The following is a 54,321-nucleotide window of genomic DNA, read 5'->3' as shown; positions in this document are numbered from 1 at the left end:
AACGCCCTCAGCCGCACCGGAGAGATTGTCAACATCGATGGCACCGGCAACCGGGTGACCATGGCGACTTATGGACCGGAGAAGGTCTATTACATCTGCGGTGTCAACAAACTGTGCCCCGATCTGCCTTCGGCCATCAACCGGGCCCGGAATGTGGCGGCGCCCCGGAATGCCAGACGCCTGGGGCTGGAGACTCCCTGCGTGAAGGACGGGGTGTGCCACAACTGCCAAAGCCCCCAGCGCATCTGCAATGTGATGGACATCACGCTGCACCGTCCGGGAGCTGTGGAGGTGGAATTGTGGATCATTCAGGAGGAACTGGGTTATTGAGCGGCAAAAGAGCCCTGGCTCTGGCAGGAGCCGGCATACTGGCGGTTTTGTGTGCCGGATGCAGCGCCGCCAGCGGGGAGTATTATAAGGAAACCGCCCATACCTCTTTGGCGGAAAGCGAATCCCGTTTCAGTTTCAGCAGCGGGGTGAGCAATTACTACGCCCTGCAAAGCGCGGTTCTGAGCATGATCGGCGCGGGCCAGGAGCTGAGTACTCTGCCTGTGGGCAATTACGAAGGCTCGTTGGAGGAAGACCTGAGCCGTATCACCCAGGAGATCACCACAGAAAATCCTCTGGGTTGTTTTGCCGTGTCCTCTATTGTTTTTGACCAGACCAAAATGCTCACTTATGAGGAACTGAGCATTACCATCCAGTATAAGCGCACGCCGGAGGAGATCGCCGCTGTGCGGGAAGCGCCCAGCCAACAGGATTTTGAACGGCGGCTCACCGAGCTGCTTTCCGGTTTCGGCACCGAGGCATATTTTTCGGTGAGCGCCCTGGAGGATGAGGATGAGGATCTGTATGACCGGGTTCTGCGGTGTTTTTATGGTGCGGCCGACACCGCTTACGGCCTGAAAAGCGTCAGCCTTGCTACATATCCTTCCACAGGTTCCAAGCGGATCGTGGAGGTGCAGCTGGAGTGGACCGACAGCCGGGAGACTTTGATGGAGCAGGGGCAGCAGGCCCAGGAGCGGGCCCGGGAGATCTGTGCAGAATTTGACGGAAAAAGTGATTACGAACGCCTGGATTTCGTCAAGCAGTACCTGAGCGACCATGTGCGGTATGACGACAAGGCCATGCGGGTGGTGACCGAGACCGGAGGACGGCAAAGCCGCACTTCCACCTATACGGCTTATGGGGCTTTGGTGGAAAGAACGGCGGCCCAATCGGGGCTGGCCCATGGAGCCAAGCTGCTGCTGGACGAGCTGGGAGTGCCTTCCACTCTGATCGCCGGGCAGAACGGCGGCATCAGTTATGTGTGGCTGCTGGTGCAGAGCGAAGGGGTATGGTATCATTATGATCCCACCGGCGACCATGGCCTGATGAGCACCGAAGAATGTAAACAGAATGGCTACACCTGGAATGAACAGGTCTATGCCGATCTTTCGTGAAAAAACATTCCCCGGCAGAAAATATTTTTTCTGCCGGGGAAAAACCCTTGACAAACCCCTTGGGGTTTGCTATTATAATAAGGCACTTGCGGATGTAGCTCATCTGGTAGAGCGCCACCTTGCCAAGGTGGAGGTAGCGAGTTCGAGCCTCGTCATCCGCTCCATAAAAGACACGGTTTTTGACCGTGTCTTTTTTATTTTTTTCAGGTGCAGGATTGGGTTTGATTTCCCAAGGTACCCTGGCTTTGGTGGGTGTGAATTGACTTTTGGAGTGGGGTATGGCATACTGATTTCATAACAGAAGCCACAGGATACACCTTTTTTCACAAGGAAAGGAGAACACGAAGCATGGGAATTTTGTCTCGCTTTGCCGATATCATTTCGGCCAATATCAATGCGCTTTTGGACAAAGCGGAAGATCCGGAAAAGATGATCGATGAATATCTGCGCCGGGCCATGGAAGATCTGGCCGAAGTGAAGCAGGAGACCGCTGCCGTCATGGCAGAGGAAAACCGCTGCCAGCGTCTGTGGGAAGAAAACCGGAAAGATGTGGAGAAATACACCGATCTGGCCAAAAAAGCCCTGACTGCCGGAAACGAAGGGGATGCCCGTGTCTTTCTGCAAAAGAAGCAGGAGCTGGAGCAGGCAGGAGTTGCTTTGGAAAAGACCTATCAGGCGGCCCGGCAGAACGCAGAGAAAATGCGTCAGATGCATGACAAACTGACAGAGGATATCAACACCCTGAAGGCCCGCCGCCAGAATGTGAAGGCTACCATGGCAGTGGCCCGCACCCAGGAGAAGGTCAACCGGGCCCAGGAGGCCTTTGACGGCGCAGGCGGCGCCATCCAGGGCTTTGCCCGCATGGAGGAAAAGGCCCAGGCCATGCTGGATCAGGCCAACGCTATGGCGGAGCTGAACCAGCGTCCCGTCGATCCGGCGGCTGCTTTGGAGGAGAAGTATTCTTCCGGCGGCAGCGCTGCGGTGGAAGACGAGCTGGCCAAACTCAAGGCCGAGCTGGGGCTGTAAGATGGGCCGCGGCGGAAGAGGGGGCGGCGGTGGCCGCCAAAGCGGCGGAGGAGGCCGTTCCTCTGGCGGACGGATGGGGGGCGGCTCCTTTGGCGGCCGCGGCGGCCGGTCCGGCGGTTTGTTCGGCGGCGGTTTTTCCCGGGGGCCTTCCCGGCCGTCTATGGGCACTTGGCGCCCCACTTATCGGAGCAGTTGGGGCCCGCGCCGCTCGGCACCTGGCCCCAGGCCCTCCCCCGGAGGCTGCGGCTGTCTGGGAGGCGCCTTGCTGTGGCCCGTTCTGTTGGTGCTGGTGCTTTTCGTCCTTTTCTCCGGCGTGGGGAATGTGCTTCACGGCGGTTCCTTCCTCCCCTCGGGAAGTGAGGATATTACCCGTTCCACCGTCAAGCGGGAGCCTCTGGACAAGGCCTATGTGAACGAAACCGGTTATTATACCGATGAACTGGGATGGATCCGCAGCGGTAGTACCCTGGAAAAAGGCATGAAAGATTTTTACCAGGAAACCGGCGTGCAGCCCTATCTGTACATCACCGACACGGTCAATGGCACCACTTCTCCCACCTCGTCGGATATGGAAACGGCCTGTCAGGCCCTTTATGATCAGCTGTTCACCGATGAAGGACATATGCTGCTTTTGTTCCAGGAGTACAATTCCTCCGGGAATTACAATATGTGGTATGTGTGCGGCAAGCAGGCCAAAACCGTGCTGGACAGCGAGGCCATGGACATCCTGATGGATTATGTGGATTATTACTACTATTCCGATCTGGATGAGGATGAGATGTTTGCCCAGGCTTTCCAGAAGGCGGGGGACCGGATCATGTCGGTGACCCGTCCGGCCTGGATGATGCCTGCCATCATTCTGGGCGTGGTTCTGCTGGTGGCCCTGCTGTATAGCTGGTGGAAAAAGGCCAAGCAGCAAAAGAACCGGGAGGCCGAACAGACCAAAAAGATCCTGGAGACCGATCTCAGCACCTTTGAGGACAAGGAGCTGAAGGATCTGGAAAACAAATACAAATAAGCAAGCATAGGGCCCGGCAGATGCCGGGCCTTAGGCTTTACGGGAGGGAAGGACATGGAGATCCGATTGGAGAAGTGGAGCATAGAGGACGAAGGGGCGCTTGCCTTTCTGATGGACAGAGCCGACCGGCAGTATCTCAGCGACCGGCTGCCCAAGCCCTATACCCTGGAAAACGCCCGGTGGTGGCTGGAGATGGTATCCCGGCAGGAAGGAAAGACCGGACTGTTCCGCAAGATTCTGGTGGATGGGCGTGTGGTAGGGAATATCTCCGCCGAGGGCCAGGAGGATATCTACCGGAAAGATGCCGTGCTGGGCTATGTGCTGGACAAAGAGCAGTGGGGACGGGGAATCATGAGCCAGGCGGTGGCGCTGTTCTGCCCGCTGGTGTTTGAGGGGCTGGATGTGCTGCGGCTTAGCGCCCGGGTGATGGAAGAAAATATCCCCTCCTGCCGTGTGCTGGAAAAGAACGGTTTCAGGCGGGAAGGCGTGGTAAAAATGGGAGCCTGGAAAGAGGGAAGACCCCATGACCTTTGGCTCTATGGAAAACTGAAAGGGCAGAACTGACCTTAGTTTTTTGCGCCAGCGGCTTGCGGTAGAATCAGGCGGGTCAGCTGGGATACCATCCTGGGGGTACACAGGCAAAAGCCGTGGCCCAGCGGCGCCGGGAGAAGGGAAAGGTGCAGGCCGGGAAAGCGGGGGAAAGCTCCCCTTTCATCCACCAGAGAAAAGGTGGGCAGGCCCTGGGACAATCCCCGGCCGGTGTACTTGATATAGCTTTCTTTGGCGCTCCATAGGGGGAAGAAGGCATCGGGATGGGCTTTCAGGTATTCCTGCTCCAAGGGGTGAAAAAAACGCCGGGAAAGGGCCTCTTTGCGGCAGGGACGGGCAATCTGATAATCCAGGCCCAAGGGCTTGTCTCCAAAGGCGCACATCCAGGTGTCGCCGCTGTGGGTGATGGAAAAATGGAGCTGAGGAAAAGCAGGAAAATAGGGCTTTCCCCATTCTCCGAAAGCCAGCGGCTCTGTAACCGGCTCTTTTCCCAGATAGACACCGGCGCCTTTACGGAGCAGAGTATGGGAAGTGGCGGCGGAAAGAGAAGCAGTGACCAAAAGTACTTTCATGGCATATCACCTTTCAAAACGGTCCGTCTGTGGAAAATGTGCAGAGTGAGACATTTTTTCCGGAATCTGTGTAGTCTTTCCAGGCAAAAAAGATACGCACAGCCCCCAAGGCATTGCCTTGGGGGCTGTTGTTTTTGAAATTCGCCCCTATCCCAGATAGCAGGAACGGCCCTGGGGCAGAGCGCTGCCTTCCGGCAGAGCCAGGGCAATGCGGCAGTTGGAGCCGTTCTCCACCTGGGCGATCAGGTTTTGTACAAAGGCATCGGTTTCGCTCCCGGCGTTGACCAGCAGGGCGTCACAGTATGCCCGCAGCTCCATGGGATTCTGGCCGGTCATGGCGTCGGTCAGGCTTTGGGCGGCAGTGTCGCTCAGCTCCACCGTCACGGTCATTTCCCCTGCGGCCTGCTGAAGCTGCTGGAGCAGCTGGGTGGTAAGGGCCTGTTTGTCGGCATCCCGGTCGGTGACAATGAGATCGGTTTTGCCCCGGGGCGGATACCCCAGGTCGCTGAGGATCACCCCATCAAAGCCCAGGCTCTGGCAGGAGGTGAGCAGCTGACCGATGTATTCCCCGGTCTGGGGGCCGGAGGGCGCCAGCCAAGTGATGTTGTCATAGTCCATCCATACAGCGCCGCTCTGGGTGCGCAAAGCATTGTCCCGCAGGGCGCGGGGGACGATGTTGTCCCGGCACACAGACAGCCGGGCGGTCAGGGAGAAACCGGCCTCTTTCAAAGCGGCCAGTCCCTCGGCGACTCCGTCATAGGGCTGCGCCGAACCGGCCTGCTGGGCGATAGTCGAATCGGTGGGGATTCCCACCCGGCCGCCTTCTTCCTTCACCGTAAATACCAAAGCGCCGCAGCCGGCGTTTTGGGCCTGGGCAATCAGTTGGCTGCGGTAGTTTGCGTCACCAATGCGGGACAGATCCCCTTCCATGGCCGTAACGGCAGGAACGGATTCCGGGGGTGTTTCCTCTTCGTCTGTGTCTGCGGGCTCCTTCGTTTCTTCTTCCTCTTTTTCCGAGCCGTCGTCCACTACCAGGGGTACATCCTCCGGTGTGGTGGGCTCTTTCCCCGACAGGAAGGGAAAGTCAAAATAGAAACCATCGGCCGTATAGACGATGTGCTCCTGGAGATAGAGATATCCGCCAGCCAGAACGGCCGCCGTGATCAGCAGCACCAGCAGCAGGATGAGAAGCCGGCGGCCTTTTTTCCGGCCCCGGCCATGATAAACCGAATGAGTGGAGTTGATGCCCTTGCGTGCCACAGCTCCCGCCTCCTTTGTTTTCCGAAAAAGTCATTTCTTATATACTATATGAAATGGACGCCGGTTTCAACCGGAAAATGGTGAATTTTAGTGGAACAGTGAAAAATCGCCAGGACAAAAAGCAAAATTCAAAAAAAGAAGGCCCGAATCCCGCATCAGACGATCCAAAAACTGATTTAGTTCGAAGGAAGTATTTTATCAATCTGCAAAAAGCCGCGACCTGTGCGTGGATTTTTGCACTTTTCAAGGGGCAAGTGTGGCCAATTGGCTGCGCGCAGCCCCTTGCAAAAACTGGAAAAAGTGGCCTGAGCCACTTTTTCGGTACACAAAAAGAAGGCCCGAAGGCCTTCTTTTTGTGTTTCACATTACAGAGCCGACTGACGGGTTTCGCTGGTGATGGAGCTGGCCCGGACGATGAGCTTCCGGGGGCACACCGCCACGCACTCGCCGCAGTTGACGCATTTGTCATAATCGATGACCGCCAGATTGTCTACCACATGGATGGCGTCATGCTTGCAGGTCTTCTGGCACAGAGTACAGCCGATGCAGCCGATGTTGCAGTTTTCCCGCAGCACCGGACCGCGGTCGTGGGAGGAGCAGGAGACGAACACATCCTGCTTTTCCGAAACCAGAGAGATCAGATGACGGGGGCAGGCAGAGACGCAGATGCCGCAGGCCCGGCATTTGTCCGCCTGTACCACCGCAACGCCACCCACCACATGGATGGCGTCATAGGGGCAGGCCTTTTCGCAGGTGCCATAACCCAGGCAGCCGTAGGAGCAGGCCAGGTCGCCGGAGCCCACCTTGGAGGCGGCCAGGCAGTCCTGGATGCCTTCGTATTCAAACTTCCGCTTGGCATTATGGCCGCCGCGGCAATTCACATGGGCAACCTTCCGGTCCTGCGCAGAGACTTCCACGCCCATGATGGCGGCGATTTTGGCAGCCGTTTCCGGTCCGCCCACAGCGCAGCCGTTGCAGGGAGCTTCCCCCGCCACCACAGCGCTGGCAAAGCCGGAGCAGCCGGGGTAGCCGCAGCCGCCGCAGTTGGCCCCGGGCAGTACTTCGGTGATCTGGGGCAGGCGCTCATCCTGCTCCACATGGAAAATCTTAGAACTCACCGCCAGCAGCAGGCCGAAAAACAGGCCCATGGCCCCCAGGGCCACCACCGGGGCGACGATCGACAGTGTATACAAAGTGATTCACCTCATCTTCTTCATCGGGGATTGTGTTTTGTTAAAAGATCTTCAGCCCCTGGAATCCCATGAAGGCCATAGCCAGCAGGGAAGCGCTGACCAGAGCGATGGGGAAGCCCTCAAAGGAGGGGGGGCATTCGGAAAACTCCAGCCGCTCCCGCACCGAGGCGAAGAGCACGATGGCCAGGGTAAAGCCGGCGGCGGCCGAGAAGCCGTAAACCACCGAGCCGATGAAGTTCAGGTTGTTCTGCACATTGAGCAGCGCCACGCCCAGAACGGCGCAGTTGGTGGTGATCAGGGGCAGATAGATGCCCAGGGCCTGGTAGAGAGAGGGCATGCTCTTCATCAGGAACATTTCCACAAACTGCACCAGGCTGGCGATGATCAGGATAAAGGCCACCGTCTGCATATAGCCCAGATCAAAGGTCAGAAGGATATATTTGTTCACCAGATAGGTGACGGCAGAAGCCACCGTCATAACGAACATGACGGCCAGGCCCATGCCCAGGGCGGTCTCGGTTTTCTTGCTCACGCCCAGGAAGGGGCAGCAGCCGAGGAATTTCACCAAAACGAAGTTCTCCAGCAAAATGGCGCCCAGGGCCAGGGAAAAGAGTTCGGTAAAGCTCATAAATTAGGCCCCTTTCTTTTTCAGGATCTTTTGGAACAGGGCGATGACAAAGCCCAGGGTCAAAAATCCGCCGGCGGGCAGGATCATCATGATGGCCGGCTGGAAGTTGTCCCCGAAGAGGGGATGGCCCAGCAGGGTGCCGGCGCCCAGGATCTCACGGATGGTGGACAAAATGCACAGAGCAAAGGTGAAGCCCAAACCCATGGCAAGACCGTCCACCAAAGAGGGGATGACCTTGTTTTTGGAGGCAAAAGCCTCGGCACGGGCCAGAATGATGCAGTTGACCACGATCAGCGGGATGAACAGGCCCAGGGATTTGGACAGATCGGGCAGATAGGCCTGCATCAGCAGATCCACCGCCGTGACAAAGCCGGCGATGATGGTGATATAGGCGGCAATACGCACCTTGGAAGGAATGAGTTTCCGCAGAAGGGAAATAACCACATTGGAGCAGATGAGAACTGCGGTGGCGGCCATGCCCATGCCGAAGCCGTTTTCCAGGGAAGTGGTGGTGGCCAGAGTGGGGCACATGCCGATCAGCTGCACCAGCACCGGGTTGTTGGTAAAAAGCCCTTCATAGAGCTGACGGAGAAAATTTTTCACGATGCACCCTCCTTACTGCGCCAGGGAAGCGGCCAGGTCCAAAGCGGACTGGACGCCCGAGGTGACGCCGTTTGAGGTGATGGTGGCGCCCGACAGGGCCACGATTTCCCCTTCGGCGCCGGTGGCCGATTTCACAACGGTGAGATCGCCCTGCTGGCCTTCATATTGCTGGAGAAATTCCGGTTTTTCGGCGTTGGCGCCCAGACCGGCAGTTTCGCTCATTTCCACGATCTGCACGCCCAGCACAGCGCCTTCGCCGCTGACGCCCACGATCATGGTGATTTCGCCGCCGTAGCCCGAGGGAGCTACCTGAACGCAAATGCCGTCGGGAGAACCATTCCGGATGATCTGATAGGCATCCTGGATGGTCTCGTCATCGATGTCGGCTTCCAGAGGCTCAAAGGTGGCGTCTGTGCCGCACACAGCGCCCATGGCGTCCTTTACCTGCTGCTCTTTCAGAGCGGCGATTTTATCCCGGGTCAAAGCGTCCACGCAGCCCAGGCACAGAGCAACCACCACAGTGATGGCCAAAAGGGCGCCGCCCAGATGGATCAGGTCTTTTTTCAGGCTGTCGTTCATTTGCTTTTCCCTCCTTCCGGGGTCTTAACGGCCTTGGGAGGAGCCACAAAGCCGTATTTGCGGGGTCTTGTCACCTTTTCGATGAGGAACACCGTGGCGTTCATCACCAGAATGGAATAGCTGACGCCTTCCGGCATATTGCCGAAGAAGCGGATGAACACCGTCAGCAGGCCGCAGCCGATGCCGAAGACCACCTGACCCTTTTTGGTCACAGGGCTGGTGGAATAGTCGGTGGCCATGAAGATGGCGCCCAGCATCAGGCCGCCGCTGCACAGCTCGGCCAGCATGAACTCCACTCTTCCGTTGCCGTGGGGGAAGAGGAAGCACAGAAGGGCCACGGTGCCCAGATAAGCCACAGGGGTGTGGAAGGTGATGACCTTCCGGGAGATGAGATACAGCCCGCCGGCCAGAAGGGCCAGAGCGGAGATCTCGCCCATGGAGCCGCCCACCATGCCCAGAGCCAGGTCGGTGAGAGAGGCGTTGGGCATCAGTCCCTGTTTCAGGCTGGCCAGAGGAGTGGCCGAGGACACCACATCAGGGGTGGCGAACAGGGGGAGCTTGGTGCGGATGGCGGGCCAGGTGGTCATGATCACCGGGAAGCTCATGAGAAAAGCACGGGCGCTGAGGGCGGGGTTCATGAAGTTTTTGCCGATGCCGCCGTACAGCTGCTTGACCACGATGATGGCGAAAGCATCGCCGATGAGCACCATCCACATGGGGGAGGACACCGGCAGACAGTAGGCCAGCAGGATGCCGGTGACCAGGGCGGAACAATCGCCCACCGTCACAGGCTTTTTCATCAGTCTTTGATAAAGCCACTCAAAAAACAGGCAGCCTGCGGCGGAAACCGCCGTCAGGGTCAGAGCCCGGGGGCCAAAGACATAGATGGCAATGGCCAGGGCGGGCATCAGGGCGATGATCACATCCACCATGATCTGCCGGGTGTTGTCCTCGTGCCGGATATGGGGGGAGGAAGAAACCGTCAATTTGCTCAAATCAGCCATAGGAACCTCACTTTCTGCGCGCGTTCAAGATCCGCTGTTTGGCCGAGCGGATGCCCTGGACCAGCGGCAGCTTGCCGGGGCAGACATAGGTGCACGCGCCGCACTCGATGCAGTCGAGGGCGTCATATTTTTCACAGGCCTCCAGATTGCCCTTTTCTCCATAAAGATAGATGTAAGTGGGCATCAGGCGCATGGGGCAGGCCTCCACGCATCTTCCGCAGCGGATGCAGGAAGGGGTTTTGGAACCCTTGGCTTCGTCGCCGCAGAAGGCCAGGATGGCATTGGTGCCTTTGAAGATGGGGGCGGTGAGATCAAACTGAGCCACGCCCATCATGGGGCCGCCCATGAGGATCTTGTTGGGTTCCTCTTTGAAGCCGCCGGCCGCTTCGATCACTTCCCCGATGGGGGTGCCCACCCGCACTTCCAGGTTTCTGGGCGCGGTGATGGCCGAGCCGGAGACCGTGACAATGCGGCGGATGTCGTTCATGCCGGTGCGGAATTTCCGGGCGATGGTGGCGCAGGTGTCCACATTGAACACCACGCACCCGGCGTCGGCAGGCAGCTTGCCCGAAGGCACTTCCCGGCCGGTGAGGGCGAAGATCAGCTGTTTTTCTGCGCCCTGGGGATATTTGGTCTTGAGACGGCACAGCTCGATGGAGCCGTCGGCGGGCAGCAGCTTTTCCACATGGGAAAAGACATCGGCCTTGTTTTCCTCCACAGCCAGCTTGGCCTTCTGCAGGCCCAGAGCCTTGAGCAGAACTTTGATGCCCAGGATCACATCGTCGGTCTGTTCCAGCATGACCCGATGGTCGGATGTGATGTAGGGTTCGCATTCGGCGCCGTTGAGGATCAGGGTATCGGCCTTGCCCAGGCCGGAGCGGATCTTCACATCGGCCGGGAAGGTGGCGCCGCCGTGGCCCACGATGCCGGCCTCACGAATGGCGTTGATGATTTCCTCCTGGGTCATGGCGTCCATATCCAGGGGATGGAGCGAGGGGTCCGGGGTGTCCTGGAAGTCATTTTCAATGACCACCGACAGCACTTTGGATCCATTGGGATGGGGACGGGGCGCCACATCCACCACAGTACCGGAAACGGTGGCGTGGATGTTGGCGCTCACATTGCCGCCTGCTTCAGCCACCAGCTGGCCCAAAAAGACTTGATCGCCTTTTTTGACCACCGGTTTGGCCGGGGCGCCGATGTGCATCGAGACGGGAAGCACCACCTGTTTGGGCGGGGCCATGGGCTCGATGGCCTTTTTGTTGGTTGCAGCCTTCTGATCGTCGGGGTGAATGCCCCCGCGGAATGTGTAGGCCATAGTCTCACCTCACAAAGATAATATGCAGAGAAGGGAAGTCCTCAGTTTCCCCTTTTACACAATGCAGTTTATTATAATACAAAAAAACGAAATCTGCAACAAAAATGCGAAAATCCCCCGAAAAAAAGATGAAAAATCATGGAATTGATAATTAAATAACAAAATTCAATATTTTTCCTTTCCTTCGGCGGCAAAATAAGAAAAATTCTGGAAGACAAAAAGCGGGTCGGGAAATTGTACAGAACGCTCCTTGTTTTTCCCCAAATGTTCGTGTAAAATAATGAAAAGGAGGGAATATTTATGAAAAAGCGGATTCTTTTGGGACTTCTTGTTGCGCTTTCCTGGGGAGCTTGCACCTATCTGGGATATCTAAAGGAAAGCAGTTATCAGGTCTATGCAGTGCCTTTGACTTTGCTGCAGATTTTCATGGGCGTGTGCCTGGGACTTTTGCTGTGGGGCCGGATGGAGGATCTGTCTCCCCAGAATCTCCGGTTTGATGCCTTTTCGGCCCTGCGGCTGGTGGTGACCGTTGCCCTGCTGGTGGCAGTGCATCTGGTGTATGAGTATCTGGGCCGCTATGGCGCGCCGGTGGAATACTGGGTCATGATGGGGCTGGTAGCGGGCGCCAGTCTGCCGGGCATTCTTTTGCGGGGTGCCTATGGAAAGGGCCATTACCGGAAGCGATAAATCTGCATTTCCCCTGGTTTTCCAGGGGAAATTTTTTTGCCTGTTTTACTTTTTCCCTCTCTGCGGTATACTGGAGACAGCCACTATATTTACGCAAAGGAGAGAACTGCCATGACATTTCAGGAAATGCCTTATGAGCGGGTGGACCTGGCCGCTTTGTGCAAGGTCTACGAAACCTTGAAAGCCCGGATGGAAGGGGCCAAAACGGCAGAGGAAGCCGCTGCTTTGCTGGACGAGCACACCCGTACCTATGAGCCGGTCAGCACCATGATGAGCCTCAGCTCCATCCGCCACACCATCGACACCGAAGATCCCTTCTACACCGCAGAAGAGGAATTTTATGCCCAGGAAGGCCCGGCCTTCGGGGAAAAGGTCACCGATTTCTACCGGGCCGTGCTGGCTTCTCCCTTCCTGAAAGAACTGGAGAAGGAATTTCCTCCGGTGTTTTTCAAGAACATCCGGATGGATGCCCAGACCATTTCCCCGGCTGTGCTGGGAGAGCTGGAAGAGGAAAACAAGCTGGTGATGGATTACCAGAAGCTCCAGGGCAGCGCCCAGATTGAGTTTCAGGGAAAGGTGTGCAACCTGTCCCAGCTGGGTGTTTATAAGGAAGACCCCCAGCGGCAGGTGCGGAAAGGGGCCTACACCGCCGAAGGGAGTTTTTATCAGGAACACAAGGGGGAATTTGACCGGATCTATGACGAACTGGTGAAAAAGCGCACCGCCATTGCCCGGAAGCTGGGCTTTGAGAATTTTGTAGAGCTGGGCTATCTGCGCATGGGCCGCAACTGCTATGACAAAAAGGATGTGGCCGTGTTCCGGGAAGAAGTGGTGCGGGAGATCGTGCCCATCGTCTGTGAGATGAAAAAAGAGCAGCAGAAGCGGCTTCATTTGCCAGACTTCAAATTCTATGATGATCCGGTGGTGTGCCAGGGGGGGAACCCTCATCCCCAGGGCACTTTTGAGGACACCTACCGCACCGGTATCGAGATGTACCGGAAGATGTCCCCGCTCACAAAGGACTTCATCCACAAGATGGACAGCATGCACCTGTTTGACCTGATCGCCAAAAAAGGCAAGATGACCGGCGGCTATTGCAGCTATCTGGCCTCTTATAAGGCGCCCTTCATCTTTGCCAACTTCAATGGCACTTCCCACGATGTGGAAGTCTTTACCCACGAGGGAGGGCATGCCCTGGCCGCCTTTATGGCAGCGGACAAAACCCGGTTGATGGAGTGCGCCATGCCCACATTGGAAGGCTGCGAGGTTCATTCCATGTCCATGGAGTTTTTGTGCTGGCCCTATTTGGAAGGGTTCTATGGAACCGAGGCCCACAAGGCCCGGGCCATTCATCTGGGCGGCGCCCTGTCCTTCCTGCCCTATGGCTGTCAGGTGGATGAGTTCCAGCACATCGTCTATGAAAACCCGGATATGACCCCGGAGGAGCGCAACGCCCAGTGGGCTGCGCTGGACAAAAAATACCGTCCCTGGCTGGATTTTGATTCGGTCCCCTTCTATGCCGACGGCGCAGCCTGGCAGCGGCAGATCCACATCTACACCGATCCTTTCTATTATATCGACTACTGTCTGGCTCAGTCGGTGGCCCTGCAGATCTTCCGTCTTATGGAGGAAAAGGGCTGGCAGGCCGCCTTTGAGCAGTATCTGGCCTATACCCGCCAGGGCGGCAATGACACCTTTCTGGGCCTTTTGCACAAGGCCGGGCTGGAAAATCCCATGGAAAAGGGGTCGCTTAAAAATGTGGCCCGGGAAGCCAGAGAATATCTCACCGCCCATCAAAAAGATCTGGACTAAAAGCGCATAGTTTCCTTCCTTCCGCCCATACTGGAGAAAAAGGGAGGAAGGACTATGAGGAAAAGCGCATGGCTGGCCGGCATTCTGGCAGGCAGCATATTGCTGTCCGCCTGCGGCCGCAATGAAAAGGACAAGGCCCAGGAAAAGAAGGACGATCCGGCCCAAAATTCCCAGGAACAGACCCAGCAGCAAACCCCGGAGGAAACACCCGCCCCCGATCCGGCACAGCCGCCGGAGACGGCGGAAAACAAAGCCGTGCCCCAGGAGCTGGCCGCTGTGAGCACCGCTTTGCACGATTGGGACGAAGGGCGCATGGAAAACCTGCGCCTGGCCTGTCAGGCCGTTCACGGGGCGGTGATCCCGGCGGGCGGCTCCTTTTCTTTTAATGAAGCCCTGGGAGAGCGCACCGAGGAAAAGGGTTACCGCCCGGCCATTGCCTTTGAGAACGGGGAGAAGGTGATGGAGGTGGGAGGCGGCGTGTGCCAGGTGAGCACCACCCTGTTCCTGGCCGCCCAGCGGGGAGGCATGGAGATCCTGGAGCGGCATCCCCATCAGCTGCCGGTGCCCTATGCAGGAGAGGGACAGGATGCGGCAGTGGAATATGGGAGCCTGGATTTTCGCTTTCAGAATCCCACCGCCGTTCCTGTGGAGATCGGCTGCTGGCTGACGGGGGACAGCGTCACCGTTTCCCTGACAGTCCAGTGACCGGGCTTTTGCCTTGCGGGTATTGCAGCATCACATTGATTGCGCCTAGGTTCGTTCTATTGCTGAGCGCGGCAGCGCAGTACGGGTGCAGCGTCACGCTGCTCCGGTGGCCGGACAGCCATACTCTCTTTGCCCGGACGAACACAACGGGCCCTGGCTCTGTTGCTGAGCGCGGCAGCGCAGTATGGCCGTGGCGGCTCGCCACCGCCACCTGCCGGAAAAAGTGGATGAGCCACTTTTTCCGGCTCTTTTTTTGTGTTACAATAAAGGGCAGAGCAAAAGGAGGAATGTCCATGCTGTGGCGGTGTCCGGTGTGCGGCGGGAAATTGCAGGAAGAGGAAAAAGGCGGGGTTTGCCCCAAGGGCCATCGGTTTGACAAGGCCCGCAGCGGTTATCTGAACCTGCTGCCCCCTTCGGGGAAAAAGACCCGGGAGCCGGGGGATAACAAAGAGATGATCCGGGCCCGGTGGGCTTTTCTGCAAAAAGGCTATTACATCCCTCTGGCCGATCTGGCGGGGGAGATCACCCTGGGGGAGGGAAAAACGCCCCTTCGGATGCTGGACGCCGGCTGTGGTGAGGGCTACTATTCCCAGCGTTTGTGGGAAAAAGCCCGGGAGAGCGGCCGGGAACTGGAAATCTACGGCATGGACATCTCCAAATTCGCTGTGGACCGGGCGGCCAAGGGGCTGAAACAGGGCCGCTATGCGGTGGGAAGCCTGTACCATCTGCCTATGGGGGAGGAATCGGTGGATGTGATTTGGAACTTTTTCGCTCCCCATTGCCCGGAAGAGTTTGCCCGGGTGCTGGAAAAGAACGGGCGGCTGCTGGTGGCGGTGCCGGGAAAACGGCATCTGTGGGAGCTGAAAGAGCGGCTGTACGATGAGCCCTATGAAAACCCGGGAAGCGCGCCCCATCTGCCGGGATTTCTTCTGGAAGAGACCAGGCCTGTTACATACCCCATGGCCCTCAGCGGGGAGGATGTGTGGAGCCTGTTCCAGATGACGCCCTATTTTTATAAAACCGATCCCCAGCGGCGGGAGGTCCTTTCCCAGGTCCAGGGAATGGAGATCACCGCCGACTTTCTGCTGCTTTGCTACCGGAAGGAGGAAGGATAAATGGAATACGAAGGCCAGATCTGCCGCAGTCCCATGGAGCGTTCCTCCTTCATGCTGCCGGTGATGGTGGGGTGCAGCTATAACCGGTGCCAGTTCTGTATGCTGTTCAAGCACCTGACCTACCGCCGCCTGCCTATGGATCAGATTTTTGCCGATATCCGCCGGGTGGCCGACCTGGGAGGCGATCCCAAGTGGGTCTTTCTGGGAGACGGCAACGCCTTTTCCCTGCCTGCGGAGGATCTGCTCGCCATTTTGCAGGAGATCCGCCGGGCCTTTCCCAGCTGCCAGGGGGTGAATATGGACGCCACGGTGACCAGTATTGCCCAAAAGACCGACGAGCAGCTGGAATTGCTGGCAAAAGCCGGAGTGTCTCATCTGTATCTGGGCATCGAAAGCGGCCTGGACGATGTGCTCCGGCTGATGGACAAGGATCACACCAAGGCTCAGGCCATGGAGCAGATCCGCCGTATCCAGCAGGCGGGGATGGTCTTTGACGCCCATATCATGACCGGCGTTGCCGGAAAAGGCCGGGGCCGGGAAAACGCCCTGGCTTTGGGAGAATTTTTCCGCCGTACCCGTCCCAGCCGGGTGGTGAATTTCTCCATGTTCATCCATCGGAGAGCGCCCTTGTATCAGTTGATCCAGCAGGGAAAGTTTGTTCCGGCGGATGAAGGGGAAAATCTGGAGGAAGAGCGGGTTCTGCTTCACCAGCTGTGGAATATGGAAGTGGAGTACGATGGATTCCATGACATTCTGCCTCTGCGGGTGCGGGGCAAATTGCCGGAGGATCGGGAAAAGATGCTGAAAAAACTGGAAAAGGCCCTGGGAGAACATGGGGATGCTCCCTGGCCCGTGGCGCTGGTGGATTGATGGCAACGACAAAATACAATGTAGTGGATTTGTTTTCCGGCGTGGGCGGCCTGAGTTACGGTTTTGAACAGCTGGAGGAATTCTCCATCCTGGCGGCCAATGAGGTGGAGCCGGATATCGCCTGGGCCTACTCCCTCAACTATCCCCAGGTGAAGATGCTCTGCCGGGATATCGGCCAGGTGACTGGGGAAATGCTGGAGCAGGCGTTGGGAGGCAAGCAGGTGGATCTGGTGTTGGGCGGCCCGCCCTGCCAGTCCTATTCTACCCTGGGCAAACGGCAGATGGACGGCCGGGCCCGGCTGTTTCTGGAATATAAGAGGGTGCTGTCCTTGCTCCGCCCCCGGGCCTTTTTGTTTGAAAATGTATCCGGACTGCTGAGCATGGATGGGGGACGGCTGTTTCCCCGGATCCAGAGGGAGTTCGGAGAGCTGGGATACACCCTGAAATACCAGGTGATGGACGCGGCGGAATACGGCGTGCCCCAGCGGCGGGAACGGGTGATTCTGGTGGGAATGCAGGTGAAAAACACCTTCACTTATCCCCAGCCCACCCATGGGGAAGGGAAACGGCCCTTTGTGACCCTGGAGCAGGCCATCGGCGACTTGCCTCCCATCAAAAGCGGAGAGAAGAAGGACAGATACCAGGGACCCATTGACAATGACTTTCTCCGCTTTGTCCGGCGGGAAGGGGAGGAGACCGTCACCGAACACGCTTCTCCCAGGAACGGGGCCCACCTGATCCGCATCATGGAGGCCCTGAAAGACGGACAGGGGAAAAATGACCTGCCGGAAGAGCTGCGGCCCAAAAGCGGCTATGGCAATACCTATGCCAAGCTGTGGTGGAAACGGCCCTCCACCACCATCACCCGGAATTTTGCCTGTCCTTCTTCCTCCCGGTGCATTCATCCCCGGGATTCCCGGGCCTTATCCATCCGGGAAGGAGCACGGCTTCAGAGCTTTCCCGACGATTACCGCTTCTATGGCGGCGACGGCATGAAGCGGCTGGAGATCGGCAATGCCGTACCGCCCCTTCTCTCGCTGGCCCTGGCCCGGCAGATGCTAAAGGCCCTGGAAAAGGGAAATCTTCCGTAATTCATCTTTCGTTATCCGGGGGACAAGCAGTCCCTCACCGGGGTGGCTGAGGAAGTGTGGCACTACCGGTATGTGGGAAAGAAAGCGGCGGAATTTGTCCACAGCCGGGGGCTTTGCCTGGAAGAATATGCAAAAGAGCAGACATGAAAAAAGGCGCTGGAAATGTATTTCCAGCGCCTTTTGGTATTTGGTATATAGAAATTACCCCTGAATGAGATCAATTCGTTTTTCTTCCAGCATCTGTTTCAGAAGCTCATAGGGGTGCTCTCCTTGCACAATGGGGAAAGAACCCTGGGAGAAAAGGGAGACCTTTTTTGTGACCCCATGTTCTGTCAGGGTGATGCAGTCCAGTATATGGCCGGAGTCATCAAAAAGGGTAATGGTGATTTCCTTTGATTCTTTCCCAGGGGCCTTTGTCTGCTTCATGCGAATGGCGCCCCAGTTTTTCAGAGCGCAGTCCAGATATTCCGGGAAATGATCATCAATGGTGAGGGTGCAGTCCTCTGGCCGTGTGCCGTCACCGGTGGAAATGCGAATGGAAGCGGCATCTTTGGTATGCTCCAGAAAGGGCTGGGGACGGTGCAGCAGGATGGAGCGGACAAGAACGGTCCCGGCCAGGCAAAGCAGCAGGATACCAGTGAGAGCCAAAAGCAGTTTTCGCCTTTTTTCATTGGGATCATCCCCTTGTTTTTCCCTTACCATATCACATGATCAAGCAAAAAACAATTCCCCGGAGAGTGGCTCCGGGGGATTGTTTCTATGGGAATTTTTATTTTTTGTTGACGAATTTTTCGATCCGCTCCATGGCCACTTTCAGGCTTTCCAGAGAGTAGGCATAGGAAATGCGCACATGGCCTTCGCCGCAGTCGCCAAAGGCGTTGCCGGGCACCACGGCCACCCGCTGGGCATTGAGCAGATCGGCACAGAATTGCTCGCTGCTCTGGGCAAAGCGGCGGATGCTGGGGAACATATAGAAAGCGCCTTCCGGCAGGAAGCACTCAAAGCCCAGATCGATCAGAGCTTTGTGGAGATACAGGCGGCGTTCGTCAAATTTTTCCCGCATATATTCGATATCGGGAATGCCGTTGTTGATGGCTTCCAATGCAGCCTGCTGAGACATGGTGGAAGCGCACATCAGTTTGTACTGATGCAGACGGCCCAGGGAGGTCATCAGTTCCACTGGGGCGCAGCAATAACCCAGACGCCAGCCGGTCATGGAGAAGGCCTTGGAGAAGCCGCTGACCACCACGGTGCGCTCCCGCATGCCGGGGAGGGTGGCGATGGACACATGACGGCGGCCATAGGTCAGCTCGGCATAGATTTCATCGGAGATGACCACGATGTTGGTGTCCCGCAGAACGGCGGCGATTTCTTCCATCTCCTCCTTGGTCATGATGGCGCCGGTGGGGTTGTTGGGATAGGAGAACACCAGCAGCTTGGTTTTGGGAGTGATGGCGGCCTTCAGAGCCTGAGCCGTCAGCTTGAAGGAATCTTCTTCCTTGGTGTCGATGATCACTGGCACGCCCCGCTGGGCAATGGCCAGAGGCGCATAGCTGACAAAAGCCGGCTCCGGCAGCAGCACTTCGTCGCCATCGTCGATCAGGGCGCTCATGCACAGGTCAATGGCTTCGCTGCCGCCAACGGTGACCAGCACTTCCTTTTCCGGATGATAGGAGAGGTCAAAGCGCTTTTCCAGATAGGCGGAAATGCCTCGGCGCAGCTCCATCAGGCCGTAGTTTGCGGTGTAGGCGGTTTTGCCGTCCAGAATGCATTTGATACCGGCATTGCGAATGTGCTCCGGGGTGACAAAATCGGGCTCGCCCACGCCCAGGGAGACCACATCTTCCATGGTGGCCGCCACATCAAAGAATTTGCGGATGCCAGAGGGCTTCAAAGTGGCTACCCGCTGGGGGACGATCTTGGAATAATCGATCATGATGCTGTTTTCCTCCTTCTTTCGGCCGGGCGGACGCCGCAGCCAGGTACGGTTTCTCGAAAGGGGACAAAGCCCCGCTCCATCTTCTTTTGCCATTATACCACCGGCCAAAGGGAAAAGGCAACAGGCCGGAATGAATAAATGTTAAGAAAATATCAATCTTTCGTTTTGTTTCTTTTGTTTTTTCTCACCGGTGGAGCAGAGGGGACAGCCGCTTATACAGCAGCAGGGTGATCAGGGAGGACAAAGCTCCCTTCAGCAGGTTGAAGGGCAGAGTGGCGAAAATGACCAAAGTCCCCAGGGAAGTGATGGAACTGTTCGCCGCGCTGCCCATATCCACCAAAGCGGAAAGGGGGATGCCCATGAAGAACGAGTAGGCAGGCAGCAGCACAAAGTAGTTGACGGCGACGCCTGCCGCGGTCATGGCCAGGGTGCCCCACAAAAGGCCCCACAGAGCGCCTTTCCGGCTTTTTTTCTTCCGGTAGAGCAAAGAGGCCGGCAGCACCAGGGACAGGCCGATGAGAAAATTGGCCAGCTCTCCCACACCGGCAGTGATGGTGCCTTTGAACAAAAGGTACAGCAGATTTTTCAGCAGTTCGATGCACAAAGCAGCCGCGGGCCCCAGGGCAAATCCACCCAGCAGCACCGGTACTTCGCTGAGATCGATCTGATAAAAGCTGGGGGCAAAGGGCAGAGGGATCTCCAGAGTCATCAAAAAGGCGGCCAGGGCGGCCAGAAGAGCGGTTTTTGCCATAAAACCAGGGGTAAAGCGCAAAAATAGATCTCCTTTCGGGGATGGTTTCCGTGGCTACAAAAGCGTCAGCAGCCGGTCGGCCACCTGGGAAGTGGTGGCAGTGCCGCCCATATCCGGGGTGAGGTATTTGCCCTCTTCCAGCAGCTTCTCTATGGCAGCCAGCACTTTTTCTCCCCACTGGGGCTTTCCGAAAAAGTCCAGCATCTGGCTGACGCTCCAGATGGCGGCCAAGGGGTTGGCAATGCCTTTTCCGGCAATGTCCGGGGCGCTGCCGTGGATGGGCTCGAACATGGAGGGGTATTTTTTCTCCGGGTTCAGATTGGCCCCGGCGGCCAGGCCCATGCCGCCGGAGATGGCCGCTCCCAGATCGGTGAGGATGTCGCCGAAAAGGTTGGAAGTCACCACCACCTGGAACCGGCCGGGGTCTTTCACAAAGAACATGCTGGCGGCGTCCACCAAAAAGCTCTGGGTCTTTACATCCGGGTATTCCTTGGCCACTTCACGGAACATTTCATCCCAGAAGACCATGGAATAGTTGAGGGCGTTGCTCTTTGTGATGTTGGTCAGCGTCTTGCCCTTCTGCCGGGCCAGCTCAAAGGCATAGCGGATCACACGCTGGCAGCCGTGACGGGAAAAGACTCCGGTTTGCAGCACCACTTCCCGGTCTGTGCCGGGGAAGAGGTGGTCGCCGGCCCCGGCATATTCCCCTTCGCTGTTTTCCCGCACCACGATCATGTCGATGTCCTCCCGCTTTACATCTTTCAGCGGGCAGGGAGCGCCTTTGAGAAGCTTTACCGGGCGCAGGTTCACATATTGATCAAAGCCCTTGCGGATGCGGAGCAGCAGATCCCACAGGGACACATGGTCGGGCACCCCGGGAGCGCCCACCGCTCCCAGATAGATGGCATCAAAGCCTTTGAGCTGCTCCATGCCGTCCGGGGGCATCATCTGTCCGGTTTTCAGATAGTATTCGCAGCCCCAGGGAAAAGATGTGACCTGGAAAGAAAAGGTGCCGTCTGCTTTTTCAATGTGCCGCAGCACCCGCAGGCCTTCTTCCACCACCTCCGGGCCGATGCCGTCGCCGCCGATGGCGGCAATGCGATAGGTTTCCATCGTACAAGTCTCCTTTATTGTGAAATAGCAGGAAAAAGGGCGCGGAAAACCGCGCCCTCTGGGCTTAGAATACCAGCTTGCTCTGGATATAGGCCTCCAGCTCCTGGATGGGCAGGCGCACCTGGTCCATGGTGTCCCGATCCCGTACAGTGACACAGCCGTCCTGTTCGGTCTCAAAGTCCACGGTGACACAGAAGGGAGTACCGATTTCATCCTGGCGGCGGTAGCGCTTGCCGATGGAGCCGGACTCGTCGTAATCGCACATAAAGCTGCCGGCCAGCTGCTGATAGAGGGCTGTGGCCTGCTCCGACAGCTTCTTGGACAGGGGCAGGATGGCGCACTTATAGGGGGCCAGGGCCGGGTGGAGGTGGAGCACCACGCGGGTATCATTCTTGCTTTCGTCCACCACTTCCTGATCGTAGGCGTCGGTAAGGGCGGCCAGAACGATCCGGTCAACACCCACAGAAGGCTCCACGCAATAGGGGATGAATTTCTCATTTGCTTCCTGGTCAAAGTATTCCATGCTCTCTCCGGAAGCGGCTTCATGGGCCTTCAGGTCAAAATCGGTGCGGGAAGCCACGCCCCACAGCTCGCCCCAGCCGAAGGGGAAGAGGTATTCGATGTCGGTGGTGGCGTTGGAATAGTGGGAGAGTTTTTCCTTTTCGTGGTCACGATAGCGCAGGTTTTCCTCTTTCAGACCCAGGCTCTCCAGGAACTTCTTGCATTCGCTCTTCCAGTAGTCAAACCACTGAAGCTCAGTGCCGGGCTTGCAGAAGAACTCCAGCTCCATCTGCTCAAATTCCCGGGTGCGGAAGACGAAGTTGCCGGGGGTGATCTCATTGCGGAAGGCCTTTCCCACCTGGCCGATGCCGAAGGGCAACTTTTTCCGGGTGGTGCGCTGCACATTTTTGAAGTTGACAAAAATGCCCTGAGCGGTTTCGGGGCGGAGATAAATCTCGGACTTACTATCCTCGGTGATGCCCAGGAAGGTCTTGAACATCAGGTTAAAGGAGCGGATGGGAGTGAAATTGGTGCTGCCGCAGTTGGGGCACTGGATGCCGTTGTCCTTGATGTACTGCTCCATGGCGGCGAAATCCATGCTGTCAGGCTCCTGGCCGGAGAAGGCTTCGATCAGGGTGTCGGCCCGATGACGGGTATGGCAGTCCTTGCAGTCCATCAGGGGATCGGAGAAACCGCCCACATGGCCGGAGGCCACCCACACCTGGGGATTCATCAGAATGGCGCAGTCCAGCCCTACATTGTAGGGAGACTGCTGGATGAAATGTTTCCACCAGGCTTTTTTCACATTGTTTTTCAGTTCCACGCCCAGAGGACCGTAGTCCCAGGAATTGGAAAGTCCGCCGTAGATCTCGCTGCCGGGATAGACAAAGCCCCGGCCTTTGCACAGCGTGACAATTTGATCCATGGTCTTTTCGGTATTTTTCATTGGCAGGTTCTCCTTTTTGAAAAAGACGCATACACTGGATGCGTCTGGATTTTCTCACAACAGGTATTATACCGGAAAAAAAAGAAAAAGAAAAGGGGAAAGCCGGGAATTGACACAGGATAAAGGGTACGGTATAATAAAAAACGCCGCCGGGGTGTTGCGCAGTTGGTAGCGCGCCTGCTTTGGGAGCAGGAGGCCGCGAGTTCGAGTCTCGCCACTCCGACCATCAATCCTGCAAAATCTTTGGATTTTGCAGGATTTTTTTATGCCTTTTCTTCTGAGTTTTGGTGTGATTCTTTCCCAAACATGACAGACTGTTGTCCGACCTCTGTGCTATAATACAGAAAAACGAAAAGGCGGTGCATTTCATGAAAATGGATCGGCTTATTGGCATTTTGTCCATCCTGCTCCAGCGGGAAAAGGTTACGGCGCCGGAACTGGCCCAGCAGTTTGAAGTGTCTCGCCGGACCATCCAGCGGGACATCGAATCTTTGGGCCGGGCGGGTATCCCCATCTCCACCTCTCAGGGGCCGCGGGGAGGTATTTCCATCCTGGAGGGATACCGGGTGGACCGCACGGTGCTTACCGCTCCGGAGATGCAGGCCATTCTGGCAGGGCTGCGGAGTCTGGACAGTGTCAGCGGGACCCGGCGCTATGCCCAGCTGATGGAGAAGCTGTCCCCTGGAACGGGAGGATTGGTGCCGGGCGGTGTTCACATGCTCATCGACCTTTCTTCCTGGTACAAAACCAGCCTGCCGCCCAAAATTGAGCGCATCCAGGAGGCCATGGAACAGCATCATACCATCCGGTTTGCTTATTTTTCCCCCAAGGGAGAGTCGGTACGCATCATTGAGCCCTACTATCTGGTTTTCCACTGGTCCACCTGGTATGTATGGGGCTGGTGCCGGATGCGGAAGGATTTCCGCCTTTTTAAACTGAACCGCATGACAGACCTTACCCAAGACCAGCCCTTTTCTCCCCGCAGTGCACCGCTGCCGGACTTTACACCGGAGAGGGTCTTTCCGGCAAAATACCGGGTTGCAGTTCTTTTTGATCCGGCCTGCCGCTGGAGACTGATGGAGGAATACGGGGCGGATCATTTTACGGAAGAGGCAGACGGCCGGCTCCGCTTCACCGGTGTCTTTCCCGATGGAGATAGTGTGCTCAGCTGGGTTCTGACCTTTGGGGACAAGGCAGAACTGGTGGAGCCGGAAGAACTGCGGGTGCAGTTGGGAAACTTGGCAGAAACTCTGGCCCAACGCTATCAAAGGGGGAGATAACATGGCATCTCATGGGGATTTTGTGAATTTTGTAGCGGAACAGCTGGGGGAAGCTGGATCCATCCGCAGCCGGAAGATGTTTGGAGAATACGGTCTTTACTGCGATGATGTGTTTTTCGCCGTTATTTGCGGTGATCAGCTTTTTGTAAAGGTCACCCCGGAGGGGGAAGCGGCCTTCCCGGACCTGCCCAAGGCTCCGCCTTATGAAGGGGCCAGGGAGTCTTTTTTGGTGGAGGATGTGGAGAACCGGGATCTTCTGACCCACCTGACCCATATCACCTGCCAGGCACTGGGGAAGAAAATGCAAAAGAAAGGAAAAAGATGACGATGGCTTTGGATTATAAGAAAGAATATAAGGAATTTTATCTGCCTCCCCAAACCCCGGGTATCGTCATGGTACCTGCCATGAATTTTCTGGCGGTGAGAGGGCAAGGGGACCCCAATGAGGAGGGCGGCGCTTACAAACAGGCCCTGGAAATGCTCTATGGGGTGGCCTTCACCATTAAAATGAGCAAGAAGGGAAAGTACCAGCCGGAGGGTTATTTTGATTATGTGGTACCGCCTCTGGAGGGGCTCTGGTGGCAGGAGAGCATTCACGGCGTGGACTACGCCCGCAAGAAGGACTTTCAGTGGATCTCCCTGATCCGCTTGCCGGAGTTTGCAACAGAAGAAGTCTTTCATTGGGCCATCCGGGAGGCTGCCGAAAAGAAGCAGCGGGACTTTTCCAAAGTAGAGTTTTTCCCTTGGGAGGAGGGCTTGTGCGTTCAGTGTATGCACATCGGCCCCTATGACGACGAGCCGGCCACCGTGGCCGCCATGGAAGAATATACGAAAAACCAGGGCTGTGCAGAGGATTTCGGAGAAAACCGATTTCACCATGAAATCTATTTAAGCGATGTGCGGCGGTGCAAACCGGAAAACCTGAAAACGGTGATCCGGCATCCCATCAAGCAGAGAGAAAAGGAGTGAGACTATGGCAATATCCAAAGTGACGGTTCACTTTCCCTGCCCGGTGGAGAAGGTATGGCAGACCGTAACCGACCTTTCCCATACCGCCTGGCGCAGCGATCTGGCCCGGGCGGAAATTCTGGACGAATCTCGATTTGTGGAACACACCAAAAACGGCTACGCCACAGAGTTTACAGTCACGGCCTGCGAACCAATCCGCCGCTGGGCCTTCACCATGGAGAACGGCAATATGTCCGGCTCCTGGGAGGGCATCTTTCAGGAGACAGAGGGCGGCACACAGTTGACCTGCACCGAAACGGTCATGGCCAAGCACTGGTGGATGCGTCCCTTTGTGCCTGGCTATTTAAAGCGGCAGCAGAAGCGGTACCTGGAGGATTTGCGGAAAGAACTGCTGAAATAAGCCATGTTAATAGGCGTTGCTTGCGGCCATCGTCGGCGTCTGTCTGACGCGGAAAAAAACATGATAACGGTTTAAGGCCCCCGGCAAAAGCCGGGGGCCTGTCCCTTATTTTGCCCAATAAACCACGGCATCCCGCAGGAAGCGGGCGCAGCCGGGAAGGTGTTTGTCATAGTAGGCAGTAAAGCGGGCGTCCATTACATAAAGCTCTGCGATTCCCCGGTGTTTGGCGGGATCATACCGGTTGTCTGTGATGGTGAGCCACCGGCGGTGGAGACCATAGATTTCCTTCCCCTCCGGGCTTTCCGGCTCAAGACCGGCCTGGACGGCGGCCTCCAGCCGACCCTGGATCTCCTGGCCCAGGGTAGTCCACTCCCTGTATTGCTCCTGGGTCAGATTCATCACGGCGGCGTTGGCTTCATCCACTTCTTTGTCGCCGTACTTGCTGCGGATCTCCTGTCCGTAAACTTCTTCGTTATGGGCGATGGTCTGTTTTTTCAAAGCTTCAAACTTTTTCTCGTCCTGCATAAATTCCTTCCTTTCCTCTGCCTGGATGGTATCTTTCACCGATTGGATCAACAGTTCCAGATGTTCCTGTTTGGATACCAGTGCAGCCAGATGGCGTTTCAAAGCGGCCAGACGGTCAAAGGAGGGATCGTCCAGACATTCCTTGATCCGGGCCAGCTCCACCCCGAGAGCCCGGTAATAGAGAATATCCTGCAGCCGGTCCACTTCGGCCCGGCCGTAATAGCGGTAGCCGCTTTCGGCTACCCGGCTGGGCTTCAGCAGCCCGATCTGGTCGTACCAGCGCAGAGTGCGGGTGGTCACTCCGGACAGGCGCGACAGTTCTTGAATGGAATACTCCATAAACATCCCTCCCTGTGAATAGGATAGCAGTTGACGGAGCGTCAGAGTCAAGAAAAAATTCACATCTGGCGGATCATCTGCTGCAAACGGTGCCTGATCAAATGATTGGGCACCATTTATTTTACCATTTTCCTCCCACACCGCGCAAAAATTGCAAGCCCTGTTGTGGAATGCAATTTTTCTGCAAAGTCCTTGACTGCACGCGGCGTGCAGTTTTACGGTGAGGAGGAAATGAAGATGGAAAGAACATTGCGCCAGGTATGCGCTGAACTGAAAGTCTCCCGGCGGGCGGTCCAGGGATATGAAAAAGCAGGGCTGGTAGCGGCTTCTGGAAAAAATAAATATGGACATTTGCTTTATGGAGAGCCAGAACGGGAGCGGATTCAACTGGTCCGGTTTTATCAGCAACTGGGATTTCAGCTGAAGGAGATCAAGGAACTTCTGGATGCTGACGGACTTGTCAAAAAAGCAGCTCTCCAGGCCAAGGTAGCGGAGCTGGAAAAGGCGGATATTCATCTGAGGGAACTGATCCGTCAGGCGAAAGAACACATCGCTGCGCTCTAAGAGTTTTTGGACTTTCAGGAAATTGCGTTCCATCCATCTCATACAAAGGAGGACATGTTATGAAAACGAAATTGTTGTCTGTCTTGCTGATCTTGGTCGTGCTGGCCAGTCTGGCTGCCTGCGGAGGACCGGATAAAACGGGGCAGGGAGGAGCGGAAGGCTTGCCCAAAGAGGAGAAATTGCAAAAGAGCAATGAAACCCTGGAGCCTTTTCGCAAGGAGGCCACATTGACGGAGACTGTGATGATGGATGAAGGGGGCGTGAAGATCACAGCCACCGGTTTGACTTATACAGAGAGTTCTGCCGATCTGGCAATCACCATTGAAAACAACAGCGGCAAAGATCTGTCATTCACCAGCGGTTCTTTGGGATACAGCTGCAACTCTGTCAATGGATATATGGTTAGTGACGGCTATTTGAACTGCGATGTTTTAAATGGAACCGTTGCCAATGATGTCATCAGTTTCAGCTATGATGCCCTGATGCTCTATGGCATCAACGAAATTGCAGATATAGAAATCGGTTTTGATATATCAGATGCCGATTACAATAGCATTTATTTCAACTCTCCGCCAGTATGCACCTCTGCGTCTGAGGGACATGACTATGAAACAGATCATTATCAGCAGACCATCACAAGCCAGGCAGCCATGAACACTTATGATTATGAGTTGCTTCATTTTTCTCAGGATCTTCTCTATGAGCAGGAGAGGGTGGAGCTGCTTTCCAGCAGCGTGATAGTAAATCAGGATGGGGAGACGGCCTTGCTGCTGGAACTGGAGAATACAGGAGATAAAATGGTCTATGTTTCCACATCCGACATTGGGATCAATGGTCTGACAGCGACCACTTTCCTCTGGTCCAGGAGTGCTGTTGCCCCAGGCAAACGCTGCATTGTGGATGTACAGCTGGATAAGGTGCTGGAGCCTTCCTGGCAGAGTGTATACGGCATCGATGAAATAGGGGAGATCTCTCTTTCCATCGGGTTGATGGATGAACAATGGATGAATGTTGCAGAGAAAATGCCTGTGGAGATCGCTATCCCTGGCGTGAAGGCTTCTTTTGATGATAAAGGCACAGAAGTCTACAACAAAAATGGTTTGCGTATGGTCGCCAAAACGGTACTGCAGGATGATTCTGATTACAGTTCTGACTGCCATGTGCTGCTTTTGCTGGAAAACAACAGCGGAAATACACTGGACATCCGGGATGTGCCAGATTCCCTGTCGGTCAACGGCATGATGAGCGATTATTCCTTCTCCTTTAACGAATTGAAAGATGGGGGAAGCGCGGTGCTTTCGATCACTCTGCCGGAAGATGCTCTGGAAATGAACCAAATCACATCACCCCAAGAAATCAAGGAAATTAAAGTCAGTTTTGAGATCCATAATGATCGGGAAATGATCGATGAACCCACCGTCACAATGGCTTTTGAGGAAGAAGAATAAATATAAATTTTAATATGGAAGTACCGGATGATTTTGGAATTTTAAGACAAAAAGCCGCCTTTTCAGGCGGTTTTTTGTTTGATCTACGGGGGAGAGATAGAATATGCTGAAGAATCAATGGAGGATCTGTTGAGGAAATGCAACCGTTCTGTTATGATAGATGCAAAACACCGGGCGGTGATGGGAAAAGCCTGCACCGGGACGGGAGGTGCAGAATGCGGATTCTTTTGCTGGGCAACAGCTTGACAACGGCCAATGGAATGCCCCGGATGCTGGCCAGCCTCACCGGAGCAGAAGCGGTCTGTCATACCCGGGGCGGGGCCCGACTGGCAGAGCATCTGAAGGAAAACACCAGACTGGGCGCCAAAACCCAGAAGGCTTTGCGGGAGGAAAGCTGGGATTATGTGGTGCTTCAGGAGATGAGTCACGGCCCCTTTACGGAAGTCCAGCGTTTCTTTTCCAGCGTGGAGCATCTTTGCAGTCAGATACAGCAGCATGGAGCTGTGCCGGTGCTCTATGCCACCTGGGCTTATGAAAAAGGGAGCAGCAAGCTGACGGACAAAGGCTGGGATTATGAAGATATGGCCCGGGCCATGTCCGCAGCGTACAGCAAAGCGGCCCGGGACAATGGGGCTCTTCTGGCCCCGGTAGGACAGCGGTTTTATCAGCTGAGCCAGAAGGAACAGCTCTATGCCGCCGACGGCGTGCACCCCAATGAGCAAGGCTCCCGCCTTGCGGCGGAGACCATCGGCAGAGTGATACTGGAACACAAGGAGAGTGTGAAATGATTCGGGAAATCTGCAAAGATAAAGCATTTTTGGCAAATAAGGCAGAGCCGGCCACCATAGAAGATCTTCCCGTTGCCGCCGATCTGCTGGATACGCTGAAACACCATCGGGAAGGCTGCGTGGGAATGGCGGCCAATATGATCGGTGTCAACAAAAGAATCATCGCCTTTGATGACGATGGCACATACATGGTGATGCTCAACCCGGAGATTGTGAAGAAGTCCGGGCCCTATGATGCCCAGGAAGGGTGTCTGTCTCTGGTGGGGCTTCGCCCGGCCCGTCGGTTCCAGTCCATCAAGGTGCGCTGGCAGAACGAAAAGTTCCAGGAGCGTCTCCGCACCTTTACCGGCCGGACGGCCCAGATCATCCAGCATGAGATCGATCATTGCGAAGGGATCATTATATGAGATATGAGCCAAAGCACCGTGACTGTTCGTTTTGAGGGGAGGTAAGCGGATGGAGCTGGGACTGACCTTCCCCTTGCAGCGGTTTTTGAAGATGAAACCGCCTCTTTACGGCACCGAACTGGACAGGCGGTTTTGCTGGGATGTGCACAACATTCGCCTTCGGGGCCGGGAATGTATGCTGGCCGTTCATTGCCACAGCCGGTATGCTTTTGTGCTCTGGGATGTGAGCCCTCTTCAGTGGGGAGATATTACCGGGTTGTTTCGGGAGGGATTGGCGGACAGCCTGCACGGGGCTGGATTTTCGCCGGAAACGGTGACCGGGTATCTTCAGCAGGCTGGGGCCATTGGTTTGACCCGCACTCATGGCCGGCGGGAGGTGGCCTTTCTCAACCGGGCCTGGGAGGATGTGCTGGCGCTGGATCTGTGTTTGGACACCTCCCGGCAGGCACAGCCTTTGCTGGATCAGGCCGTCAATACCCGACTCAGCCGATGTGCAGGCGCAGAGGGATTGGGCCTGCCTTTGGAACGGATGGAAGAGATATTATATAATAAAGAATGAAAAAGAGAACGCCCTGGGTTCCTGCGAGAAAGAAACCCAGGGCGTTGTTTTATTGTTCCGGGGATGAGACGGGGCTGCGCAGGATTTTTTCCAGGGGTTTGCCCCGGGCCAGCTCGTCCACCAGCTTGTCCAGATACCGGATCTCCCGCATGAGAGGGTCCTGGATCTCTTCCACCAGCACGCCGCAGATCTTGCCGGTGATCAGGAATCGGTTCGGATTCATGGCCGGGGCTCTGCGGAAGAAATCCCCATAGCAGATGTCCGATTGTTCCATCTGAGCGATCTCTTCCGGGCTGTATCCGGTGAGCCAGCTGGTCACCTGATCCACTTCTTCCCGGGTGCGGCCTTTCTTTTGCGCCTTGCTGACCAAGAGGGGATAGAGCTTGGAAAAAAGCATTTGGGTCACATCGGTGCGGGCCATGGAGACACTTCCTTGCTGAATGGCTTCATCATACCACGGAAACGGGGAAGGGGCAAGGGGATTCCCTGCTGTAAAAATTTTTGGTAAAATAGCGGCAGAAAGCAGAGGGGAAAGTCTATGAAAGCATGGAAAAAAGGGCTATTGATCCTGGCAGCAGCGGCATTGGCCGCAGGAGTGTTCCTGGTGCGGTACTGGTTTGTTTCCTGGCCCCTGCGGTTCCAGGGGGAATTGGATCGGTTTTTCGGAGAGGGAGCATGGCAGTGTGTTTCCCAGGAGACAAAGGAAAGCCGGATGTATTCGGTCATTGACCGCTCTTATTCTTCCTATACGACAACCCGGCCCGGGGAGTTCCGGGAGTGGAACATCGCCTTTCAGACATCCCGGGGAGAAGAGGCGATATGGACCATCAGCGACCATACCATGCGCATCAACCACAGCAAGCACTTTTTGCTGAGCCGGGAACGGTATTCGGCCCGGCAGGCTCTGACGCTGGAGCTGATGCAGCTGTCCTTTGCCCTGGCCGGAGAGGAAGTGGGACAGCAGGTGTTGAGCCGGGTGCTGCCGGAGGAGGAGCTTTCCTGTCTGGATGTGGACATTTCCTATAATGGGGGCAATCCGCCTCCGGACTTTTATGACGATCTGGCCGGTGAAGAGTGGTTCACTGCTCAAAAGGTCTCGGCTGCCTGCTATCTGGAAAGCGATCTGTATGATTTTTATATCACGGTCCGGGCCCATGATTACCGGGTGGAAAAGCTGGAGGAAGACCAGCGCCAGCACCTTCTCGGCTCCCTGGAAGAGCTGTGCCGGGCTTTGGAGGAGGAATACGGAGACAACGCCAAGTATGAGATTTACCTGGGCGAAGGCCTGGAGGCGGAAAAAGAGGCATAGTCCTGTTGCAATAGGGCGTTGAATATGTTTTTTCAAACAGAATATTTTTTCTTGCTTTAGTATTTTTATGTAGCGCAATACAGAGAATTTGGTGTAGAATAGAGGAAAAGCAAAAAAAGGAGGGGCTGTTATGGAGACCCATCGGGAGCTGGAGCAGGCCCTGAAGAGGATCCACCGGCGGGGGTATCCTGCTTATAAAGAGATCCGGGGGGAATACCGGTTTCCCTTTTACACCTTGTCTATCGACCATGTGCAGGGGGACCCCTTTGCATCCCCTTCCCGGCTCAGCCTGCGCCTGACAGGGCAGCAAGCAGCCTTTCCCCGGGAGCTGTATGAAACTCCTTGCCGCCGCATCGCGTTGCAGGACGAGCTGATCCGCCGTTTTGCCGCCGGGGCACAAAAAGAGAGCTTTCGGGTGAAGGGCTCAGGGCACAGCGGGCTGATCGCCACAAGCCGGTGCACCCAGCAGGTGGTGGAGCGTACCGCCTGCCGCATCGATCCTCGTACCGGTGAGGTGCTCTTCCGGCTGGAAATGGGCTTTCCCGCCTCTGGCCGCTCGGTGGATGGGGAAGGCCTGCGCCGGATGCTTCTGGATCAGCTTCCCGCCCTGGTGAAAGCCAGTTTATTGTATAATAAGGAAAAGGATGGAAGTCGTTTTGCATCCCTGGCCCAGATGGCCGACGACCGGCAGTATATCCGGGATCATCTGGCAGAGCGGGGGCTGTGTGCTTTTGTGGCAAACGGCAGCATTTTACCCAGGGCTTCGGGGGTGTCAGACCGGCCCATGGAAGGGGCAGTCCCCTTTTTCTCGCCGCCGGAGATGGAGGTGTGTTTTGCTCTGCCCCACCGGGGCGAGATCCGGGGCATGGGCATCAAAAAAGGAGTCACTCTCATTGTGGGTGGAGGATATCACGGAAAATCCACCCTGCTGCGGGCTCTGGAGGATGGGGTCTACGACCACATTGGGGGAGATGGCCGGGAGTTTGTCATCACAGACCCCTCTGCCGTGAAGATCCGGGCCGAGGACGGGCGCAGCGTGTGGCATACCGATATTTCCCTGTTTATCCGGGATCTGCCCACAGGGCGCTCTACCCGCTGCTTTACCACACGGAATGCCAGCGGCAGCACCTCCCAGGCCGCCAATGTGGTGGAGGCCATGGAGGGCGGAGCCAGAGTGCTGCTGATGGATGAGGACACCAGCGCCACCAATTTCCTCTACCGGGATGAGCTGATGCAGCGGGTGGTCAGTCCTGGTCAGGAGCCTATCATCCCCTTTCTCCAGCGGGTGAGGGAGCTGTATGAAAAGTGGGGCGTTTCCACCATTCTGGCGGCGGGAAGCTCGGGGAGCTTTTTCCATGTGGCCCATCAGGTGGTGCAGATGGACCGGTATATGCCCCGGGATATCACGGCCCGGGCCAAGGAGGAAGCGGCCCGGTTCACCCTGGGACTGGTTCCGGCACCGGAGGGAAAAGCGCCGGAAAGCCGCCGGGCTCCCCGGCCTTTTGCGCCTTTCCGGGGAGAGCGGGTAAAGGTGCGTGCCATGGGCCGGGAGGCCGTGACTGTGGGAAAAGAAGAGATCGACCTGCGCCAGGTGGAGCAGGTGATAGACGGTGAACAATGCGCCGCTTTGGGCTATGCACTTCTCTATGCCCACCGGAAGCTGCTGGATGGCCGGTGTACCTTACAGGGGGCAGCTTATCAGGTGGAGAAGATCATGGATGAGCAGGGAACAGAAGGACTGTGCCAGGGGAGCCTGCCTTTTCTGGCCCGGCCCCGGCTTGCCGAGGTGCTGGCCTGTCTCAGCCGCCTGAGAGAAATGGACCGATAAAGAAAAGGAGCAAAAAAGATGGAAATTTCAGATATTCTTCAAATGGATCAAGGGTATGTGGGACAGAACCGGAACATTCCGCCACGGCTGAAGAAGCGGGCCCAGAGCCTGTGCTGGCGGTATAACCAGTCGCCGCCGGGAGCCGAAGGGGAACGGCGGATCATTCTGGAACAGCTGCTGGGCACCTGCCATCCTCTCACCTTTATCGAGCCCTGGTTCCGGTGTGATTATGGCTTCAATATCCACACCCATGGCCTGGCTGTGATCAACTACAACTGCGTCATACTGGACACTTCCCCGGTGCACATCGGGGCCAATGCCTTTATCGCCCCTGGGGTGTGCCTGGCCTGTGCCGGCCATGCCCTGGATGCGGAGCAGCGCCGGGAGGGAATTTCCACCTCCAAGCCCATCACCCTGGAGGACGATGTGTGGATCGGAGCCAATGCGGTGATCTGTGGCGGCGTTACCATCGGCCGGGGCTCGGTGATCGGCGCGGGAAGCGTGGCCTGCCGGGATATCCCGCCGGGAGTGGTGGCGGTAGGCTCTCCCTGCCGGGTGCTGCGTCCGGTCACTCCGGAAGACCGGGTGGCTGTGGAAAATATGGCGTTTTAAGGGTCTGCGGGGAATGTTTCCTGCCCTGTTCCATATACTGAACAGGGAGGAATGGAAAATGGACCAAAAATGGAAAAATGGGCGCCTTATGCCGGGTTTGTGCTGCTGGCACTGGCTGTGGGCGGTCTTTCCGGGTGGCTTACCCGGGATGGGGTGGAACTTTATAACCAGACGGCGCAAAAGCCGCCTCTGTCCCCGCCGGGCTGGGTGTTTCCGGTGGTGTGGAGTGTGCTCTATGTGCTCATGGGCCTGGGAGCTGCCCGGGTCTATCTGGCTCCGCCCTCGGAGGCAAGACGCCGGGGATTGGGGATCTTCCTTTTGCAGCTGGGGTTCAATTTTTTCTGGAGCATCCTCTTTTTCGGACTGGGCCGTTATGGGCTGGCCCTTTTGTGGCTGCTTGTGATGCTGGGGCTGATCGCGGCCATGATCCGTCTGTTTTCCCAGGTGGACAGGAAGGCGGCCCGGCTTCAGATCCCCTATCTTTTGTGGGTGCTCTTTGCCGCCTATCTCAATGCCGGGGTCTTTTTCCTCAATTCCTGATGGGTCTTGTCCTTTGGGAAGCGGTATATTATACTGGAGAAAAAGACCGCCTGCATAGAAAAAAAGGCCTTTGAGGGCCGTTTTTTTATGTGAAAAGCAGCAAAAGGAGTTTTTTGCAGTATGATCCTTTATTTTACAGGCACCGGCAACAGCCGGAAATGTGCCGGTTGGCTGGGGGAGAAGTTGGGAGAGGAATGGGTGGATGTTGCTCCCACCATGGGAAAAGGGGAGTATGGGGCCTTTCAGTCGGAAACCCCGTGGGTCTTTGTCTGCCCCACCTATGGCTGGCAGGCTCCCCGGGTGTTTGTGGATTTTCTCCGCCGCAGCCGGTTTGAGGGAAGCCGGAAAGCCTATTTTGTTCTGACCTGCGGCGGAGAAATCGGAAATGCAGGGGAAAACCTGCGCTTGCTTTGCCAGGAAAAGGGCTGGGAGTATCAAGGCGCCGCCGGGGTGGTGATGCCCGACAACTACCTGGTGCTCTTTTCGCCACCTTCTAAGGAAGAAGGAGACAAGATGCTGGAGCGCGCCAAATCCCAGACGGACAAGCTGGCGGCGCTGATCCGAAAAGGGGAAGGGCTGCCGGAAAAGCCCGCCACCTTTTTTGACCGGCTGAAAAGCGGGGCCGTCAATCAGGGGATGTACCGGTTTTTCATCAAGGACAAGGCCTTCCGCACCCATGGCTGCGTCAGCTGCGGCCTGTGTCAGCGCCTGTGCCCCATGGGAAACATCCGCATGGTGGAGGGGAAACCCCGGTGGCAGGGGAACTGCATCCACTGCATGGCCTGCATCGCCCATTGTCCGGCGGAAGCCATTGAATATGGCCGGCGCACCCAGGGCAAAAACCGGTGGCATTGCTGAGACTTTTGTAAAAATAAAAAGCCGCATTGGAAGGCGGCTTTTTTCACGGGATTCAAGCCCATCGTCCACGGGGGAGGGTGCGGCGCCTTTCCAGGTCATAAAGCCGCAGAAAGGGTGCGGGATCTGCGCCGGAACGCACATGGTGGAGGAAAATCTCTCCGCAGGCCTGGCTGTCGGAGGCGGCTTCATGGTGGCGCAGGGGAATGGCAAAATAATCGGCCAGGGTATTCAGCTTGTGGTTGGGAAGCTGTGGCAGAAGGGTGCGGCTCATGCGGCAGGTGCACAGATAGGGAACCAGCGGCCCCCAGGAGATGCCGTAGTCCATGAGGCATTTGGACAAAACTCCCAGGTCAAAGGGAGCGTTGTGGGCCAGCAAAGTGCGGCCGGAAAGCAGCTCTTCCAGCTTCTTCCACAGCTGGGGAAAGGCAGGGGAGTCTTTGACCATGGCCGGAGTGATGCCGGTGAGGGAAATGTTGAAAGGGTCAAAATGAGTCTCCGGATTGACCAGAAAAGAGAAATTTCCGGTGATGCCGGTTTCGTCCAGCAGGGTGACGCCCAGGGCACTCATGCGCCGGTTCTGGCTGTTGGGAGTCTCCACATCGAAGGCGGCATATTTCATATCGGTTCCTCCAAAGCTTCCACAAGAAAGGTCACAGGCCGGAAGCCATCGTTGCAGGAGAGCATGGCCGAGCGGGGGTTTTTCATCCAGCCGTCGTAAAAATTCTCCGCCCCGTGGCTCAGGGCCAGCACAAAGGGAGACAGGGTGTCCCAGGCGCTTTGGCAGAAACCTTCCGGCTTTTTCCAGCCATTGGCAATATACACCTGTCCCACTTCCATATCACAGGCGTGTTCCAGCGGGTTTTCGTACTGGGCCATCAGGTCTGGGTAGCAGGTCTGTTTCATCACGGTGATCCGGCATTTGCGCATGAAAATCCCTCCTTGCAAAGTAAAGCCAGTGTACCACAAAAAGAGGCGGGGAGCAAATATTGACGGAGGTTTTTCCCGGTGCTACAATGGCGGAAAAGAAAGGAAGTGGAAAGGTGGAAAAGCCGGAAGGGTATTTTTCCGATCTGTTCCAGCTGTTCTCGGGAAAAGAGCGGGAGCTGGAGCTTTACAATAAGGCCTTTGCCAAAATGGAGAGGGCTTTTCCCCAGGCCCGGGTGAAGGTGGGGAAAAGCCAGGTGAGCTTTTATGGAAAACATCTCTTTGCCGCCCTTTCTCCGCCGGTACGGCGGAAAAAGGAGTGGCCGGAGCACTTTCTTCTGGTGACTTTCGGCCTGGGAGAGCCTTTGCCCTCCCCTCGTGTGGCTGTGATGGCGGAGCCCTATCCCGGCCGCTTTACCCATCATGTGCTGGTGGAGCGGGAAGAAGAGCTGGATGAGGAGCTGTTTTCCTTTTTGGCTATGGCCTGGGCGTTCGGGGAAAACAAGGGGCGAGGAAGCAAGGCTCCTCATGGGAAAAAATGACCCCCACCGCCTGAAGATAGGAATAGAGGATGGTGGTGCCCACAAAGGACATTCCCCGCTTTTTCAGATCCCGGGACAGGGCGTCCGATAAGGGGGAGGAAGTCAGGCCATATTCCCGGATGGGAGCGCCTCCGGCAAAGTCCCACAGGTAGCGGTCAAAGCTGCCGAATTCCTGCTGAACATCCAGAAATACCTGGGCATTGCGGACAGCGGCCTGGATCTTCCGCCGGTTGCGGATGATGCCTTTGTCCTGGCAAAGCTGCTCGATTTTCTCCGGGCCGTACTGGGCCACTTTCCGGGGATCAAAGCCGTCAAAGACCAGACGGAAATGTTCCCGCTTATTCAGCACACATTCCCAGGACAGCCCCGCCTGAAAGCCTTCCAGGATCAGCATTTCAAAGAGCTTTTGGTCATCGTGCACCGGCACGCCCCATTCTTCATCGTGGTAGCGGATGTACAGGGGATTATGGGGGGTTGCCCAGGGGCAGCGCGTTTTTCCATCGGACCAGATCATTGTTTCACCAGCATTTCGTAAAGGTTTTCTTCAGGATATCATTTTTCTCTGTGTTTCACAAGGAGGACAGCATGATCAAAGTGACAGACCTGACCCGGGATTACGGAGAAAATCGGGGTGTGTTCGGCCTGCGTTTCCAGGTGCAGCCGGGAGAGCCCTTCGGCCTGCTGGGTCCCAACGGGGCGGGAAAGACCACCCTGATCCGCCATCTGATGGGATTTCTCCGGCCCCAGAAGGGCCAGTGCACCATTTTCGGCCTGGACTGCTGGAAAGACCGGAAGCAGGTGCAGCGCATGGTAGGTTATATCCCCGGGGAGATGTCCCTGATGGAGGGGATGCGGGGAGAGGACTATCTGGATTTTCTCGACCGGTACCGGGGCTTTACGGGGGAGGGATACCGCCGGCTGCTGCTGGATCGGTTTCCCGTGGATCTGAATACCCCCATCCATAAAATGAGCAAGGGCACCAAGCAGAAACTGGGTATCATCGCCGCCTTTTCCCACAAGCCGGAGGTGCTCATTCTGGACGAACCCACTTCCGGCCTGGACCCGCTGATGCAAAAGGAATTTGTGGATTTCATCGGGGAAGAGGGAAAAAAAGGCCGGGTGATTCTGCTTTCCAGCCATATTTTTGAGGAAGTGCAGCGCACTTGCCGCCGGGTGGGCATTCTGCGCCAGGGGAAACTGCTGACCCAGGACACTGTGCAGGAGATGGAAGAAAAACACAGCCGCCGCTATGTGCTCCAGGTGGAGAAGGGGGATGCCCAGGCCTTTGCCCGGGATTTCGGGGGAACCATCCTGGAAGATGGCCGGGTGGAAGTAAAGAAGACAGCCGACCTGGAAGAAATCTTCCTGCGCTGCTACCGGAAGGGGGAAAAGGAATGAACAAGACGCTGTTCTGGCGGGAGATGCGTGGATCTTTGGGGCTGCTGGTGATTTTTGGCGGCGTGCTTACTTTGTATATCCTTATGATCGCCGGGATGTATGACAAAGAGACACAGCAGGCCCTGGGGCAGTTTTACGATATGATGCCCCAGCTGATGGCGGCGGTGGGTATGACCGGGGAAGGAGGAACTCTGCTCTCCTTTCTCTCCACTTATCTATATGGTATGCTGCTTCTGGCCTTTCCCATGGTGTATGCCATCCTGCGGGCCAGGGGGCTTGTGGCCCGGTATGTGGAAAAGGGCAGTATGTACGCCCTGTGTGCTGCTCCGGTGAGCCGCCTTTCCCTGGCAGGCACCCAGCTGGCGGTGCTCTTTTCCACCCAGCTGGGGCTGCTGCTTTACTGTACTGCTTTGGAAATTGTATCCTGCCAGGTACTCTTTCCCGGGGAGCTGGATATCAAAGGGCTTCTGTGTCTCAATGGTGGGCTTTTGTGCCTGCATCTGTGTCTGGGGGCCTTTTGCTTTCTGGTTTCCTGCCTGGGGGAAGGGAGCCGGTACACCGCTTTGATGGCCGGTGTTCCCACCTTGATGCTGGTGATGCAGATGCTGGCCAACCTGGGAGGAAAACTGGAAAAATTCCGGTATTTGACCCTGTTTTCCCTGTTCCAGCCGGAAAAGCTGATGGCGGGGGAAGGGATGCTTCCTGCCGGGATGCTCCTTTTGCTGGCCGTTTTGTTTTCCGCCCTGGCCCTGTGGGGCTTTTGCCACCGGGACCTGTATATATAGGGATATCGCAAAAAAAGAGACCATCAGGGTCTCTTTTTTACTATTATGCTTTTTGAAGAAAGTCCAGGATGGGCTGCAAGGTTTCCCGGCGGGTAAAGTCCAGGGTTTTGCCATAGGTATGGAGGACTTGTCTGTCCTCTTCGGTCAGGTCCTTCTTTTTCAGAATGGCCTGGCGCAATCCCCACATCATCAGCCGGTGAAGAGGGGAAAGGCGGCTGTAATCCAGTCCGCCCCGCAGGAAAAACAAGGGTGTGTCCCGCCGGTTTTCCGGCAGGGCCTTTTCCACATTACTTCGGATGTTTTTGCGGGTGACTTCCAAGTTGGGATCGGCTACGCCGCAGGTGAAAAGAACCCATTTTTGGGACTTTGCGTGCCGGGTGAGAAAGGACAGGCCGCCCATGCCTCCGGCATAAAGGCTGCCTCCCAGCACAATGGTGTCATAGGAGGCCAGGGATGCGGGGGAGAGCCCTTTGACATTCCACACAGGACAGCCCAGGCTTTCCCCCAGCCACTGTGCATAGCGCTGGGTATGGCCATAGCGGGAGGCATAGAGCACCACCGGCTTCATCGCAGCGTTACCGCTGTGCCGGAGACGCTGACCATCAGCATGCCGTTGTCGCTGCCCAGCACTTCATAATCCACATCCACGCCAACCACAGCGTCAGCTCCCAGAGCGCTGGCCCGCCGCTGCATCTCGGCCAGAGCTTCGCTCCGGGCGTTCTGCAGTTCGTCCTCATACCCGGTGCTGCGGCCGCCGAAAATGTTCCGCAGCCCTGCGCCGATGTCCCGGAAAATGTCCACGCCGGAGATCACTTCTCCAAACACGATGCCCTTATATTCTCCGATGGTGCGTCCCTCCACGGTAGGGGTGGTGGTGATGATCATAAAAAAGCCTCCTTTGTTTTTAAAAATATGGGGAAATTGTATCACAGCAGAAGGGGGAGAGGAAGGGGGTCGGGTAAACATTGTGCAAAATAGCTAAAAAATCTCCTTCAGAATCCCGCAGCCTGCCCTCTTGTGGCAGGGGAGTTTGTATTTTATACTGAATTTACAGTGAAAAAAGAGGAGGGTGTTTTTTCCTATGGCAGACAAAATCATGGAACAGGCGCTGGAGATCCTGCGCCACCAGCGATATTATGACAGCATTCAGGGCCTGATGGGCTGGGATCTGTGGGAAGGTCTTTCCAAAAAGGGCCAGCCTTACCGGGGGGAAGTCAGCGGCTATTTTACCCGCCAGGCTCTGGCCCAGCTGAAAAGCCCGGAGACCCGGAAAGTGGTGGACGCCCTGAAGGAGCGGAAGCCGGAAGATTTTGAGGACATCTATCTGAAAGGGGCCGCTCATGAGCTGTGCCAGCGGTATGATGAGGCGGTGCAGGTGCCCGAAGATCTCCAGGTGGAAGTGCGCAACTATACCGGTCAGGCCCAGATGGCCTGGCGGGATGCATTGGATAAAAACAGCTTTGAGTTCTATAAACCCACCATCAAGGGCCTGTTTGAGCTGAAAAAGCGGGTGGCGGAAGCCATCGACCCCAACCGGCCGGCCTTTGATGTGCTGTGCGGCACCGTGGACGAGGGCATCGATACCCACCGGGTGCAGCAGCTTTTTGCCGGGCTGAAAAAGGGCATTGTGGAGATTATGGAGCAGATCGCGCCCCAGCATGAGAAGATCGATACCAGTGTGCTGGAGACCCCCTATACCCATCAGCAGCGGCGGGATGCGGCCTTTGAGATCAATCTGCTCACCGGCTTCGATCCCGACTGCGCCCATGACAGCCAGGTGCTCCACGGCATGTGCACCGGCGTAGGCCCCCGGGACAGCCGGATTGCCATCAGCTACAAAGGAGTGTGGGGCGGCATCTTCACCATGCTCCACGAAGGCGGCCATGCCCGCTATGGTTATAGCTCCAATGACCGGGCGGTGGAATGCGGCCTGTGGGGCGGCCTGAGCGGCGCCATGCACGAGGGCCAGGCCCGCTTCTATGAAAACATCATCGGCAAATCCCCCGAGTTCTGGCGTCTGGCCTATCCGGTGGCGGTGAAGCACTTCCCCTATCTGAAGGATGTGCCCATGGAGAAATTCTACATGGCTCAGATGAAGGTGCAGCCCTCTCTTCACCGGATCACTGCCGACGAGCTGACATACAGTCTCCATCCCATCATCCGCTTTGAGATGGAGAAGGACTATTTTGACGGCAAGACCAGCACCGATGATTTTGAGGAGATCTGGCGGGAGAAATACAAGGAGACCTTCGGCCTTGTGCCCAAGGACGCCCGGGAAGGGGTCTTGCAGGATATCCACTGGGCATCCGGCCACATCGGCTACTTCCAGAGCTATACCTTGGGCAACCTGTATGGTGGACAGATGCTTCATGCCATGAAGAAGGTGCTGCCCAACTTTGATGAGCTGGTGGAAAAGGGGGATTTTGCTCCCATCAACCAGTGGCTCTATGACAATGTGCACCAGTTCGGCCGGGCCATGACTCCCACCGAGGTACTGCTCCACGCCACCGGCGAAGAGCTGAGCGAGACCTATTTCCTGGATTATCTCCGGGATAAATACCTGAACAAGCTCCGCAACATCTAGCGGCGGTCCGGTGTCCGGACGGCCATATCGTTGGCCTCGGAAGGAAACGGACAGAAGCAGGCCCCCCGGCGCAGACTGCGCCGGGGGCCTGCGTGCATCAAAAAAGTGGCGAAAGCCACTTTTTTGCTTTTTGTCAATCGCTGGAAGATGCGAAGGAGGATGCCACGGCCTGGGCAATGGCCTGGGCCGTCTGGTCGATGTTTTGGGGGTCGGTGATGGCGCCGAACTCCTGGGGGTTGGTCAGGCATCCGTTTTCCATTAAAACAGCAGGGCAATGGGTCTGCCGGCACACATAGAGCAGACTGCCGCTTTGGGCCGGATTTGCCGCCCGGCCGGTGCTCTCCACCCTCTGGCAGATGCTCTGGGCCAGAGAATGGAAAAGCTCTCCCTGGCAAAAGGCTGAAAAACCTCCTGCAAACGACAAATCTTCATCGGGCTCACCGCTGCCGTGGTGGAAGGACAAAAAGAGATCCGGCATCTCCTGGAAAGACTGCTCAAACCGCTGCCGGGGGCTGAGGGTTTTGTCTTCTTCCCGGGTATAGGACACCGTGGCTCCCATTTCCTGGAGTTTTTCGCCTACCGCCTGGCAAAGGGCCAGATTCATATCCTTTTCCAGGCAGAGTGGGTCACAGCCTGCGGCCCCCTCCTGACTTCCGCCGTGGCCGGCGTCCAGCAGAATATGTACCCCCGAAAGCCCCTCCTGTGGTGCGGGCTTTTTTCCCACATGGAGCAGGGCTCCCTGGTCGGTTTTTTCAAAATAGAAGCCCCAGGGACTGATGCCCTTCAAGGTGAAGGAATAGACCAGGCACCCGTCCTCTACCTGGCACAGGGATTGGGCCACCTGTTCCCCGGAAAGAGAGGCCCCCTGGCTCACGCCGGGAAAGCGCACTTTCAGCATCCCGTCTTCCCATGTGCAGCAGGCCGCCAGAGGGCTGCCGCTTTGGAAGGAGACCAGGGTCTCTTCCTCTCCCGGGGATACGGAGGCAGCGGTGATCTCCCTGTTTTCCTCCTCAGTGGAAAGGGAAATGTCCTTTAAAGAAAGATACCCCAGGCCAGGCACCTGGGCATAGCCCTGGGAGATGGACGATACCGGCCCTGTCATTCCTTCCCGCAGGGTGCCGGTGGAGCCTTTGGAAGAATCAGGGGATTGATAAATGTCGCACAGATCGGTCTGTACCTGAAAGGAGAGAGACAGCTGTGTTCCTCTTTGGTAAAAGCCGCCTGGGGCCAGTGCGGCGGTGACGAAGTTTCCCCGGCGGATCACATAGAGGGGGGAACCGTACCGGGTTACCTGATCCGCATTCCCCTGGGGCAAGGGAATGCTGGCCTGATAGGCATCTCCCTTCCAGGACAGGGGAAGGCTTTCTCCCAGAAACAGGGCGGTGACGGCGGCGCCTGGCCGGGCGGTGAGAGACAAAAGGGCCTGCTGCCCCGGGGATACATAGGTATCTCCCTGGGGAGCCGCTTTTTCCCAGCATTGGGCGGCAAGCCCCCGCAGCAGACGGCAGGTCAGGCGATGAGAGCCGTTTTCCAGGGTAAAGGTGTTGAAACCCGGCTCCAGAGACAGCAGCACTCCAAAGCTGCCGTCCGCTCCACGGGAAAGCACCGGCTGGCTGTTGATGGTCAGGGGCTGGCTGGGATCGGAGATGCCGTAGAAATAATAGGAAGAAAGATCGGTGCGGGTCAGATCCTTTGGTTGGGACAATTTCAGCGGGCTTTCTTCTTCCGGCTCTTCCTGGGGTGGTTCCTCATCGCTCACCGGAGCAGGTTCGGTCAGCGTTTTTCCCAGAGCGGCGGTCATGGGGGAAAGGGAGCCCAGACGGAACAGAATCAGACCCTGGCTTTCTCCACTTTGCAGCAGGTCGATCTGGCCCAGGATCTCATCATAACCCTGCCAGGGGGCGGCAGAATCCCCACCCATGGCCTTGTAGGCCGCAAGGGCAGGCACCAGCCGGCAATCGGTGCCCGACACCGTGTTTTCCCACCACTGGAGCAGGGTGGTGAAATCCGAGCCTTCCTGGCCCCGGTACCAATAGAGCTGAGGGGAGATGTAATCCAGCAGCCCTTCCTGCACCCAAAGGCGGGTATCGGCATAGTGGGCAAAATAGCTCTGGGTGCCGGCGGTGTCGCTGCCCCCTTCCAGCTGGGAGGCGTTGGCCCAGATGCCAAAGGGAGAGACTCCCAACTGAGCCTGGGGGTTTGTTTCCTCAATGGTATCGTGGAGCAGAGAGATCAGCTCTGTCACATTGCTGCGGCGGAAGTCATCCAGAGAGGCCCCTTGTCCATATTGGGCATAAGAGGCACTGTCCCCGAAATCGGTACCGGGGTAAAAATAATCGTCCAGGTGGATGCCGTCCACCGGGTAGTTTTCCAAAATCTCCCGCACCCCGTCGGCCACCAGCTGGCGCACCTGGGGCAGGGCCGGGTCAAAATACAGTTCTCCGTTATGGAAAATCACCAGAGAGGGATCTTTCCGGGCCGGATGGTTTTCTGCCAGGGTGTCGAGACAGGCTTCCTTGGTTGCTCCCTGCACTCCCTGGGTCACCCGGTAGGGGTTGATCCAGGCGTGGACCTCTATGCCCTGGGCGTGGGCCTTTTCTGTGAGATAGGCCAGGGGATCAAAATCTTCCCCGGGGGCCTGCCCTTGCTTCCCTGTGAGATAGCGGCTATACGGGAAAAAAGAGGAAGGGTACAGAGCATCGGCACAGGGCCGCACCTGAAAGAAGATGCTGTTGAGACCGGCCTTTCGGGTGTTTTGCAAAATGGAGTCCAGTTCCTCCTTCATCTCCTCCGGAGACAGGCCGGGGGAGGAAGGGAAGTCCAGGTTGGAAACGGTGGAGACGAACACCCCACGCAGGGAAAGCTCTGAGCCATGGCAGGGCAAAATGCAAAAAAGCAGCAGGCAAAGAGCGCACAAGCAAAAACGGCGCAGAAGCATCAAGCATTCCTCCTTTTTGTTCTTCCGGTGGCACCAAAAATTTTTTTCGGTGTGCTCCTATCCATCCTATGGGCCTTTGTGCTAAAATAGTACAAGCTGAAAGAGATATGGGAGGTTTTTGCATGGGAGAACATTTGCGCCTGGCGGCGCTTCACGATATTTCCGGTTTTGGACGGGGGTCCATGACCACGGCCATTGCCGTTTCTTCGGCAGCGGGGGTGCAGTGCTGTCCGGTGGTGGGGTCGGTGCTTTCGGCCCACACCGCCTATCCCCAGGTGACGGTGCGGGATCTCACAGAGGATCTGCCGGGATATATAGACAGCTGGCAGCGCCTGGGCTGTGATTTTGACGCATTGTACAGCGGCTATATGAGCCATGTGAGCCAGGGGGAGCAGATGCTGCGGCTGCTGGAAACAAACGCCCGCCCCGGCTGTTTGTTTTTGGTGGACCCGGTGATGGGGGACAACGGCAAAGCCTATTCCGGTGCCTTCGGGGCGGAGTTTGCCCGGCAGATGCGGGACTATTGCGCCCATGCCCACATCGTCACCCCCAACCTGACCGAGGCCGCCATGCTGCTGGGCAAGGAGCCGGATGCCTGGAAGAGGGAAGAGCATCCGGTGGAGCGGTATCTGGAAGGGCTTTTGGAGATGGGATGTCAGGCGGCGGTGATCACCGGAGTGGAAACCGGAGAAGGCCGCACCGGCGCCCAGTACCTCACCCGGGATGGCCAGCAGGGCCTGGCCGACTGTCCCCGGGTGGACGCCTATTTCCCGGGCACGGGGGATCTGTTTGCTTCGGTGCTGCTGGTGACATTGCTGCGCCGGGGAAGGGATCGGCTGGATGAGGGCGTGCAGATGGCGGTGGACTTTGTCTACCAGTGTGTGGAGCACACCCACAAGGCGGGCACGCCCCCTCTCAACGGTGTGCTGCTGGAGGAGATGCTCCCTATTTTATGGGAGAAACTCCGGTAGAGAAAAGGCATCCCGGCGGAGGGGATTTCTCCGCCGGGAAAAGTTTTTTCAAAAAAAATAAAAAAATTTCAAAAAACCCCTTTACAAACAGGGCAAAGGGCGTTATACTATGGGAGCGTCGTAACGGTGAAGGAAACCACGGTGAAGGCGCTGAGTGATAAAGGGGTATAGCTCAGCTGGTAGAGCAGTGGTCTCCAAAACCACGTGCCGAGGGTTCAAGTCCTTCTGCCCCTGCCATACGGCCGTGTAGTTCAGTTGGTTAGAACGCTAGCCTGTCACGCTAGAGGTCGACGGTTCGAGCCCGTTCACGGTCGCCAGATATGCTGTTGTAGCTCAGTTGGCAGAGCACGTCATTGGTAATGACGAGGTCGGCAGTTCGAATCTGCTCAACAGCTCCACAAAGGCCCAGGTCGAAAGACCTGGGCCTTTTGCTGTTTTCCGAACTGCCGACCTGTGCAAAACCGTAGGTTTTGCGCTTTAAAATAAGAAAAGGGTACGCCTTCCAGGAAGGCGCACCCGGCAGTTCGAATCTGCCGGGCCGCTCCACAAAGACCCAGGTCGAAAGATCTGGGTCTTTTGCTGTTTTCCCAGCTGCCGGTTTCAGACTGTGGAAAATTTATTCGGCTGGGGAAATGTTTGTCCTTTCCCATATCAATGGGTAAAAACCGGCGACCTGTGCGTCGGTTTTTACACTTCTCAAGGGGCCAGTGTGGCCGATAGGCCGCTGAAAGTGGTCTATCGGCTGCACGCAGACCCTTGCAAAACTCGAGAAAGTGGTCTGAATCCACTTTCTCGAAACGCTCAAAAGGCCTGGGTCTTTTGCTGTTTCCCCAGCTGCCGGTTTGTGCAAAACCGCAGGTTTGGCGTTTAAGGAAGGTTCCTTCTGTGAAGAATAAAGGATAACAGAAAGCAGCCGTGTGCCAGCTTTCCGATCACTCTGAACAGGGAGGAAGAAGATGGAATCCATTTGGTCTCAAAGCTGTAAGATCCCCCCGCGTCAGCCTTTGCAGGGGGATCTGGAGGTGGAAGCCGCCGTGATCGGCGGAGGCATGGCGGGGATTTTGACCGCCTTTCTGCTGCAGGAGGCGGGGTGCCGGACGGTGTGCCCTATATCGGCCGGTATGCCGCCAGCCGTCCCGACTGGTATGTGGCTACCGGTTTTCAGAAATGGGGGATGACCACCTCGATGGTCTCCGCCACCATTCTCCGGGATCTGATCGGTGGAAAAGATAACCCTTATGCCAAGGTTTTTGCCCCGGACCGGCTGGAAGCGGCAGCAATTCCGGGGATGGCAGCCGATGGCGGCAAAGCGGTCAAAGGCCTGGCCAAACGCTTTTTCCAAATGCCCAGCCAGGCGGCCGAGCAAATCCCCCCGGGAGAAGGAGGGATTGTGCTGTGGGAAGGGGAAAAAGTGGGAATCTACAAGGATAAGGACGGCTCTGTTCACAAGGTGGATGTGCGTTGTCCCCACCTGGGATGCCAGCTGGAATGGAATCCGGATGAACAAAGCTGGGATTGCCCCTGTCATGGTTCCCGGTTTGACCGGTATGGGCGGCTGATTTCCGGGCCGGCCCAGGAGGACATCACGCTGGACGGAACCGGTTCCCAGGATCAATGATCCCGGGCTGCATCGGCCGGGGTGCCATGGACCGTGCCCCGGGGATGATGAGGCGGCGCATAGATGGAGGACAGCTTCAAAGGACAGGGGCCTGCATTGAGAATGTTGTGCCACAGCCCTGCTGGGATAAAAATGCCGCAGTTTCGGGTCAGATACCGGTGTACGCTCAGGTTTTCCGGCCGGTCTCCCAGGCACACCAGAGCCCGTCCCTGCTCCACACGGATGAATTGATCGGTGTCCGGATGGGTCTCCAGCCCCACTTCGCCTTGAGGAGAAATGTGCATCAGGGTCATCTGCAAAGAATCCCCCGTCCAGAAAGTGGTGCGGAAATTCCGGTTTTGCCCTGCGGCCGCCGTGATGTTGGCGGCAAAGGCTCCTGGTCCGTGGTCTGGGCTGGATGAATGGTTGTAGGCTGAGTAAAAGTGGTGAGGATTCATGGAATCGACTCCTTTTTGTGATGGATACCCCATTTTATGCGTCTTTCCCCCAAAAGTGTATGGCCTGATAGAGCACACAGCCCCCAGACGGTTTGTACCGCCTGGGGGCTGTGTGTGTCGAAAAAGTGGCTTAGGCCACTTTTTCGAGTTTTTGCAAGGGGCCGCATGCACGCCTTTGGCGCACACTTGCCCCTTGAGAGGTGCAAAAAGCCACGCACAGGTCGCGGCTTTTTGCAAATTGATTAAGGGTAGGGCGAACGGTTTCTTTTCGCTATAGTGGTTTTTCGACAGTCTGAGCCCCCAGACGGTTTGTACCGCCTGGGGGCTGTGTGCATATTGTGTTTTGCTTTTTCAGAAGGGAAAAATCAGCCGATGTTGTTGACAATCCGGCTGACAGCTTCCTTGATGTTTTCGGGAGAGGTGGCCAGGTTCAGACGGATGAAGGAGCCAAAACGCTCGCCGCCGAACCACTCGCCGTAATCCACGGCCAGACGGCATTTGTTCTGAATCAGCTCCTGGGTTTCATCGGGCTTGACATAAGCTCCCAGATCCACCCACTGAAGATAGGTGCCTTCCAGAGGGGAGACCACTGCATCAGGCAGCTTTTCTGCCAGGGTTTCTTCCACATACTGAGCGTTTTTGTGGATGATATCAATGACGCTGTCCAGCCAGGGACGCCCGCCGCCAAAGGCCGCAGCCACCGCCACATAACCGAAGGCATTGCCGCCCCGGATGCGCAGCGTGTTCAGGAAATCATCGTATTCCTGGCGGAGTTTTTCATCGGGGAGGATGACGAAGGAGTTTTTGCATCCGGCCAGATTGAAGGTTTTGGAACCGGCGGTGAGCACCACCATCATGTCGGTATAGCCGGGGATGTTGAGGATCTCGGTGTGTTCATAACCGGGCATGATCAGGTCGTGATGGATCTCATCGGCCACCACGAACACCTGGTGTTTGCGGCAGATGGCCAGCAGCTGCTCCAGCTCTTCCTTTTTCCACACCCGGCCCACCGGGTTGTGGGGAGAAGAGAGGATGAAGAGCTTTACCTTGTTGTCCACGATCTTCTTTTCAAAATCGGCATAATCGATGTGATAAACCTTATCTTTCCGCACAAGGTCGCAGGAGATCAGCTGGCGGCCGTTGTCCCGGATGGCGTCCAGGAAGGGATAGTATACCGGCGTGAGCACGATGACGCCATCACCGGGCTGGGTTTTCATGTTCACATACCAGTTAATGGGGGAGACCACGCCAGGGGAAAACCGAAGCCATTGTTTTTCAATATGGCAGTGATGGTATTTCTCTTCCCAATCGATAAAATTCTGATAATAGGCGTCGGGCACTTTGTAATAGCCGTAAATGCCGAAATCGGCATATTCCCGGGCGGCTTTCCGCACACACTCAGGAACCATAAAGTCCATGTCGGCCACCCACAGGGCCATCAGGTCATTGTCCCCGAAGCGTTCGGCCATGTTGTCCCATTTGTTGCAGTCGGTGCCGACCCGGTCCACATATTTGATCTCTTCCATTCCCATCGCTCCTTTTATGTAAGATAGTATCTTTATCATATCACTCCCTACTTTTTTGCGCAAGGCGGTCAAGGGATGCCGCCCGGATTGACGGGGAGCGGGGACAGGGAGCGGAAGGCCGGTGAGGACAGAAAGAAGAAAATTCACACGATATGTTTTTTTTCAAAAAGAATCCCCGGCGCCGGAGGGCGCCGGGGATTCTTTTTCACTCAGACTTGCCAAATGCGTACCGATCCAGGATCTGGATTAGTACTGCTGGGGGTTCTGGCTGGTGGGAACCTGGGTGTTCATCACAGAGGAGGGGTTGCTGGCCAGGGTGTTTTCGGCGTGCATGATCATCTTCTTGACCATCTGGCCGCCCACGCTGCCGGCCTGGCGGGAAGTCAGGTCACCGTTGTAGCCCTGCTTCAGGTTGACGCCCACTTCTTTGGCGGCTTCCATCTTGAAGTTATACAGAGCGTCCTTGGCGGCGGAATTCATGTTGGAATTGCTAGACATAATAAAACTCTCCTTTTTATTTGAAAATGTTTTTCGCTTGGGGTTACAGGCATAGTTTGCGAGAAAGAGCAAAAAATATGAAAAGAAAAAAATACCATACGCTCCATGGAGAACGGAAGGGAAGAGCAGAGCCAAAACAGAGGATATATAGGCGGCTCCGTTCAGAAAAGGGAAAGGGATTCTGTGCAGTTTGATGATGGGAAACAGGCAATGTGCACAAAGGTTTCAGGAAGTTATACGGAAATATGATATAACATCGGATTCCGCTGTTGCGGCAAACCGGGAAAAAGTGTTAAAATGTTCACAGGATCTTTTCCGATCCGGCCCAGGTGTCCTTTCCCCAGGGCCGGATTTTTCATGAAGCGGGAGTGCCCCCACAGAGAGGAGTTTTAGCGTGAAAAAGCAGCAAAAGGACATTCTGGTCATTGGTTTTGCCCTCTTCGCCATGTTTTTTGGTGCGGGTAACATGATCTTCCCTCCCAAACTGGGCCTTCAGACCGGTTCCCAATGGGCCATGGGCTTTTTGAGCTTTACCTTTGCCGATGCGGGCCTGGCCCTTCTCACCATCCTGGCTATGATCCGGGGCACCGGCTCTTTGGAGGGTATCACCCGCCGGGTGGGTTCCTGGGCTTCCACTTTGCTGGGAGTCAGCGTCTTTCTGTGCCTGGGGCCCTTGATGGCCATTCCCCGTACCGCTGCCAGCACCTTTGAGCTGGGCGTGGCCCCGCTGCTGAATACCGATGCCCGGGTACCTTTTGCTCTGGTGTTTTTCGCTTTGGTGTTCCTTCTCACCGTCCGGCCCTCCAAGGTCATCGATATCATCGGCAAATTCCTCACTCCTGCTTTGTACATCGCTCTTCTGGTGATGATCGTCCGGGGCATTACCAATCCCGTGGGAACGGTGGTGGATACCGGCGCTGCGGGAGTCTTTGCCGAAGGACTGAAAGCCGGATACCAGACCATGGATATGTTCGGCGCCATCATTTTTACAGTACTGATCACAGCCACTTTGAAAGAGCGGAACTATGAAGGGAAAAGTGCTTTTCGGGTCACGGTGTTTTCCGGTATCGTGGCTGCTGTGGGCCTGGCCATCGTCTATGGCGGCCTGGCTTATCTGGGGGCCACCGGCTCCGGAGTCTATGAGCAAAGCATTAGCCAGACCGCTCTGCTCATCCGCATCATGGAAACCACCATGGGTCATGGGGGCCTGATTCTGCTGGCCATTGTGGTGGCCCTGGCCTGCCTGACCACCGCCATCGGCCTGACATCGGCGGCGGCCAGCTATTTCTCCGGTCTGACCCGGGGCAAGGTGAGCTATACCGCCTTTGTCACCATCATCTGCGTGTTCAGCGCCGTGGTGTCCAATTTCGGCATCGATACCATTGTCAGCTTCTCCAGCCCCATTCTGACGGTGGTTTATCCCGCTGTGCTTACCCTGGTGATCCTCAGCTTTTTCGACAAGAAGATCGGAAACGACTGGGTCTTCCAGTTTGCCACCGCCGGGGCCTTTGTCATCAGCCTTCTGGAGGTGCTGTCCGGCTACATCCCCTCCCTGGGGTTCATCATGAAGCTGCCGCTGTCTTCCCTGGGATTCGGCTGGGTGCTGCCGGCTGTCATTTGCGGACTGCTGGGCGCTCTGCTGGGCAAGGGCCGAGGGGTAAAACGCCAGGAAGCGGCCGGGGAATAGGAGCTCAAAGAAAATGGATTGTTATGTGAAAGTGGAAGAGGAAGGCCGCCGGAGACTCCGGCGGTCTGAGGGGAAGGGGGAACCTTCCCCTTTTCTGCTGCTTATGGATCGGGAAGAGTGGAAACAAAAACGAGGGGACTACCTGAAAGGGGAGGAACCCCTGGGCGGCCGGGGCCCCAGCCGCTGCTGCAAGGCCCAATGGACAGGCGATTGCCTGACCGGGGTGCTGCGGGTGCCGGAGATGGAGAAGGCCGGCGCTTTCCGTTTGGAGATGGGGTTCTGCCTTCTTCCGGACAGACTGGTGCTCATTGGGGAAGAGGGGGATGTGAAAGGGTGGGTGGAAGGCCGCCTGCCTGGGCTGCACCAGCTGCAAAGCCCGGAACATCTGCTGCGGGAATTGCTGGAAGGGCTGATGGGAGAGGATCTGCTGCGCCTGTCCCGGTTGGAGGAAAAGCTGGAGGAGCTGGAAGGAGCCATGGAAAAGGCCGATCCCAATACCTTTCTTCGGGCTCTGGCCCGGTACCGGCGCAAGCTGTCCCGGCTGGGGGCCTATTATACCCAGCTCACCGCTGCGGCAGAGCAATTCCAGGAAGGCGGCGAGGAGGAATTGTGGGAAAAATTCATCGCCCACGCCCAGCGGCTTCAGGACCATGTGGGACTGCTGCGGGAAGACCTGCTGCAGCTGCGGGAATTGTTTCAGGCTCTTCAGGATGCCCGGCAAAACCGGGTGATGGGGCTGCTCACCGTGGTCACCACGCTGTTTCTTCCCCTTACGCTGCTCACCGGCTGGTACGGGATGAATTTTGCCCGAATGCCTGAACTCCAGTGGCGCTATGGCTATCTGGCCCTGATTGTGGTGGCCGGAGCCCTTGTGATTCTGGAAGTGCTTTTTTTCAAAAAGAAAAAGTTTTTTTGACTTTGCTCCCCCTTTTCCGGTATAATCGATGTATCGATGGGAAAAGGGGGACCTTTTTTTGATGAAATGGATACGCCGTGGCACAGCGTTGGTTCTGGCCTTTTTGCTTTCGGCAGCGGTGCTGGCCGCCGGGGGCGGGGAGAGCCTTGTGACGCTGTCTGTGCTGCGGAAGGAATATCTGGACACCGTTTCGGAAAAGGCGCAGCAGAAGGCGGCCAGCCTGGAGCAAGGCGCCAATGCCTATCTGGAAGAAAAGACCCAGGAGACCGAAGATGCGTTGCTTTCCCAGGCCATGGAGCCGCTGCTCAACGGCGTGCTGGCCCAGGTGGGAGAACAGGGCCGGACGGTGATGCTGGAAAAAGGAGACACGGTGACAGGGCCCTTGGGGGCCGGATTTGTCCTGCGGGAAGGCACGGCGGAAGTCACCGGCACCGAAGTGGTGAATGTCACCGCCGGCGGCACCCGGCCCGGAGGCTGGGAGATCGCCCGGAACATCTATTATATGATCCCGCAAAATGACCAAAGCGGCATCCGCATTACATCGGAGAGTGCCCGGGTGCAGCTGCTGGATGGAGCCATCGCTTCTCAGGATGCAGTGGATGGTTATCAGATCCAGTATCTGGCCTATGCCCAGGGCCTCAGCGTGATGGGGCTGTTCAAGGGTACCGATGTGGGCTTTGAACTGGAGCGGGAACCCACCCGGCTGGAGTGTCTGATCATGCTCATCCGGCTGCTGGGTGAGGAGCAGGCCGCTCTTTCCTATGAGGGAAGCCATCCCTTTACCGATATCACCGGCTGGCAGGATGCCAATCGGTATGTGGCCTACGCGGTGCATATGGGATATACCAATGGGGTGTCGGCCGCAGAGTTTGCCCCCAATCAGCCCTGCAACGCCGCCACCATGTATACCTATGTGCTCCGGGCACTGGGGTACAGCGATAAGCTGGGAGATTTTGTGTGGAACAGCACCGACCGGGTGATGATGGTGCAGACCGGCATTCTGACCCAAAGCGAAATGGAAACCATCCAGCGAGGAATTTTCCGCCGGGATCAGGCCGCTTTTGTGCTGTGGCGCAGCCTGTCCGCCGCTTTGAAAAACTCTGATATGACTTTGGTGAGCAAGCTGATTGCCACCGGCGCTGTCACCCAGGCCCAGTATGACCAGGCCCGGCAGAATGTGCCTTCGTAAAAAAATGGATAAAAAAAGACAAAAATCCCCGGCGCAGACGGCGCCGGGGATTTTTTATGATGTGCAGACAGCGGATGGACGGAGTGCTTCTCCGCCCGGCAAGGAAAGGCGGCCTTGGTTCTGTTGCCCGGCGCGGCAGCGGTCCGGTGGCCGGACAGCCGAACTTTCTTTGCCCGGAGGAACACAACGGGCCTTGGTTCTGTTGCCCGTCACGCTGCCGCAGAACGGGTGATGTTGCGCACCCAGGTGCGGGAACGGAAACGGAGCAGGCCCCAGGTCATTTTGACGGCATCCTCCACCAGGCAGGGCAGAAGCACCAGGATGATGGGGAGATGGAACACCAGAGCCAGAAGAGCGGTGGCCGGGAGACACCAGACCCACAGCGGGCCAATGTCGATATACATAGCTGCCCGGGTATCGCCGCCGCCCCGAAGCACGCCCACCACACAGGTGGTGTTGAACTGCATGAGAATGGCCCGCAGGGCATAGAAGCCAATGATGGCCGCGGCGATTTCCTTGGTGCTTTCCGGAATGTTGAAGAAGGGAGTCACCACCTGGGAGGCGATCAGCAGCAGAGCGCAGGCGGCAAAGCCGCTGCACAACGCCACCGCCAGAAGGGTCTTGCCCATGGAATAGACCCCATCGGTTTTTCCGGCGCCCAGTTCCCGGCCGATGAGTACGGCCGCGGCTCCGGCCACGCCGAAGGCAAAGACATTGGCGATATTTTCCACATTTCGGGAAATGGTGACGGCGGCCAGCACATCGGTGCCCATCCGTCCATAAATGGCGGGGAGCAGGGAGGTGCCCAGGCCCCACAGGGTTTCATTGACCACCACCGGGGTGGCGTAGTGGACGAAATCCCGGGTGAGTGTTTTGCCCGGGCGCATGGCGCAGGAAAGGTCCAGACGGAAATGACGGCAGCGGGCGCAATAGATCAGGGTGAAAAGCAATTCCACACACCTGGCGGTGACAGTGGCGATGGCGGCCCCCTCCATCCCCAGCTTGGGCGCGCCGAATTTGCCGAAGATGAGCACATAGTTCAAAAAGGTATTGATGACCATGGCAGAAGAATAGATGTAAAGCCCCAGTTTGGCATTGCCCATGCTGCGCTGGGCTCCCACATAAACCTGGGTGAAGATGTTGATGGGATAGGCCCAGGC

Annotated in this window: 59 protein-coding genes, 5 tRNA genes and 1 pseudogene (2 of these 65 running past the window's edge); 40 read left to right on the top strand and 25 right to left on the bottom strand. The window is 56.7% G+C overall.

Annotated elements, in window-relative coordinates; genetic code table 11:
• The 6 genes from H6A25_RS05355 to H6A25_RS05330 all read left to right on the top strand — a co-directional run.
• Positions 1–330, top strand: the 3' portion of a protein-coding gene (locus H6A25_RS05355; protein WP_345941584.1) for a lactate utilization protein. 285 nt of this gene lie to the left of the window's left edge; the window shows 330 of its 615 coding nt (coding positions 286–615); the start codon falls outside the window, past its left edge; it ends in the stop codon at positions 328–330.
• On the top strand, positions 327–1,442 hold the full coding sequence (locus H6A25_RS05350; protein ID WP_204750948.1) for a hypothetical protein: 1,116 nt from the start codon (positions 327–329) through the stop codon (positions 1,440–1,442). The genes H6A25_RS05355 and H6A25_RS05350 overlap by 4 nt, the downstream gene beginning before the upstream one ends.
• Positions 1,443–1,530: 88 nt before the next feature.
• A tRNA-Gly gene (locus H6A25_RS05345) sits at positions 1,531–1,606 on the top strand.
• Positions 1,607–1,790: 184 nt separating this feature from the next.
• Positions 1,791–2,468 (top strand): PspA/IM30 family protein, encoded by a 678-nt coding sequence (locus H6A25_RS05340; protein ID WP_204750947.1) that lies wholly within the window; start codon positions 1,791–1,793, stop codon positions 2,466–2,468.
• Between the two features lie 262 nt (positions 2,469–2,730).
• A complete protein-coding gene (locus H6A25_RS05335) occupies positions 2,731–3,486 on the top strand; it encodes a hypothetical protein (RefSeq protein WP_243423247.1) in 756 nt (251 codons plus the stop codon).
• 54 nt (positions 3,487–3,540) lie between these two features.
• Entirely contained in the window at positions 3,541–4,050 is a 510-nt protein-coding gene (locus H6A25_RS05330) for a GNAT family N-acetyltransferase (RefSeq protein ID WP_204750946.1), read from the top strand.
• 2 nt (positions 4,051–4,052) lie between these two features.
• On the opposite strand, the gene H6A25_RS05325 is transcribed toward H6A25_RS05330, so the two are convergent.
• From H6A25_RS05325 to rsxC, 8 genes are all read right to left on the bottom strand, one after another.
• Entirely contained in the window at positions 4,053–4,607 is a 555-nt protein-coding gene (locus H6A25_RS05325) for a 4'-phosphopantetheinyl transferase family protein (RefSeq protein ID WP_204750945.1), read from the bottom strand.
• Between the two features lie 147 nt (positions 4,608–4,754).
• The gene (locus H6A25_RS05320; protein ID WP_204750944.1) at positions 4,755–5,867 is read right to left on the bottom strand and encodes a putative glycoside hydrolase; all 1,113 of its coding nucleotides are present in this window, start codon (positions 5,865–5,867) and stop codon (positions 4,755–4,757) included.
• 365 nt (positions 5,868–6,232) lie between these two features.
• Entirely contained in the window at positions 6,233–7,060 is an 828-nt protein-coding gene (locus H6A25_RS05315; protein ID WP_204750943.1) for an RnfABCDGE type electron transport complex subunit B, read from the bottom strand.
• 40 nt (positions 7,061–7,100) lie between these two features.
• On the bottom strand, positions 7,101–7,688 hold the full coding sequence (gene rsxA, locus H6A25_RS05310; protein WP_204750942.1) for an electron transport complex subunit RsxA: 588 nt from the start codon (positions 7,686–7,688) through the stop codon (positions 7,101–7,103).
• A 3-nt stretch (positions 7,689–7,691) separates the two neighbouring features.
• Positions 7,692–8,291: an electron transport complex subunit RsxE gene (gene rsxE / locus H6A25_RS05305; protein WP_118747769.1), complete on the bottom strand. Its 600-nt coding sequence runs from the start codon at positions 8,289–8,291 to the stop codon at positions 7,692–7,694.
• Between the two features lie 12 nt (positions 8,292–8,303).
• Positions 8,304–8,870, bottom strand: coding sequence for an FMN-binding protein (locus tag H6A25_RS05300; RefSeq protein ID WP_204750941.1), 567 nt, complete (start codon positions 8,868–8,870; stop codon positions 8,304–8,306).
• Complete coding sequence (locus H6A25_RS05295; protein WP_204750940.1) at positions 8,867–9,874, bottom strand: RnfABCDGE type electron transport complex subunit D; 1,008 nt, start codon at positions 9,872–9,874, stop codon at positions 8,867–8,869. The genes H6A25_RS05300 and H6A25_RS05295 overlap by 4 nt, the downstream gene beginning before the upstream one ends.
• 7 nt (positions 9,875–9,881) lie before the next feature.
• The gene (gene rsxC / locus H6A25_RS05290) at positions 9,882–11,192 is read right to left on the bottom strand and encodes an electron transport complex subunit RsxC (RefSeq protein WP_204750939.1); all 1,311 of its coding nucleotides are present in this window, start codon (positions 11,190–11,192) and stop codon (positions 9,882–9,884) included.
• Between the two features lie 300 nt (positions 11,193–11,492).
• On the opposite strand from rsxC, the gene H6A25_RS05285 reads away from it, so the two are divergent.
• From H6A25_RS05285 to H6A25_RS05255, 7 genes and pseudogenes are all read left to right on the top strand, one after another.
• Complete coding sequence (locus H6A25_RS05285) at positions 11,493–11,879, top strand: hypothetical protein (RefSeq protein ID WP_204750938.1); 387 nt, start codon at positions 11,493–11,495, stop codon at positions 11,877–11,879.
• Between the two features lie 111 nt (positions 11,880–11,990).
• Positions 11,991–13,691, top strand: a complete 1,701-nt coding sequence (locus H6A25_RS05280; protein WP_204750937.1) for a M3 family oligoendopeptidase — start codon at positions 11,991–11,993, stop codon at positions 13,689–13,691.
• Between the two features lie 54 nt (positions 13,692–13,745).
• Positions 13,746–14,396, top strand: a complete 651-nt coding sequence (locus tag H6A25_RS05275) for a VanW family protein (protein WP_204750936.1) — start codon at positions 13,746–13,748, stop codon at positions 14,394–14,396.
• 293 nt (positions 14,397–14,689) lie between these two features.
• Complete coding sequence (locus tag H6A25_RS05270) at positions 14,690–15,511, top strand: putative RNA methyltransferase (protein ID WP_204750935.1); 822 nt, start codon at positions 14,690–14,692, stop codon at positions 15,509–15,511.
• Entirely contained in the window at positions 15,512–16,381 is an 870-nt protein-coding gene (locus H6A25_RS05265) for a radical SAM protein (RefSeq protein ID WP_204750934.1), read from the top strand.
• Positions 16,381–17,472: a DNA cytosine methyltransferase gene (locus H6A25_RS05260; RefSeq protein ID WP_204750933.1), complete on the top strand. Its 1,092-nt coding sequence runs from the start codon at positions 16,381–16,383 to the stop codon at positions 17,470–17,472. The genes H6A25_RS05265 and H6A25_RS05260 overlap by 1 nt, the downstream gene beginning before the upstream one ends.
• A pseudogene (locus H6A25_RS05255) lies at positions 17,473–17,619 on the top strand (D-alanyl-D-alanine carboxypeptidase family protein); the annotation flags it as partial.
• A 54-nt stretch (positions 17,620–17,673) separates the two neighbouring features.
• Here H6A25_RS05255 and H6A25_RS05250 read toward each other — a convergent pair.
• The 5 genes from H6A25_RS05250 to H6A25_RS05230 all read right to left on the bottom strand — a co-directional run bounded on the left by H6A25_RS05250 (position 17,674) and on the right by H6A25_RS05230 (position 22,722).
• Positions 17,674–18,174: a hypothetical protein gene (locus H6A25_RS05250; RefSeq protein ID WP_204750932.1), complete on the bottom strand. Its 501-nt coding sequence runs from the start codon at positions 18,172–18,174 to the stop codon at positions 17,674–17,676.
• 67 nt (positions 18,175–18,241) lie between these two features.
• On the bottom strand, positions 18,242–19,408 hold the full coding sequence (locus tag H6A25_RS05245; protein WP_204750968.1) for a pyridoxal phosphate-dependent aminotransferase: 1,167 nt from the start codon (positions 19,406–19,408) through the stop codon (positions 18,242–18,244).
• A gap of 187 nt (positions 19,409–19,595) precedes the next feature.
• Positions 19,596–20,183: an ECF transporter S component gene (locus tag H6A25_RS05240; protein WP_243423246.1), complete on the bottom strand. Its 588-nt coding sequence runs from the start codon at positions 20,181–20,183 to the stop codon at positions 19,596–19,598.
• A gap of 33 nt (positions 20,184–20,216) precedes the next feature.
• Positions 20,217–21,275 (bottom strand): tartrate dehydrogenase, encoded by a 1,059-nt coding sequence (locus H6A25_RS05235; protein WP_204750931.1) that lies wholly within the window; start codon positions 21,273–21,275, stop codon positions 20,217–20,219.
• 64 nt (positions 21,276–21,339) lie between these two features.
• Positions 21,340–22,722 carry a glycine--tRNA ligase gene (locus H6A25_RS05230; protein WP_204750930.1) on the bottom strand — a complete coding sequence of 461 codons (1,383 nt, stop codon included), beginning with the start codon at positions 22,720–22,722 and terminating at the stop codon, positions 21,340–21,342.
• 150 nt (positions 22,723–22,872) lie between these two features.
• Between H6A25_RS05230 and H6A25_RS05225 the strand changes: the two genes are divergently transcribed.
• The 5 genes from H6A25_RS05225 (at position 22,873) to H6A25_RS05205 (ending at position 25,371) form a co-directional block, all read left to right on the top strand.
• A tRNA-Pro gene (locus tag H6A25_RS05225) sits at positions 22,873–22,948 on the top strand.
• Between the two features lie 142 nt (positions 22,949–23,090).
• Positions 23,091–24,002, top strand: a complete 912-nt coding sequence (locus H6A25_RS05220; RefSeq protein WP_204750929.1) for a helix-turn-helix transcriptional regulator — start codon at positions 23,091–23,093, stop codon at positions 24,000–24,002.
• A gap of 1 nt (position 24,003) precedes the next feature.
• Positions 24,004–24,327: a TfoX/Sxy family protein gene (locus H6A25_RS05215; RefSeq protein ID WP_204750928.1), complete on the top strand. Its 324-nt coding sequence runs from the start codon at positions 24,004–24,006 to the stop codon at positions 24,325–24,327.
• 2 nt (positions 24,328–24,329) lie between these two features.
• Complete coding sequence (locus H6A25_RS05210; RefSeq protein WP_204750966.1) at positions 24,330–24,971, top strand: GyrI-like domain-containing protein; 642 nt, start codon at positions 24,330–24,332, stop codon at positions 24,969–24,971.
• Positions 24,972–24,975: 4 nt separating this feature from the next.
• Positions 24,976–25,371 (top strand): SRPBCC family protein, encoded by a 396-nt coding sequence (locus H6A25_RS05205; protein ID WP_204750927.1) that lies wholly within the window; start codon positions 24,976–24,978, stop codon positions 25,369–25,371.
• Positions 25,372–25,476: 105 nt separating this feature from the next.
• Here H6A25_RS05205 and H6A25_RS05200 read toward each other — a convergent pair whose 3' ends face one another.
• On the bottom strand, positions 25,477–26,241 hold the full coding sequence (locus H6A25_RS05200; protein ID WP_204750926.1) for a MerR family transcriptional regulator: 765 nt from the start codon (positions 26,239–26,241) through the stop codon (positions 25,477–25,479).
• A 231-nt stretch (positions 26,242–26,472) separates the two neighbouring features.
• On the opposite strand from H6A25_RS05200, the gene H6A25_RS05195 reads away from it, so the two are divergent.
• The 5 genes from H6A25_RS05195 (at position 26,473) to H6A25_RS05175 (ending at position 30,001) form a co-directional block, all read left to right on the top strand.
• Positions 26,473–26,799: a MerR family transcriptional regulator gene (locus H6A25_RS05195; protein WP_204750925.1), complete on the top strand. Its 327-nt coding sequence runs from the start codon at positions 26,473–26,475 to the stop codon at positions 26,797–26,799.
• Positions 26,800–26,858: 59 nt separating this feature from the next.
• A complete protein-coding gene (locus H6A25_RS05190; RefSeq protein WP_204750924.1) occupies positions 26,859–28,247 on the top strand; it encodes a catabolite control protein A in 1,389 nt (462 codons plus the stop codon).
• A 215-nt stretch (positions 28,248–28,462) separates the two neighbouring features.
• Positions 28,463–29,035: an SGNH/GDSL hydrolase family protein gene (locus H6A25_RS05185; RefSeq protein WP_204750923.1), complete on the top strand. Its 573-nt coding sequence runs from the start codon at positions 28,463–28,465 to the stop codon at positions 29,033–29,035.
• On the top strand, positions 29,032–29,442 hold the full coding sequence (locus H6A25_RS05180) for a peptide deformylase (protein ID WP_204750922.1): 411 nt from the start codon (positions 29,032–29,034) through the stop codon (positions 29,440–29,442). The genes H6A25_RS05185 and H6A25_RS05180 overlap by 4 nt, the downstream gene beginning before the upstream one ends.
• 49 nt (positions 29,443–29,491) lie before the next feature.
• Complete coding sequence (locus H6A25_RS05175) at positions 29,492–30,001, top strand: DUF6933 domain-containing protein (RefSeq protein WP_204750921.1); 510 nt, start codon at positions 29,492–29,494, stop codon at positions 29,999–30,001.
• A gap of 49 nt (positions 30,002–30,050) precedes the next feature.
• On the opposite strand, the gene H6A25_RS05170 is transcribed toward H6A25_RS05175, so the two are convergent.
• Positions 30,051–30,422 (bottom strand): DUF2200 domain-containing protein, encoded by a 372-nt coding sequence (locus tag H6A25_RS05170; RefSeq protein WP_204750920.1) that lies wholly within the window; start codon positions 30,420–30,422, stop codon positions 30,051–30,053.
• Between the two features lie 117 nt (positions 30,423–30,539).
• On the opposite strand from H6A25_RS05170, the gene H6A25_RS05165 reads away from it, so the two are divergent.
• The 5 genes from H6A25_RS05165 to H6A25_RS05145 all read left to right on the top strand — a co-directional run bounded on the left by H6A25_RS05165 (position 30,540) and on the right by H6A25_RS05145 (position 35,148).
• Entirely contained in the window at positions 30,540–31,310 is a 771-nt protein-coding gene (locus H6A25_RS05165; RefSeq protein ID WP_204750919.1) for a hypothetical protein, read from the top strand.
• Positions 31,311–31,440: 130 nt separating this feature from the next.
• Positions 31,441–33,138 carry an ABC-ATPase domain-containing protein gene (locus H6A25_RS05160; protein WP_204750918.1) on the top strand — a complete coding sequence of 566 codons (1,698 nt, stop codon included), beginning with the start codon at positions 31,441–31,443 and terminating at the stop codon, positions 33,136–33,138.
• Positions 33,139–33,156: 18 nt separating this feature from the next.
• Positions 33,157–33,750, top strand: coding sequence for a sugar O-acetyltransferase (locus H6A25_RS05155; RefSeq protein WP_204750917.1), 594 nt, complete (start codon positions 33,157–33,159; stop codon positions 33,748–33,750).
• Positions 33,751–33,801: 51 nt separating this feature from the next.
• A complete protein-coding gene (locus H6A25_RS05150; protein ID WP_243423245.1) occupies positions 33,802–34,290 on the top strand; it encodes a TspO/MBR family protein in 489 nt (162 codons plus the stop codon).
• A 120-nt stretch (positions 34,291–34,410) separates the two neighbouring features.
• Complete coding sequence (locus tag H6A25_RS05145; protein WP_204750916.1) at positions 34,411–35,148, top strand: EFR1 family ferrodoxin; 738 nt, start codon at positions 34,411–34,413, stop codon at positions 35,146–35,148.
• Between the two features lie 52 nt (positions 35,149–35,200).
• Here H6A25_RS05145 and H6A25_RS05140 read toward each other — a convergent pair whose 3' ends face one another.
• Both H6A25_RS05140 and H6A25_RS05135 read right to left on the bottom strand, forming a co-directional pair.
• Positions 35,201–35,767, bottom strand: a complete 567-nt coding sequence (locus tag H6A25_RS05140; RefSeq protein WP_204750915.1) for a 3'-5' exonuclease — start codon at positions 35,765–35,767, stop codon at positions 35,201–35,203.
• Positions 35,764–36,075 (bottom strand): TIGR04076 family protein, encoded by a 312-nt coding sequence (locus H6A25_RS05135; RefSeq protein ID WP_204750914.1) that lies wholly within the window; start codon positions 36,073–36,075, stop codon positions 35,764–35,766. The genes H6A25_RS05140 and H6A25_RS05135 overlap by 4 nt, the downstream gene beginning before the upstream one ends.
• Positions 36,076–36,188: 113 nt before the next feature.
• On the opposite strand from H6A25_RS05135, the gene H6A25_RS05130 reads away from it, so the two are divergent.
• A complete protein-coding gene (locus H6A25_RS05130; RefSeq protein WP_204750913.1) occupies positions 36,189–36,614 on the top strand; it encodes a DUF5655 domain-containing protein in 426 nt (141 codons plus the stop codon).
• Here H6A25_RS05130 and H6A25_RS05125 read toward each other — a convergent pair.
• Positions 36,550–37,128 (bottom strand): DNA-3-methyladenine glycosylase I, encoded by a 579-nt coding sequence (locus H6A25_RS05125; protein ID WP_204750912.1) that lies wholly within the window; start codon positions 37,126–37,128, stop codon positions 36,550–36,552. The two genes, H6A25_RS05130 and H6A25_RS05125, sit on opposite strands and share 65 nt — an antisense overlap.
• Positions 37,129–37,199: 71 nt before the next feature.
• Here H6A25_RS05125 and H6A25_RS05120 point away from each other — a divergent pair, with 71 nt between their 5' ends.
• Positions 37,200–38,012: an ABC transporter ATP-binding protein gene (locus tag H6A25_RS05120; protein ID WP_204750911.1), complete on the top strand. Its 813-nt coding sequence runs from the start codon at positions 37,200–37,202 to the stop codon at positions 38,010–38,012.
• Positions 38,009–38,797, top strand: coding sequence for an ABC transporter permease (locus tag H6A25_RS05115; RefSeq protein WP_204750910.1), 789 nt, complete (start codon positions 38,009–38,011; stop codon positions 38,795–38,797). The genes H6A25_RS05120 and H6A25_RS05115 overlap by 4 nt, the downstream gene beginning before the upstream one ends.
• A 43-nt stretch (positions 38,798–38,840) precedes the next feature.
• On the opposite strand, the gene H6A25_RS05110 is transcribed toward H6A25_RS05115, so the two are convergent.
• Positions 38,841–39,365 (bottom strand): flavodoxin domain-containing protein, encoded by a 525-nt coding sequence (locus tag H6A25_RS05110; protein ID WP_204750909.1) that lies wholly within the window; start codon positions 39,363–39,365, stop codon positions 38,841–38,843.
• The gene (locus H6A25_RS05105; RefSeq protein WP_204750908.1) at positions 39,362–39,682 is read right to left on the bottom strand and encodes a putative heavy metal-binding protein; all 321 of its coding nucleotides are present in this window, start codon (positions 39,680–39,682) and stop codon (positions 39,362–39,364) included. Before H6A25_RS05105 ends, H6A25_RS05110 begins: the two co-directional genes overlap by 4 nt.
• Positions 39,683–39,878: 196 nt before the next feature.
• Between H6A25_RS05105 and H6A25_RS05100 the strand changes: the two genes are divergently transcribed.
• On the top strand, positions 39,879–41,381 hold the full coding sequence (locus tag H6A25_RS05100; protein ID WP_204750907.1) for a carboxypeptidase M32: 1,503 nt from the start codon (positions 39,879–39,881) through the stop codon (positions 41,379–41,381).
• Between the two features lie 133 nt (positions 41,382–41,514).
• Here the strand turns inward: H6A25_RS05100 and H6A25_RS05095 are convergent, their stop codons facing one another.
• Entirely contained in the window at positions 41,515–44,319 is a 2,805-nt protein-coding gene (locus tag H6A25_RS05095) for an N-acetylmuramoyl-L-alanine amidase (RefSeq protein ID WP_204750906.1), read from the bottom strand.
• 122 nt (positions 44,320–44,441) lie between these two features.
• Between H6A25_RS05095 and H6A25_RS05090 the strand changes: the two genes are divergently transcribed.
• The 5 genes from H6A25_RS05090 (at position 44,442) to H6A25_RS13060 (ending at position 46,908) form a co-directional block, all read left to right on the top strand.
• Complete coding sequence (locus H6A25_RS05090; RefSeq protein ID WP_204750905.1) at positions 44,442–45,290, top strand: pyridoxamine kinase; 849 nt, start codon at positions 44,442–44,444, stop codon at positions 45,288–45,290.
• Between the two features lie 161 nt (positions 45,291–45,451).
• A tRNA-Trp gene (locus H6A25_RS05085) sits at positions 45,452–45,527 on the top strand.
• A gap of 3 nt (positions 45,528–45,530) precedes the next feature.
• Positions 45,531–45,607 (top strand) — tRNA-Asp (locus H6A25_RS05080).
• Positions 45,608–45,612: 5 nt separating this feature from the next.
• Positions 45,613–45,688 (top strand) — tRNA-Thr (locus tag H6A25_RS05075).
• A gap of 692 nt (positions 45,689–46,380) precedes the next feature.
• Complete coding sequence (locus tag H6A25_RS13060) at positions 46,381–46,908, top strand: Rieske 2Fe-2S domain-containing protein (protein WP_345941583.1); 528 nt, start codon at positions 46,381–46,383, stop codon at positions 46,906–46,908.
• Here the strand turns inward: H6A25_RS13060 and H6A25_RS05065 are convergent.
• The 3 genes from H6A25_RS05065 to H6A25_RS05055 all read right to left on the bottom strand — a co-directional run bounded on the left by H6A25_RS05065 (position 46,902) and on the right by H6A25_RS05055 (position 49,369).
• On the bottom strand, positions 46,902–47,345 hold the full coding sequence (locus H6A25_RS05065) for a cupin domain-containing protein (RefSeq protein WP_204750904.1): 444 nt from the start codon (positions 47,343–47,345) through the stop codon (positions 46,902–46,904). The two genes, H6A25_RS13060 and H6A25_RS05065, sit on opposite strands and share 7 nt — an antisense overlap.
• A gap of 365 nt (positions 47,346–47,710) precedes the next feature.
• Complete coding sequence (locus tag H6A25_RS05060; protein WP_204750903.1) at positions 47,711–48,871, bottom strand: MalY/PatB family protein; 1,161 nt, start codon at positions 48,869–48,871, stop codon at positions 47,711–47,713.
• 246 nt (positions 48,872–49,117) lie between these two features.
• Positions 49,118–49,369: an alpha/beta-type small acid-soluble spore protein gene (locus tag H6A25_RS05055; protein WP_118426485.1), complete on the bottom strand. Its 252-nt coding sequence runs from the start codon at positions 49,367–49,369 to the stop codon at positions 49,118–49,120.
• Between the two features lie 394 nt (positions 49,370–49,763).
• Between H6A25_RS05055 and brnQ the strand changes: the two genes are divergently transcribed.
• From brnQ to H6A25_RS05040, 3 genes are all read left to right on the top strand, one after another.
• Positions 49,764–51,056, top strand: a complete 1,293-nt coding sequence (gene brnQ / locus H6A25_RS05050; RefSeq protein WP_204750902.1) for a branched-chain amino acid transport system II carrier protein — start codon at positions 49,764–49,766, stop codon at positions 51,054–51,056.
• Between the two features lie 13 nt (positions 51,057–51,069).
• Complete coding sequence (locus H6A25_RS05045; protein ID WP_204750901.1) at positions 51,070–51,972, top strand: CorA family divalent cation transporter; 903 nt, start codon at positions 51,070–51,072, stop codon at positions 51,970–51,972.
• A gap of 61 nt (positions 51,973–52,033) precedes the next feature.
• The gene (locus H6A25_RS05040; RefSeq protein ID WP_345941585.1) at positions 52,034–53,161 is read left to right on the top strand and encodes an S-layer homology domain-containing protein; all 1,128 of its coding nucleotides are present in this window, start codon (positions 52,034–52,036) and stop codon (positions 53,159–53,161) included.
• Between the two features lie 209 nt (positions 53,162–53,370).
• Here the strand turns inward: H6A25_RS05040 and H6A25_RS05035 are convergent, their stop codons facing one another.
• A protein-coding gene (locus H6A25_RS05035; protein WP_204750899.1) for an MATE family efflux transporter crosses the window boundary here: on the bottom strand, positions 53,371–54,321 show its 3' portion. The gene runs 414 nt beyond the window's last position; only the last 951 of its 1,365 coding nucleotides appear in the window; the start codon falls outside the window, past its right edge; it ends in the stop codon at positions 53,371–53,373.

The organism is Intestinimonas butyriciproducens (genome assembly GCF_016901775.1).
Taxonomy (GTDB): domain Bacteria; phylum Bacillota; class Clostridia; order Oscillospirales; family Butyricicoccaceae; genus Pseudobutyricicoccus.
This window is presented reverse-complemented; position numbering and strand designations above follow the sequence as displayed.

Coding starts and splice junctions, on each gene's coding strand:
- H6A25_RS05125 (WP_204750912.1), bottom strand. CDS start 37,128: ATGATCTGGTCCGATGGAAAAACGCGCTGCCCCTGGGCAACCCCCCAT.
- H6A25_RS05185 (WP_204750923.1), top strand. CDS start 28,463: ATGCGGATTCTTTTGCTGGGCAACAGCTTGACAACGGCCAATGGAATG.
- H6A25_RS05150 (WP_243423245.1), top strand. CDS start 33,802: ATGGAAAATGGACCAAAAATGGAAAAATGGGCGCCTTATGCCGGGTTT.
- H6A25_RS05165 (WP_204750919.1), top strand. CDS start 30,540: ATGAAAGCATGGAAAAAAGGGCTATTGATCCTGGCAGCAGCGGCATTG.
- H6A25_RS05270 (WP_204750935.1), top strand. CDS start 14,690: ATGCTGTGGCGGTGTCCGGTGTGCGGCGGGAAATTGCAGGAAGAGGAA.
- H6A25_RS05155 (WP_204750917.1), top strand. CDS start 33,157: ATGGAAATTTCAGATATTCTTCAAATGGATCAAGGGTATGTGGGACAG.
- H6A25_RS05060 (WP_204750903.1), bottom strand. CDS start 48,871: ATGGAAGAGATCAAATATGTGGACCGGGTCGGCACCGACTGCAACAAA.
- H6A25_RS05195 (WP_204750925.1), top strand. CDS start 26,473: ATGGAAAGAACATTGCGCCAGGTATGCGCTGAACTGAAAGTCTCCCGG.
- H6A25_RS05295 (WP_204750940.1), bottom strand. CDS start 9,874: ATGGCTGATTTGAGCAAATTGACGGTTTCTTCCTCCCCCCATATCCGG.
- H6A25_RS05090 (WP_204750905.1), top strand. CDS start 44,442: ATGGGAGAACATTTGCGCCTGGCGGCGCTTCACGATATTTCCGGTTTT.
- H6A25_RS05235 (WP_204750931.1), bottom strand. CDS start 21,275: ATGGAAACCTATCGCATTGCCGCCATCGGCGGCGACGGCATCGGCCCG.
- H6A25_RS05280 (WP_204750937.1), top strand. CDS start 11,991: ATGACATTTCAGGAAATGCCTTATGAGCGGGTGGACCTGGCCGCTTTG.
- H6A25_RS05215 (WP_204750928.1), top strand. CDS start 24,004: ATGGCATCTCATGGGGATTTTGTGAATTTTGTAGCGGAACAGCTGGGG.
- H6A25_RS05160 (WP_204750918.1), top strand. CDS start 31,441: ATGGAGACCCATCGGGAGCTGGAGCAGGCCCTGAAGAGGATCCACCGG.
- H6A25_RS05190 (WP_204750924.1), top strand. CDS start 26,859: ATGAAAACGAAATTGTTGTCTGTCTTGCTGATCTTGGTCGTGCTGGCC.
- H6A25_RS05115 (WP_204750910.1), top strand. CDS start 38,009: ATGAACAAGACGCTGTTCTGGCGGGAGATGCGTGGATCTTTGGGGCTG.
- rsxA (WP_204750942.1), bottom strand. CDS start 7,688: ATGAGCTTTACCGAACTCTTTTCCCTGGCCCTGGGCGCCATTTTGCTG.
- H6A25_RS05275 (WP_204750936.1), top strand. CDS start 13,746: ATGAGGAAAAGCGCATGGCTGGCCGGCATTCTGGCAGGCAGCATATTG.
- H6A25_RS05145 (WP_204750916.1), top strand. CDS start 34,411: ATGATCCTTTATTTTACAGGCACCGGCAACAGCCGGAAATGTGCCGGT.
- H6A25_RS05340 (WP_204750947.1), top strand. CDS start 1,791: ATGGGAATTTTGTCTCGCTTTGCCGATATCATTTCGGCCAATATCAAT.
- H6A25_RS05220 (WP_204750929.1), top strand. CDS start 23,091: ATGAAAATGGATCGGCTTATTGGCATTTTGTCCATCCTGCTCCAGCGG.
- H6A25_RS05260 (WP_204750933.1), top strand. CDS start 16,381: ATGGCAACGACAAAATACAATGTAGTGGATTTGTTTTCCGGCGTGGGC.
- H6A25_RS05205 (WP_204750927.1), top strand. CDS start 24,976: ATGGCAATATCCAAAGTGACGGTTCACTTTCCCTGCCCGGTGGAGAAG.
- H6A25_RS05250 (WP_204750932.1), bottom strand. CDS start 18,174: ATGGTAAGGGAAAAACAAGGGGATGATCCCAATGAAAAAAGGCGAAAA.
- rsxC (WP_204750939.1), bottom strand. CDS start 11,192: ATGGCCTACACATTCCGCGGGGGCATTCACCCCGACGATCAGAAGGCT.
- H6A25_RS05265 (WP_204750934.1), top strand. CDS start 15,512: ATGGAATACGAAGGCCAGATCTGCCGCAGTCCCATGGAGCGTTCCTCC.
- H6A25_RS05110 (WP_204750909.1), bottom strand. CDS start 39,365: ATGAAGCCGGTGGTGCTCTATGCCTCCCGCTATGGCCATACCCAGCGC.
- H6A25_RS05175 (WP_204750921.1), top strand. CDS start 29,492: ATGGAGCTGGGACTGACCTTCCCCTTGCAGCGGTTTTTGAAGATGAAA.
- H6A25_RS05300 (WP_204750941.1), bottom strand. CDS start 8,870: ATGAACGACAGCCTGAAAAAAGACCTGATCCATCTGGGCGGCGCCCTT.
- H6A25_RS05210 (WP_204750966.1), top strand. CDS start 24,330: ATGGCTTTGGATTATAAGAAAGAATATAAGGAATTTTATCTGCCTCCC.
- H6A25_RS05105 (WP_204750908.1), bottom strand. CDS start 39,682: ATGATCATCACCACCACCCCTACCGTGGAGGGACGCACCATCGGAGAA.
- H6A25_RS05055 (WP_118426485.1), bottom strand. CDS start 49,369: ATGTCTAGCAATTCCAACATGAATTCCGCCGCCAAGGACGCTCTGTAT.
- H6A25_RS05065 (WP_204750904.1), bottom strand. CDS start 47,345: ATGAATCCTCACCACTTTTACTCAGCCTACAACCATTCATCCAGCCCA.
- H6A25_RS05170 (WP_204750920.1), bottom strand. CDS start 30,422: ATGGCCCGCACCGATGTGACCCAAATGCTTTTTTCCAAGCTCTATCCC.
- H6A25_RS05135 (WP_204750914.1), bottom strand. CDS start 36,075: ATGCGCAAATGCCGGATCACCGTGATGAAACAGACCTGCTACCCAGAC.
- H6A25_RS05120 (WP_204750911.1), top strand. CDS start 37,200: ATGATCAAAGTGACAGACCTGACCCGGGATTACGGAGAAAATCGGGGT.
- H6A25_RS05100 (WP_204750907.1), top strand. CDS start 39,879: ATGGCAGACAAAATCATGGAACAGGCGCTGGAGATCCTGCGCCACCAG.
- H6A25_RS05040 (WP_345941585.1), top strand. CDS start 52,034: ATGAAATGGATACGCCGTGGCACAGCGTTGGTTCTGGCCTTTTTGCTT.
- H6A25_RS05045 (WP_204750901.1), top strand. CDS start 51,070: ATGGATTGTTATGTGAAAGTGGAAGAGGAAGGCCGCCGGAGACTCCGG.
- H6A25_RS05330 (WP_204750946.1), top strand. CDS start 3,541: ATGGAGATCCGATTGGAGAAGTGGAGCATAGAGGACGAAGGGGCGCTT.
- H6A25_RS05285 (WP_204750938.1), top strand. CDS start 11,493: ATGAAAAAGCGGATTCTTTTGGGACTTCTTGTTGCGCTTTCCTGGGGA.
- H6A25_RS05325 (WP_204750945.1), bottom strand. CDS start 4,607: ATGAAAGTACTTTTGGTCACTGCTTCTCTTTCCGCCGCCACTTCCCAT.
- H6A25_RS05245 (WP_204750968.1), bottom strand. CDS start 19,408: ATGATCGATTATTCCAAGATCGTCCCCCAGCGGGTAGCCACTTTGAAG.
- H6A25_RS05095 (WP_204750906.1), bottom strand. CDS start 44,319: ATGCTTCTGCGCCGTTTTTGCTTGTGCGCTCTTTGCCTGCTGCTTTTT.
- H6A25_RS05180 (WP_204750922.1), top strand. CDS start 29,032: ATGATTCGGGAAATCTGCAAAGATAAAGCATTTTTGGCAAATAAGGCA.
- H6A25_RS05230 (WP_204750930.1), bottom strand. CDS start 22,722: ATGAAAAATACCGAAAAGACCATGGATCAAATTGTCACGCTGTGCAAA.
- H6A25_RS05140 (WP_204750915.1), bottom strand. CDS start 35,767: ATGAAATATGCCGCCTTCGATGTGGAGACTCCCAACAGCCAGAACCGG.
- H6A25_RS05200 (WP_204750926.1), bottom strand. CDS start 26,241: ATGTTTATGGAGTATTCCATTCAAGAACTGTCGCGCCTGTCCGGAGTG.